Source organism: Paenibacillus sp. sgz302148 (assembly GCF_056120465.1).
In genome coordinates, this window is record NZ_JBVYOJ010000020.1 from 83,428 (window position 1) to 134,697 (window position 51,270).

At 50.9% G+C, this 51,270-nt stretch carries 54 protein-coding genes and 1 pseudogene (1 of these 55 only partly in view); 19 read left to right on the top strand and 36 right to left on the bottom strand.

The features are described from left to right. On the bottom strand, positions 1 to 442 hold the 5' portion of the coding sequence (locus AC0LWM_RS25580) for a cbb3-type cytochrome c oxidase subunit I (protein ID WP_474677845.1). Its footprint begins 1,541 nt before the window's first position; the window shows 442 of its 1,983 coding nt (coding positions 1-442); it begins with the start codon at positions 440 to 442; its stop codon lies off the left edge, out of view. A gap of 30 nt (positions 443 to 472) precedes the next feature. Further along, positions 473 to 1,381 carry a ubiquinol oxidase subunit II gene (gene cyoA / locus AC0LWM_RS25585; protein WP_474677846.1) on the bottom strand — a complete coding sequence of 303 codons (909 nt, stop codon included), beginning with the start codon at positions 1,379 to 1,381 and terminating at the stop codon, positions 473 to 475. Between the two features lie 265 nt (positions 1,382 to 1,646). On the opposite strand from cyoA, the gene AC0LWM_RS25590 reads away from it, so the two are divergent. The 3 genes from AC0LWM_RS25590 to AC0LWM_RS25600 are packed head-to-tail and all read left to right on the top strand — an operon-like array spanning position 1,647 to position 2,828. Continuing rightward, entirely contained in the window at positions 1,647 to 1,925 is a 279-nt protein-coding gene (locus AC0LWM_RS25590) for a dihydrodipicolinate synthase family protein (protein ID WP_474677847.1), read from the top strand. Further along, positions 1,843 to 2,205 (top strand): dihydrodipicolinate synthase family protein, encoded by a 363-nt coding sequence (locus tag AC0LWM_RS25595; RefSeq protein WP_474677848.1) that lies wholly within the window; start codon positions 1,843 to 1,845, stop codon positions 2,203 to 2,205. Before AC0LWM_RS25590 ends, AC0LWM_RS25595 begins: the two co-directional genes overlap by 83 nt. Next, on the top strand, positions 2,202 to 2,828 hold the full coding sequence (locus AC0LWM_RS25600; protein ID WP_474677849.1) for a histidine phosphatase family protein: 627 nt from the start codon (positions 2,202 to 2,204) through the stop codon (positions 2,826 to 2,828). The genes AC0LWM_RS25595 and AC0LWM_RS25600 overlap by 4 nt, the downstream gene beginning before the upstream one ends. 93 nt (positions 2,829 to 2,921) lie before the next feature. Here AC0LWM_RS25600 and AC0LWM_RS25605 read toward each other — a convergent pair whose 3' ends face one another. Continuing rightward, positions 2,922 to 3,392 carry a GlcG/HbpS family heme-binding protein gene (locus AC0LWM_RS25605; protein ID WP_474677850.1) on the bottom strand — a complete coding sequence of 157 codons (471 nt, stop codon included), beginning with the start codon at positions 3,390 to 3,392 and terminating at the stop codon, positions 2,922 to 2,924. A 232-nt stretch (positions 3,393 to 3,624) separates the two neighbouring features. Here AC0LWM_RS25605 and AC0LWM_RS25610 point away from each other — a divergent pair, with 232 nt between their 5' ends. Then, positions 3,625 to 3,954, top strand: a complete 330-nt coding sequence (locus tag AC0LWM_RS25610; RefSeq protein WP_474677851.1) for a cyclic-phosphate processing receiver domain-containing protein — start codon at positions 3,625 to 3,627, stop codon at positions 3,952 to 3,954. Between the two features lie 178 nt (positions 3,955 to 4,132). Beyond that, the gene (locus AC0LWM_RS25615; protein ID WP_474677852.1) at positions 4,133 to 4,561 is read left to right on the top strand and encodes a VOC family protein; all 429 of its coding nucleotides are present in this window, start codon (positions 4,133 to 4,135) and stop codon (positions 4,559 to 4,561) included. Between the two features lie 103 nt (positions 4,562 to 4,664). Here the strand turns inward: AC0LWM_RS25615 and AC0LWM_RS25620 are convergent, their stop codons facing one another. The 6 genes from AC0LWM_RS25620 to AC0LWM_RS25645 all read right to left on the bottom strand — a co-directional run bounded on the left by AC0LWM_RS25620 (position 4,665) and on the right by AC0LWM_RS25645 (position 8,390). Next, on the bottom strand, positions 4,665 to 4,916 hold the full coding sequence (locus tag AC0LWM_RS25620) for a YolD-like family protein (RefSeq protein ID WP_474677853.1): 252 nt from the start codon (positions 4,914 to 4,916) through the stop codon (positions 4,665 to 4,667). A 22-nt stretch (positions 4,917 to 4,938) separates the two neighbouring features. After that, the gene (locus AC0LWM_RS25625) at positions 4,939 to 5,970 is read right to left on the bottom strand and encodes a tetratricopeptide repeat protein (RefSeq protein WP_474677854.1); all 1,032 of its coding nucleotides are present in this window, start codon (positions 5,968 to 5,970) and stop codon (positions 4,939 to 4,941) included. 334 nt (positions 5,971 to 6,304) lie between these two features. Next, positions 6,305 to 6,625, bottom strand: coding sequence for a bis-aminopropyl spermidine synthase family protein (locus AC0LWM_RS25630; protein WP_474677855.1), 321 nt, complete (start codon positions 6,623 to 6,625; stop codon positions 6,305 to 6,307). A 114-nt stretch (positions 6,626 to 6,739) separates the two neighbouring features. Further along, complete coding sequence (locus AC0LWM_RS25635) at positions 6,740 to 7,003, bottom strand: hypothetical protein (RefSeq protein ID WP_474677856.1); 264 nt, start codon at positions 7,001 to 7,003, stop codon at positions 6,740 to 6,742. Positions 7,004 to 7,261: 258 nt separating this feature from the next. Further along, complete coding sequence (locus AC0LWM_RS25640) at positions 7,262 to 7,792, bottom strand: hemerythrin domain-containing protein (protein ID WP_474677857.1); 531 nt, start codon at positions 7,790 to 7,792, stop codon at positions 7,262 to 7,264. Between the two features lie 43 nt (positions 7,793 to 7,835). Beyond that, positions 7,836 to 8,390: a DoxX family protein gene (locus AC0LWM_RS25645; RefSeq protein WP_474677858.1), complete on the bottom strand. Its 555-nt coding sequence runs from the start codon at positions 8,388 to 8,390 to the stop codon at positions 7,836 to 7,838. Positions 8,391 to 8,632: 242 nt separating this feature from the next. Between AC0LWM_RS25645 and AC0LWM_RS25650 the strand changes: the two genes are divergently transcribed. The 4 genes from AC0LWM_RS25650 to AC0LWM_RS25665 all read left to right on the top strand — a co-directional run bounded on the left by AC0LWM_RS25650 (position 8,633) and on the right by AC0LWM_RS25665 (position 11,895). Next, entirely contained in the window at positions 8,633 to 9,751 is a 1,119-nt protein-coding gene (locus AC0LWM_RS25650) for a mandelate racemase/muconate lactonizing enzyme family protein (protein WP_474677859.1), read from the top strand. 85 nt (positions 9,752 to 9,836) lie between these two features. Beyond that, positions 9,837 to 10,118 (top strand): hypothetical protein, encoded by a 282-nt coding sequence (locus tag AC0LWM_RS25655; RefSeq protein ID WP_474677860.1) that lies wholly within the window; start codon positions 9,837 to 9,839, stop codon positions 10,116 to 10,118. A gap of 354 nt (positions 10,119 to 10,472) precedes the next feature. Further along, positions 10,473 to 10,709 (top strand): 3-dehydroquinate dehydratase, encoded by a 237-nt coding sequence (locus tag AC0LWM_RS25660; RefSeq protein ID WP_474677861.1) that lies wholly within the window; start codon positions 10,473 to 10,475, stop codon positions 10,707 to 10,709. Positions 10,710 to 10,878: 169 nt separating this feature from the next. After that, on the top strand, positions 10,879 to 11,895 hold the full coding sequence (locus AC0LWM_RS25665; protein WP_474677862.1) for an alpha/beta fold hydrolase: 1,017 nt from the start codon (positions 10,879 to 10,881) through the stop codon (positions 11,893 to 11,895). A gap of 94 nt (positions 11,896 to 11,989) precedes the next feature. On the opposite strand, the gene AC0LWM_RS25670 is transcribed toward AC0LWM_RS25665, so the two are convergent. Both AC0LWM_RS25670 and AC0LWM_RS25675 read right to left on the bottom strand, forming a co-directional pair. Beyond that, complete coding sequence (locus AC0LWM_RS25670; protein ID WP_474677863.1) at positions 11,990 to 13,168, bottom strand: NAD(P)/FAD-dependent oxidoreductase; 1,179 nt, start codon at positions 13,166 to 13,168, stop codon at positions 11,990 to 11,992. 33 nt (positions 13,169 to 13,201) lie between these two features. After that, positions 13,202 to 13,621, bottom strand: a complete 420-nt coding sequence (locus AC0LWM_RS25675) for a helical membrane plugin domain-containing protein (RefSeq protein ID WP_474677864.1) — start codon at positions 13,619 to 13,621, stop codon at positions 13,202 to 13,204. A gap of 262 nt (positions 13,622 to 13,883) precedes the next feature. On the opposite strand from AC0LWM_RS25675, the pseudogene AC0LWM_RS25680 reads away from it, so the two are divergent. Further along, positions 13,884 to 13,985, top strand: a pseudogene (locus AC0LWM_RS25680) (hypothetical protein); the annotation flags it as partial. A 55-nt stretch (positions 13,986 to 14,040) separates the two neighbouring features. Here the strand turns inward: AC0LWM_RS25680 and srtB are convergent. The 3 genes from srtB to AC0LWM_RS25695 form a co-directional block, all read right to left on the bottom strand. Next, a complete protein-coding gene (srtB, locus tag AC0LWM_RS25685; RefSeq protein ID WP_474677865.1) occupies positions 14,041 to 14,904 on the bottom strand; it encodes a class B sortase in 864 nt (287 codons plus the stop codon). Between the two features lie 90 nt (positions 14,905 to 14,994). After that, positions 14,995 to 15,324, bottom strand: a complete 330-nt coding sequence (locus AC0LWM_RS25690) for a DUF1904 family protein (protein ID WP_474677866.1) — start codon at positions 15,322 to 15,324, stop codon at positions 14,995 to 14,997. 223 nt (positions 15,325 to 15,547) lie between these two features. Continuing rightward, positions 15,548 to 15,862 carry an acetyl-CoA acetyltransferase gene (locus AC0LWM_RS25695; protein WP_474677867.1) on the bottom strand — a complete coding sequence of 105 codons (315 nt, stop codon included), beginning with the start codon at positions 15,860 to 15,862 and terminating at the stop codon, positions 15,548 to 15,550. Between the two features lie 136 nt (positions 15,863 to 15,998). Here AC0LWM_RS25695 and AC0LWM_RS25700 point away from each other — a divergent pair, with 136 nt between their 5' ends. From AC0LWM_RS25700 to tatA, 4 genes are read left to right on the top strand one after another with little or no spacing between them, the layout of a single operon-like run. After that, a complete protein-coding gene (locus tag AC0LWM_RS25700) occupies positions 15,999 to 16,781 on the top strand; it encodes a gluconate 2-dehydrogenase subunit 3 family protein (protein WP_474677868.1) in 783 nt (260 codons plus the stop codon). A gap of 19 nt (positions 16,782 to 16,800) precedes the next feature. Then, positions 16,801 to 18,522, top strand: coding sequence for a GMC family oxidoreductase (locus AC0LWM_RS25705; RefSeq protein WP_474677869.1), 1,722 nt, complete (start codon positions 16,801 to 16,803; stop codon positions 18,520 to 18,522). A gap of 12 nt (positions 18,523 to 18,534) precedes the next feature. Continuing rightward, positions 18,535 to 19,278, top strand: a complete 744-nt coding sequence (gene tatC, locus AC0LWM_RS25710; protein ID WP_474677870.1) for a twin-arginine translocase subunit TatC — start codon at positions 18,535 to 18,537, stop codon at positions 19,276 to 19,278. 17 nt (positions 19,279 to 19,295) lie between these two features. After that, entirely contained in the window at positions 19,296 to 19,490 is a 195-nt protein-coding gene (gene tatA, locus AC0LWM_RS25715; RefSeq protein WP_474677871.1) for a twin-arginine translocase TatA/TatE family subunit, read from the top strand. A gap of 179 nt (positions 19,491 to 19,669) precedes the next feature. On the opposite strand, the gene AC0LWM_RS25720 is transcribed toward tatA, so the two are convergent. From AC0LWM_RS25720 to AC0LWM_RS25755, 8 genes are all read right to left on the bottom strand, one after another. After that, entirely contained in the window at positions 19,670 to 19,984 is a 315-nt protein-coding gene (locus tag AC0LWM_RS25720; protein ID WP_474677872.1) for a DMT family transporter, read from the bottom strand. 4 nt (positions 19,985 to 19,988) lie between these two features. Continuing rightward, complete coding sequence (locus tag AC0LWM_RS25725) at positions 19,989 to 20,324, bottom strand: DMT family transporter (protein ID WP_474677873.1); 336 nt, start codon at positions 20,322 to 20,324, stop codon at positions 19,989 to 19,991. Further along, the gene (locus AC0LWM_RS25730) at positions 20,317 to 20,928 is read right to left on the bottom strand and encodes a TetR/AcrR family transcriptional regulator (RefSeq protein WP_474677874.1); all 612 of its coding nucleotides are present in this window, start codon (positions 20,926 to 20,928) and stop codon (positions 20,317 to 20,319) included. Before AC0LWM_RS25730 ends, AC0LWM_RS25725 begins: the two co-directional genes overlap by 8 nt. A 153-nt stretch (positions 20,929 to 21,081) precedes the next feature. Further along, entirely contained in the window at positions 21,082 to 22,656 is a 1,575-nt protein-coding gene (locus tag AC0LWM_RS25735; RefSeq protein WP_474677875.1) for a response regulator transcription factor, read from the bottom strand. 19 nt (positions 22,657 to 22,675) lie between these two features. Further along, positions 22,676 to 24,088, bottom strand: coding sequence for a sensor histidine kinase (locus tag AC0LWM_RS25740; protein ID WP_474677876.1), 1,413 nt, complete (start codon positions 24,086 to 24,088; stop codon positions 22,676 to 22,678). Positions 24,089 to 24,170: 82 nt separating this feature from the next. Then, positions 24,171 to 25,832 carry an extracellular solute-binding protein gene (locus tag AC0LWM_RS25745; protein ID WP_474677877.1) on the bottom strand — a complete coding sequence of 554 codons (1,662 nt, stop codon included), beginning with the start codon at positions 25,830 to 25,832 and terminating at the stop codon, positions 24,171 to 24,173. A 74-nt stretch (positions 25,833 to 25,906) separates the two neighbouring features. Next, positions 25,907 to 26,803, bottom strand: coding sequence for a carbohydrate ABC transporter permease (locus AC0LWM_RS25750; protein ID WP_474677878.1), 897 nt, complete (start codon positions 26,801 to 26,803; stop codon positions 25,907 to 25,909). Positions 26,804 to 26,822: 19 nt separating this feature from the next. Further along, a complete protein-coding gene (locus tag AC0LWM_RS25755; protein ID WP_474677900.1) occupies positions 26,823 to 27,785 on the bottom strand; it encodes an ABC transporter permease in 963 nt (320 codons plus the stop codon). A gap of 605 nt (positions 27,786 to 28,390) precedes the next feature. On the opposite strand from AC0LWM_RS25755, the gene AC0LWM_RS25760 reads away from it, so the two are divergent. Continuing rightward, positions 28,391 to 28,711: a helix-turn-helix domain-containing protein gene (locus AC0LWM_RS25760; RefSeq protein ID WP_474677879.1), complete on the top strand. Its 321-nt coding sequence runs from the start codon at positions 28,391 to 28,393 to the stop codon at positions 28,709 to 28,711. On the opposite strand, the gene AC0LWM_RS25765 is transcribed toward AC0LWM_RS25760, so the two are convergent. Continuing rightward, on the bottom strand, positions 28,708 to 29,706 hold the full coding sequence (locus AC0LWM_RS25765) for a DUF4097 family beta strand repeat-containing protein (RefSeq protein WP_474677880.1): 999 nt from the start codon (positions 29,704 to 29,706) through the stop codon (positions 28,708 to 28,710). The two genes, AC0LWM_RS25760 and AC0LWM_RS25765, sit on opposite strands and share 4 nt — an antisense overlap. Further along, entirely contained in the window at positions 29,703 to 30,245 is a 543-nt protein-coding gene (locus tag AC0LWM_RS25770; RefSeq protein WP_474677881.1) for a DUF1700 domain-containing protein, read from the bottom strand. Before AC0LWM_RS25770 ends, AC0LWM_RS25765 begins: the two co-directional genes overlap by 4 nt. Positions 30,246 to 30,524: 279 nt before the next feature. On the opposite strand from AC0LWM_RS25770, the gene AC0LWM_RS25775 reads away from it, so the two are divergent. Genes AC0LWM_RS25775 through AC0LWM_RS25785 form a run of 3 tightly spaced genes read left to right on the top strand, consistent with a single transcriptional unit; the run spans position 30,525 to position 33,481 of the window. Continuing rightward, positions 30,525 to 31,388 carry a class I SAM-dependent methyltransferase gene (locus tag AC0LWM_RS25775; RefSeq protein WP_474677901.1) on the top strand — a complete coding sequence of 288 codons (864 nt, stop codon included), beginning with the start codon at positions 30,525 to 30,527 and terminating at the stop codon, positions 31,386 to 31,388. Between the two features lie 2 nt (positions 31,389 to 31,390). Continuing rightward, positions 31,391 to 32,125: an RluA family pseudouridine synthase gene (locus tag AC0LWM_RS25780; protein ID WP_474677882.1), complete on the top strand. Its 735-nt coding sequence runs from the start codon at positions 31,391 to 31,393 to the stop codon at positions 32,123 to 32,125. 24 nt (positions 32,126 to 32,149) lie between these two features. Then, positions 32,150 to 33,481: a CapA family protein gene (locus AC0LWM_RS25785; protein WP_474677883.1), complete on the top strand. Its 1,332-nt coding sequence runs from the start codon at positions 32,150 to 32,152 to the stop codon at positions 33,479 to 33,481. Positions 33,482 to 33,489: 8 nt separating this feature from the next. Here the strand turns inward: AC0LWM_RS25785 and AC0LWM_RS25790 are convergent, their stop codons facing one another. Then, positions 33,490 to 33,900, bottom strand: a complete 411-nt coding sequence (locus tag AC0LWM_RS25790; RefSeq protein WP_474677902.1) for a MarR family winged helix-turn-helix transcriptional regulator — start codon at positions 33,898 to 33,900, stop codon at positions 33,490 to 33,492. 217 nt (positions 33,901 to 34,117) lie between these two features. On the opposite strand from AC0LWM_RS25790, the gene AC0LWM_RS25795 reads away from it, so the two are divergent. Next, positions 34,118 to 34,291, top strand: coding sequence for a hypothetical protein (locus AC0LWM_RS25795; RefSeq protein ID WP_474677884.1), 174 nt, complete (start codon positions 34,118 to 34,120; stop codon positions 34,289 to 34,291). Here the strand turns inward: AC0LWM_RS25795 and parC are convergent. The 11 genes from parC to AC0LWM_RS25850 all read right to left on the bottom strand — a co-directional run. Further along, entirely contained in the window at positions 34,282 to 36,723 is a 2,442-nt protein-coding gene (parC, locus tag AC0LWM_RS25800) for a DNA topoisomerase IV subunit A (RefSeq protein ID WP_474677885.1), read from the bottom strand. The two genes, AC0LWM_RS25795 and parC, sit on opposite strands and share 10 nt — an antisense overlap. 23 nt (positions 36,724 to 36,746) lie before the next feature. Beyond that, positions 36,747 to 38,720, bottom strand: a complete 1,974-nt coding sequence (parE, locus tag AC0LWM_RS25805) for a DNA topoisomerase IV subunit B (protein ID WP_474677886.1) — start codon at positions 38,718 to 38,720, stop codon at positions 36,747 to 36,749. A 72-nt stretch (positions 38,721 to 38,792) separates the two neighbouring features. Continuing rightward, positions 38,793 to 39,782, bottom strand: a complete 990-nt coding sequence (locus AC0LWM_RS25810) for an ABC transporter permease (RefSeq protein ID WP_474677887.1) — start codon at positions 39,780 to 39,782, stop codon at positions 38,793 to 38,795. Further along, positions 39,775 to 40,734 carry an ABC transporter ATP-binding protein gene (locus AC0LWM_RS25815; RefSeq protein ID WP_474677888.1) on the bottom strand — a complete coding sequence of 320 codons (960 nt, stop codon included), beginning with the start codon at positions 40,732 to 40,734 and terminating at the stop codon, positions 39,775 to 39,777. The genes AC0LWM_RS25810 and AC0LWM_RS25815 overlap by 8 nt, the downstream gene beginning before the upstream one ends. Positions 40,735 to 40,826: 92 nt before the next feature. Next, positions 40,827 to 41,636 (bottom strand): GDSL-type esterase/lipase family protein, encoded by an 810-nt coding sequence (locus tag AC0LWM_RS25820; protein WP_474677889.1) that lies wholly within the window; start codon positions 41,634 to 41,636, stop codon positions 40,827 to 40,829. 127 nt (positions 41,637 to 41,763) lie between these two features. Then, positions 41,764 to 42,708, bottom strand: coding sequence for a DMT family transporter (locus AC0LWM_RS25825; protein ID WP_474677890.1), 945 nt, complete (start codon positions 42,706 to 42,708; stop codon positions 41,764 to 41,766). A gap of 15 nt (positions 42,709 to 42,723) precedes the next feature. Further along, positions 42,724 to 43,902, bottom strand: a complete 1,179-nt coding sequence (gene purT / locus AC0LWM_RS25830; protein WP_474677891.1) for a formate-dependent phosphoribosylglycinamide formyltransferase — start codon at positions 43,900 to 43,902, stop codon at positions 42,724 to 42,726. A 74-nt stretch (positions 43,903 to 43,976) separates the two neighbouring features. Further along, a complete protein-coding gene (locus AC0LWM_RS25835; protein WP_474677892.1) occupies positions 43,977 to 45,170 on the bottom strand; it encodes a stalk domain-containing protein in 1,194 nt (397 codons plus the stop codon). 197 nt (positions 45,171 to 45,367) lie between these two features. Next, positions 45,368 to 47,245, bottom strand: a complete 1,878-nt coding sequence (locus tag AC0LWM_RS25840) for an ABC transporter ATP-binding protein (protein WP_474677893.1) — start codon at positions 47,243 to 47,245, stop codon at positions 45,368 to 45,370. 2 nt (positions 47,246 to 47,247) lie between these two features. Beyond that, positions 47,248 to 49,032, bottom strand: coding sequence for an ABC transporter ATP-binding protein (locus AC0LWM_RS25845; protein WP_474677894.1), 1,785 nt, complete (start codon positions 49,030 to 49,032; stop codon positions 47,248 to 47,250). A gap of 370 nt (positions 49,033 to 49,402) precedes the next feature. Next, positions 49,403 to 51,270, bottom strand: a 1,868-nt coding sequence (locus AC0LWM_RS25850; RefSeq protein ID WP_474677895.1) for a dynamin family protein, incomplete at its 5' end; no start/stop codon positions are given.

Sequence of the window (51,270 nt, forward strand, 5' to 3'; positions counted from 1 at the left end):
GCCAGAAACTGAGTGCGTTCAGGAACGGGTAAGCCACGTCTCTCGCCCCGATCTGCAGCGGGATGATTACGTTAAATAAGCCGAACATAAACGGCATTGCCATAAACAAAATCATAATGACGCCATGCGTCGTAAAAATTTCGTTATAATGGTCGGGCTGCAGGAACTGAAATTCCGGTACGGCGAGCTGTGCCCGCATCAAGAGAGCGTCGACACCTCCCCGAAACAGCATCAGAAACGCCGACAAAATATACATGATGCCGATTTTTTTATGATCGACGGTCGTGAGCCATTCCCGCCATAACCAGCCCCATTTTTTGAAAAATGTCAGTGAAAATATGATCGCCAGAAGCGTCAGCACGATGCTGACGTCCGCCCCATAAATCATCGGATCGCCCGTTACGAAAAATTCGGACGCGAAAGCCTTCACGTTCTCCCACATGATTCGATTTCTCCTTTCCTATCCCCTCTGTTACTTGTCCGTTATCATGTCTTGCATCTCTTTCCAGGAGAGTCCATGGTTATGGGACGACGCATATTTAGTAACCGTCATTTCAAACAAACCCTCGGGGAACGAAGAGTACGTCATGACTTCGGACGCGGAGGGCTTGACCAGTTGCTTGTAGCCATCGAGCGTAAGCGCAGGCGACTTGCTTTTAATCTCGGACACCCACTCATCGAATTTCTCTTCCGTCGTGGCTTCCACGCCGAAGTACATTTTCGCAAAGTCGGTTCCGGTAAAATTGGCGCCTGACCCCCAATATTTCCCGTGTTCGTCGGCTTGCAAGTAAAGCGTCATCGCCATGCCGGACATGGCGTACATTTGACCGCCCAGCTGAGGAATCCAGAACGAATTCATCGGAGAATCGGCCGTAATTTCGAAGCGGACCGGCACGTCCGTCGGAATTTTCAGCTCATTCACCGTCGCGATCCCCTGCTCCGGGTATTGGAACAGCCACTTCCAGTTGAGCGAAGTCACTTGAACGGTCAATGGCTTCACCTTGGATTCCAACGGCTTGGATGGCTCCAGCGCATAGGTGGATTGGACGGTAATGATCGCCAGCGTGAGAATGATCGCGATCGGTATCCCCCACCAAACGACCTCCAGCTTCGTGCTATGCGACCAATCCGGCGAATATGCCGCATTTCTGCCCTTCCTGTCCCGATAACGCCAAATGATAACGGCCGTCAAAACCAGAACAGGCACAATGACTATGCTGCATAGCAATGTTGAAATAATCATCAAGTCTTTTTGCTGTTCTGCAATCGGACCTTTCGGATCAAGCACGATGACGTTATCCGTACAGCCGGTGGAAACCAGCAGCAAGAATGCCAGCATCGATAAGGATGCCAGCCATCGCAGCGCTTTTTGCAATTTCATGTTTTCAGCTCCTATCGTCTTGCATGAATATGTCTCACTATAGTAAAGGGGCCTGCAAGTGTCACCAGCCGCTTATGTACGCCGTCAAACCATCCAAATTCAACAATTCGTTATATTTGAACAAAATTTGTACGTTTATGAAGTGGACCCGTCCAAGGTGTACACAATTGGGTGGTTACTTTCCCGGAAAAACGATTTACATTCAAGGCACAAAGAAATCTCGATCTCGATTGATGTCATCATTCAGGGAACGGAGTTGAAAACTGTGCTTACCGAACAAACTTTGCATGGCGTATGGGTGCCTATTGTCACTCCTTTTGACCGACGGGGGAGGTTGGATACAAAATCGATTGAAAAGATGGTGCTGCGTTTATCGGGCAAAGGAATTCGCGGATTCATCGTAAACGGAATAACCGGGGAATCCCCGGCGATTACGTCCCGAGAGCTGGAACTCGTGATCGGTGCAACGTATAAAGCACTCGCAGCATCCCGCTCCGTCCCGCTCGTTGTTGGAACCGGATCGAATCATATTATGCGGAGATGATGAGCTGTTCTTTGCTTCATTATGCTGCGGGGCGCAAGGAGGAATATTAGCCGGCGCCAATCTGGATAGCGAGCAGTTTGCGCAAGTATACGAACTTTTCCGGGCCGGGGATATCAACGCGTCCAAACAAAGATTTGACGAGCTGCTGCCGCTTGTTCGATTTCTTCATTCGGAGCCGTCTCCCGCTCTTCTGAAATGGCTTCTCGCCGAGCGCGGGTACATCCGTTCGGATCGACTGCGCTTGCCTGCGATATCGAAAAAAAGGAGGGCTATACAATGAAGGAGACAATCTTATATTTGACCAGACATGGGCAAACGGAATGGAATACGGAGAAAAGAATGCAAGGACATCGGGATTCGTCGCTGACAAGCTTAGGCGTTCTTCAAGCGAAAGGGTTGCATGAGCGATTAAAAACGATACAATTCGATGCCGTATATTCGAGCTCCAGCCCTCGGGCGTTAAACACGGCAAAGCTAATTGTAGGGGACAACCGACCACCGATCATTCCAATGGATGAGCTAAGGGAAATCAATATGGGGTTGTGGGAGGGACAACGTATCGAATGGATACAAAAACAATACGCCGAAGCGTATGCTAACTTTTTCGATCATCCCCATCTATACCGGCCTATTGGGTCAGGAGAAACCTATGCGGAGCTAATGCGTCGAGCAATACCGGCGATCGAAGGCCTATTATCCAAACATAAGGGCGAAACTGTGTTGGTCGTGACGCACAGGATCACCTTAAAGAGTATCATGGGGCATTATGGGAAAATAATGTTGGATCAGCTTGCAAGCTTACCGGATCTTGAACCGGCGAGTCTTTGCAAAATCTCGGTGAAAGACAATGTTCCCTCGATTGTAATGTACGGCGATACGTCTCATTATAAGACTTCCGAATAGCTTGTCCATTGTTACAAAAAGCGCATCGTTCATTTAGTCGGTTTCACGACCGATGATCGATGCTGTTTTTTGTGCCAATCCGCTTCGGGTTGTTCAGTATTGCCATACCGAACCAATTTGAGCGTTATAGCTCGGAACATTTGACCTGCCATGCATCATCGTTTCGAAATATTGAACCGCCGCAGTTGCAACCTCGATGTCTTGGGCACTACTCCCCCCGCTTACGCCAATTCCGCCGACAATATGACCCTCATGAGTTAACGGAATGCCCCCTCCTAGGATCACGAGTCTACCGTTATTCGTTGTGTTTATACCAAATGTAGGACCACCCGGCTGCGCGGATTGCGCCAAATTTGACGTGGGCATTTGCATGCTTACGCTCGTCCAAGCTTTATTCTTGGAAATTTCAATTCCGGCGATTCTTGCATGATCCATTCGATGAAAGGCAATTAAGTTTCCTCCGTCGTCAACAATCGCAATATCGAAGGGAAGTCCCAACTGACGGGCTTTGTGTTCGGCGACTTCCAGCAACTTTTTTGCCATTTCCAAAGTAAGTTTATGCAAACTTTCACTCCTTTCCTTATACCGCTACAGCATATGATGAGGATGCCCAAATTGTGAATTAGTCAAATCAAGAGCATCGAATGAACCTGTTACAATACAAGAAGAATGTATTAAAGGGGAGTTTTGGTGAGGTGAAGGCGCCCTGCACGGAGCACCCCCTCAATCGTCCAATCAACGATTGTCATCGTCACATATAATGGCTGGATAACTAAACCATTGAGGATGATATTACATGATCAATGTTTTTCTTGACGATCTGCGGCCATGCCCGAAAGGTTACAAATACGCAAAATCGGCTGATGAATGTATTAAACTGATCAAGAAAAATAAAGTAAACGTATTGTCCTTGGATCATGATTTAGGCTTTGCTTGTCCCTCAGGGTTCGAAGTCGTTAAATATATGGTGAAAAACAAAAGATATCCGAATCAAATCATACTGCACACGGCCAATCCATTCGGAAGATTTCGAATGTTTCACTTATTGAGACAAAATAAACCGAAGGAAGTTTCGCTGCTCGTCCGACCAGAACCGCTATACTTAGACTTTAATATCGAGCTATGAGCACGATAAACTAATTAACCGAATAGAATGACAGTACAGGCTGCCGCAAAGATTAAGATTATTTCCAGCAGCCTGTTTTTTCCTTATCCAAGGCTTCTTAAATTGAATTATGACGGGCATCAATGATACAATGTTGGATGTATCACAATTAACATTTCAATTGAAGGAGCGATTGCCAATGTCTCTTGATGTGTACATTAATTTTAACGGGAATTGTCGTGAAGCCGTCGAATTTTACGCCAAAGTTTTTGGTACGGAAACACCGAAAATGATGACTTTCGGCGATACGCCGCCTCATCCGGATTATCCGCTCCCGGAAGAAGCCAAGCAATTAATTATGCATACGCGGCTCAATATTCTCGGAAGCACAGTCATGTTCTCCGATGTATTCCCCGGCATGCCGTTTGTCGCAGGCAACAACATCAGCCTTTCCGTCGTCAGCAAAGATATTGACGAAGTGAAGTCTTTGTTCCATAAATTGAAAGAAGGCGGCAAAGTTGGCATGGAGCTGCAAGAAACGTTCTGGAGCAAATGCTACGGCAGCGCGACCGATAAGTTTGGCATTGAATGGCAATTCAACTTAGACAACGGCGAATCCTTCATGTAATTTCAAGTTACATAAAGTCAATGAAAAAGGATACGGAACTTTTCCTCAAGTGAAAAGCGCTGTATCCTTTTTCTAATTAGGTTCAAACCGATTCGTAACGCAATCAATCTCTCGGATAATCGATTCTCATAATATCCATGAAAGGAATCTTTAACGTATTCTCATGCTGCTTGACATGTACTTTTCCTGTACGCGAGTCCAAAAGGACGATTTGTCCCCGCACAGGCTCTTCCCGCCCCCACACGGTCAGCAGAACAATGGATTGTTCATAATAAGCTTCCGTAATTTGGTTGCCGATTTCCTCCAATACGAACTCATCTCTAGTCGGTCGTTTGGCGACCTTTGGTTTTGCCACATGCAACGCTCCTGACATTCATCTAATGATAAATCAACGTATCCCCTTCGTGATCCACAAATAGGGAGAGAAACTCCTTAAAAGCATCCGTTTCCGTAACCTTGCTCAAAGCCGCATCGGACATGACATAGTCCAGATAAGCATCGTCCAACTCAATTGCCTTAATGAGCATATCCGTTGCTTCATCGATCTGATCGAGATAGCATAGGCATTTGCCTAGCCCATATTGGAACCCCGCATGCCCAGGGTATTTGTCCGCGGCATCCCGGAAGAACTGCATAGCTTCCTCGAACTGTTTAAGCTCGATCAATGTGGCGCCCATCCTCGACAGAACAAATTGATTATCCGGTTCGATCGCAAGCCACCGCTCGTAAATGGACCGTTCTTTATCGTATTTGCCGAGCTGATGATAGCAATAAGAAATGTGGTAATACCCATCCGGATCGTCCGGAGCCATCTGAATATATTTAATAAAATCATGTATAGCCAGCTCGTACTGCCCTAATGCTTTATTGCACATGCCTAGACCGTACCTGGCATGACGGTTGTCGTCTTCCATCTTGATCGCTTCGTAATACGATTGTTTGGCCTCTTCATGCCGATTTAATCCAACCAGCGCATTCCCTTTGTTCGTAAACTCGTAGCTCGTTCCCTTCGTCAACGCGATCGCTTGATTCACATAAACTAACGCTTCTTCATACCGCCCTATATTATGCAGCGCCCAGCTCTTGTTATTTAAAGCCGAATCATGATACGGATCTTTCTCCAGTATGAGGTCGAACAGTTCAAGCGCTTTTTCGTTCTTGCCTTGATAGACGAGATACATGCCTTTTTTGTTGAGAGCGTGCGGATCGTTCGGGTGGATCGCCAGAAATTCGTCAAGCCGCTGAAACGCCTCATCCGGCTTCCCTTCTCTCCACAACTGATTGATCGACTGATGATCCAGCGCATCGTGCTTGCTGATTAACAGCCGATTGATCTTAATGCTTTTCCCACTAACATAATGAATAAACAATGCAAAAGGATATAATATCCGATTAATATGTTTAACCAACTTTCGATCACCTTGCCCTTAGAATAGCGAGCTAAAAGTTATAAAGCCCGTGTCCACCGGGCACGGGCTTCATACTAGTTTAACTTATCAAATTTATCGAGGCTTGTCCATAGATCGTTAATGTTCACGTAAACGTCATTATGTAACGATACTCTTCTCGATCATTCGGAAAGTTGTGCCTAAACAGACGGAACACCCTTGGTTCTTTAATTCTTCGATCGTTGGAATTTCGGCTTGAGACCCGACTAGAACGGTGGCACCGCACGACTTGCACTGATAGGTTCGTAACGTACGTCTAACCTCACCTGTGTAGAGCGCATCTTCGAAACAACCGTCAATTTCCGGCAAGGTCGGGCGATTTATGGGCATACGAAAGGAAAATAGGCGAGCCCTTCCGCCTCTTTAAAGATGCGATTCCCCTGGACAAAAATAAGGTCAGTCCTTGAAGCGTATAAGGCGGATCCGTAAAAAAGCAGTCGAATTGCCCGGTCAACTCCTCCGGCAGGGGCTGCCGCAAATCCAGAGCCTGGCAACGAATAGGCAGACCTTCCCGGTCGGCGATCTGGCGGATGCAATGCAAAAATCGCTCATCGATATCGACGACGGCAATCTCCGTTTTGGACCTATTGGCGCCCGGAAATAACCGTTGATGCATGAACGTTAACTTGCGGACGTTGCAGGAATGTATTTTCAAGCATGGATAATATGTCGCCTGTGACTTGGTTCGCAAGACCGTCACCGGTCATGATATCATAGTACAACGTTTTGTTCATGCCCCCGTAGCCCATTCCTCCTCAATCCATGAGATGCCTTCCTTCGTGCAGCGCACGCCTCGATCTTGCTGCAAAACACCGGCTCGGATCAATTCCTTCTTGACCGCAGCGGCGACCGGAATGGGTAATAAGGTCCTGCGAGCCAATTCTTTGGTTGAAATCCCCGGCTGCATATAGCATTCGACAACGATCTGCTCGATGACCCCGGGCCCTTCTTGCAGCCACACACGAGCATGTACCTCATTAATTACATGTTTCAAAAGCTTGATCTCCTCCTCATTTGAAAAACCAACGCAAAAAAGGCAGAAGTGAACATATCGTTCATCTTCTGCCCTTGTGATTGGGATGACTGATGCCAGCGTAATACCGTATTGCAGTGGAAATGAAACACCTAGATAGGTTGTTGGCAGATCCCGGCATATCGCAAAAAAAACCGTGCCCAAGAGCACGGTTTCCGCAGGTTAAATTATACCCACCATTATACGCGGCCGATAATCAAAAATCAAGTTTCGATGACTTCATAGCCCGTTATGCTCAATGTCTTCCATCAGTCGTTCGGTCGTTGGAAACAAAACGTCTTCTTCGACTCTGAAGTGCTCGGACACGATCATCAGCAATTGCATCAGGTAAGTCAATGCTTCTTCCGCGTCTTTGTATTCACCGGTTGCCTCGTAGCAACGATTCTTCTCCAGGAATGCTCCGTAAAATTCTTTGGCCAGCACATGATCCTGTACCAACACGTTTACCGGTCCCATAGTCCCGCCTGTTTGCGGTCTCGCCACGGGGAACAAGGCGCGTTCTTCCCTCGCAAGATATCGTTCCACATCTTCCATGAACGCAATGAACTTATCTTTGGCCAAGTCCAGGGCTGCCGAACACTCCACATATGCCGAACCGTTCGGTTCCCACTCGATCGTCTGCAGCAAGTCGTCCAGTCTTGCTTTTAAAGCGGCGTGTTCTTCCTTCACCTGATCGAATGTGTTCATGCATTCCAGCAATGAAAGGGCTGCCGACGATGACGGCTTGACTTGAATTCCCGGAAGGCTCATTTCTCTCCGCTCCTTTCTATTCTATTATTCAGCTATTGCTCCATCACCTTGGCAGAGGGTTCATCTTGTTATTGGCGGGATGATGGCCTTTGGTTCCGGTACCGGGACGACGCGTGAACAGTTTGCGAAGCAGCGGAAGAACGTAGTAGTCCGCTCCGAATTTGCCGGCGTTAGCGCCGCCGATCACTACGATCATCCCGAAGAGCATAAGCCAAGGATTCGTCGAAACGGTTCCGGCGAACATAAACATGAAGTTCATCAAGAGCCCGAAAAATGCCGCGGCTGTCGTGAGCGCACCAAGAATTAAGCCTAACCCGACCAGGAATTCCCCTAACGGAATGAGGAAGTTGATCAGCTTGACGTTCGGCAGCGCAAAATGATCCACGAACGATGTGAATGTCGGATAAATCATCTCATTCGTCGCTTTATCGATAACCGGTTTATTGACGGCATTGTTCAGGAAGCCCGTCGCGTCAAAGGCCGTGTCTCCCGCAAGCTTGTGCCAGCCTGCCGTCATCCATTGCCATCCCAAGTACACTCGCGCCAGCAACAATAATGCTGCCGCCCATACATTTTCTCTCATCCATTTGACTAACATTTGCACCAGCTCCCTTCGAATTGTAAATCCATTTCATTCAACTTGCGTGATGAAGATCGGCTGTTGTACATCCGCATCACTTCCTTTTGTTTTTCTGACTTCAGTATAGTTGGAAGTGTCTTCCGACGGTGTGAGTTTAATCACAAAGGGATGTGGCGTTTTATTGAACGGCAGCCGTAGACGTAATAATTAGAAAAGGGATTGGCATACTACGAATAACTACAATTGGAGGAGTACCCTCTGTGCATATACGCATGATTGAAACCTACCCGCTTTTTTATCGGCTACCGCGTCCATATGGGGACGCAAACGGTACTAAATCGTACAGATCCTGTTACCTGATCAAGCTCACGACCGATACGGGGATTCAAGGTTGGGGCGAATGCGTCGACTGGCTGCCCACGCTGCATAAAGGCTTTCATGAGCGCATTATTCCTTTTCTAACGGGAAAAAATATCACCGACAGAAGTCATTTCATTCGGACGATCAAAGGATGGCATCCTCGCGCCGCGGCAGCGGTCAGCATGGCTTTGACCGAAATCATCGCCAACTCGTGCGGAATACCGGTTTGCGAACTTTGGGGCGGCAAGTTCCGGGAACAAGTTCCCGTATACGCTTCTTTCCAGTCCTATTCGGAGGAGGACAACTGGCAGAAGAGGTCCTTGGATGCCATACAACAAGCAATCGATCTCGGGTTCAATTCATTCAAAGTTAAAATCGGCGGAAAATCGATTTCCGAAGATCAACAGCATATCAGTTCCGTCCAAAGCCTGCTGCAAACGAAGCTGTCTCTAGCACTCGACGCCAACCAGAGCTATGATCTTACCGCCGCGATGCAATGGAAAAGCAAATTGGAGAATTGGCCGAACCTGCTCTGGCTGGAGGAACCTATGGATGTGAAGAAAGTCGGCGATTACGCGCTGCTGCGAAGCCGCCTGCCCATCCCTTTAGCCGGAGGAGAAAATATCGAAGCAGCGGCGGATTATATTCCTTTGTTATCCGGGCAAGCTTTGGACTATGTCACTCCGGACCCGCTGCATGTATCGGGCATCGATTGTTATATAGAGGCTTTAAAATTAGCTCGAAATTATGCCGTGCGAGTATCGCCGCATTGTTTTGACGGCGCGTTGTCCCGTTTATATGCAATATTTGGGCAAGCCTGCTTGGAGCCTTGGGGGAAAATCGGATCGGACGTCATTGAACCGGTGGAATGGGACGTCATGGACAATCCGTTCGTCAACATCATTCCGGTTAACCCTGTCGGCGGAGAAGTACGGATCCCGACGGGGAACGGAATCGGCGTCGATATCGACCTGGATTTGCTAGCTCATTATCGTTGGGATGGAACAATCTATGCTTGAGAATCAATTCTATTGACTTTGGAGCGCAAATCATATAATATCATCTACTGTGAAAAAAATCCGTTAACATAAGGTGATGACGAATATGGCGTTCCAACCAAACATTCTTTCCGTCGAATTGTCCGAGAAAAACGAGTCTGCCGGATTGTATCATTTTCTTGTCCGCTTTAACGGCGTCACATGCCGGGTATTCTATGAAAAGAATCCGACCCTGAAAGCCAAGAGCATTACGCGTTTGTTAGCAGAGCCTTGCCCGATCTGCAAGGCGGATTATTATTGCAATTGCATGCAAAGATTTCTGGAGCCGATTGAGCAGCAAATTAACGAGCGTGGTTTGATTACACCCGAAATGGTAGCTGCAAAGTAATGTTTTTGCCGATAGAGACGGATATTCCGTCTCTTTTTTCATTTGACAATTTCACAGAATTTTCATACAATTATGAAACTACGCAGGGGACTGGAGATGATCGCCATGAAAAATGTTATTGCTGTAGGTAAAGGTATGCTGTTCGGTTTGTTCGGTTTTGCCGCGCTCCCCATCCTTCTCGTCAGGAGCCTCATCGAGATATTAAGTTAGATCCATGCACTTATTCTTAAGAGGACGGTCATCATGATCGTCCTTTTGTTGCTTTTTGAAACAAAGATGTCACGATCCCTTAAGATTATTTTAATAATCGTTATGTATACTATTTACAAACAATCTATGATTGGAGGATAATCTATGAAAATTTTGGTTAAATTTAATAATAAATCGATCCCGGTATTCTTTAACAAAACGAAAAAAGTCAATAACAAACTTTTATCCGAGCTTTCCTCTCTATTGGAGAAAAAATATCAAAACGGCAAGCGTGCGCTCAGAACCTGCCTCGATACGCTCATTAGCATTGAAATTTTGGACGGCGAAGCGATTCTGCATTCGATTCGCGAGGACGACTCGCTTGCCTTATCTCTCTATTAATCGATTCGAGGCTACTAGGAACAAATAAACCCCGCGCTGATTCGTCCGGGTTTGTTCCCGCCCCATGCATATTTTGCATGGGGTTTTTGACATGGGGCCGTTGTCCGCGATAACATGTCGGCGTTACTGGGCATATGATGGTATATCCAAGTTCGAAAGGAAAATGAGTATGTACCGATATCAGCCCCAGATGGTTTATCTGATCGGCCAGAACGGCGTCCAGCCATCCGCTTCACCCATGCCTAACTGGCCTTATGGGAATCGACAGCAGCCTCAAACCCAATCGCAATATCCGGCTCAGAATCAACTTCAGTACGTTGCTCCAACTCAACAGCCGTACCTTGCCCAGAATCAATCCCCATATCCCGCTCAGTTTCAATCACAAATTACTGCTCAGGGTTATCCCCCTCAAATCCGCGCGAGCAGCGAGCCGAAACGCGAGAAAGTTCAGCCGCTCATATTCGTGCTCGTACATGGCTCCTGGGCGGATGCTTCCTTCTGGAAAGGCATAGCCGACGAGCTGCGCAAGATGGGCCATGTCGTCTATGTACCGGAATACCCGGGCCACGGTACGGACCAGAACAAGAATGTCACCCATGCGATGATCTCCAAATCGGTGGCCGATTTTATCGCAGCCCATGAGCTGCACAATGTCGTCCTGGTCGGCCACAGCTTCGGTGGGAGTGTCATTCAGAAGGTAGCGGAGGTTGTGCCGGACCGGATCAAGCGGCTCGTATTTTTTGACGCCTTCGTGCTTCAAGACGGAGAAAGCGTTGCCGACGAAGTGCCGCCCGAAACGCGAAAGGCATTTCAAGCGCTTCGCAAAAACTCGAGAGACGATACGATCATGCTGCCGTTCCCGATCTACCGTGAAACGTTTGCGAACTTGGCCAGCCTTGAGCTTACTCAGCAAATGTATAACGCGATATCTCCGGAGCCGGCTAAACCTTTGTTCGAAAAGCTCGATCTCAAAAAGTTTTATAGTCTCAACCTGCCGAAGAGCTACCTGTACCTGACTGAGGATGCTGCATTGCCACAAGGCAGCAGCACGTTCGGCTGGCACCCTCATATGTCCGACCGGCTCGGGCTGTACCGGCTTATTCAAGCTCACGGGGATCATATGTCAACGGCAAAAACCGAACCCGGCATGCTCGCATACAAAATTTACGAGGCCGGGCGTGACTGACGAGAAGAGGCGAGCAAACAAAAAAAAGCCGCGCCACAGCCGTGATCGGCTGCGGGCAGCTTTATTTTTGCCATCAAGCTTATAAGTATAGAGATTAATACACCAGAGAAGACAGTCCGTTGATGTGAGACAAGTAACGTACGTTGCTCGCTTCTTTCATCAGCGTTGCCGGCAGACCTTTCAGCTTCGTATTGTTGCCGCCGATCGTTCCGACTGCGTCTTTGCGGCCCAAACTTGCCAGCGTACCGGAAAATACCGGCTTGAACGTCTTCATCGGCGCACCTTTGTAAGCTGCGAACAGGTTGTAGCCAACCGTTTCGCCCATTTGCCATGCGATTTGCGCGCTCGGCGGGTATGGACGACCTTCCGGGCTCATGACAACAGCGCTGTCGCCGGCCAGGAATACGTCCGGATGCGAAGTCGATTGCAGGAAATCGTTGACAGTCGCGCGACCGCGATTCACTTCGATGCCGCAGTTCGCAACAACGGCATTGCCCGTTACGCCGCCGGTCCATACCATCGTGTTCGTTTCGATCACGTTGCCGTCCTTCAGCATAACTTTTTGGCCTTGAACTTCGGTTACCGCTACGCCCGTAATGAATTTTACGCCGCGTTTCTCCAAGCTGGTTGTCGCGCGCTCAACCAGATCTGGCGATAGCATCGCGAGAACCGAAGGCGCAGCTTCAACGCAGTACAACGAGATGTCGTTAAAGTCGACACCTTTTTTCTCGCACATTTTCGGCAGCATGTCAGCCAGCTCGCCAATCAGCTCGATACCGGACAAGCCGCCGCCGCCGATGACGAACGTTGCGTCCGCTTTATCTTTCGTTTGCGCGTATGCATCGATGCGCGCTTCGACGTGTGCGCGGATTTTGTTTGCGTCTTCTACCGATTTCAGCGTGAGGCTGTATTGCTCGAGGCCAGGGATGCCGAAAAATGCCGTTTCGCTGCCGAGTGCAATGACAAGCGTATCGTATTCCAGCGTCGTGCCGCTCTCCAGCGTGACTTTCTTCTGGTCTGGCGCAATGTTCGAAACCGTACCGATTTTGATATCAATTGCTTTATCGCGCAGCAGCTTGTCCAGTGGCAACGCTACGTTACGCTCGTTCAAGCTGCCGACGGCAAGACGGTGAAGCTCCGTTACGATTTGGTGGGATTGGTTGCGGTTTACAAGCGTGATCCGTGCCTCTTCAGCCGAGAAATATTTGCGAGCCGTTTGTGCAGTAAGCAAACCGCCGTACCCGCCGCCTAAAATCAAAATATGCTTTGACATGCTGATCCTCCATTCTGCTTCCGGTTTACCGGACTAGCGTTGTTTTTGGCGTTCCGACAATACGTCGAGAAAAGCTTGCGTGAAACGGAACATTTTTTGGACTTGCGGATCTTTCAACATTTTGAGCAAACCGAACAATCCGATCGTGGAGCTATCCAGATTCGAGCGGTCGTTCGCTTCGATCGCAGCGGAAGCCAGACCTTTCGCCGTATCTCCGATCGGCTTGACGAACTCCTCGATGCCGCCTTTCAGATCGTCGATCAGAACGCGATCCGTTGCGACGGATTGAGCTACGTCATACACCTTTGTCAGCATCGTTACCATTTCGGCCAGTTTCGGCAAATTTTCGACCAGCTCGGAAAGAGACTTCTGAACTTCCGGCTTCATCAGTTGGTCGAGCACGTCCAGTTCGCCACGGACAACTTGCGGTTCTTGCGTTAATGTTTCGGACATGAGTAAAGGCCTCCTTTGCATCACTTGTTGTTTGTACCGCATCTATCATCGACTGCGAATAAGCTGTGAATATTTTCACTACAAAAAGCAAGAGACGATTTGATCCGGCTTAACTTCTTTATCATTCTAATCCTTTTGCCCAAGAACTGCAATTCATTTTACACAAATTTTGTCGTCTTTTGAACGATTGTTCTAACTATTCGTAAAATATGCTGCAGGTACAGCATCAGATGGCGGCAATGAAAAGGCTGCCGACAATCCAAAAACCGGCGACTCCGGCATGATGTCTTATACCGTTCTCTTGTTTGCGAGCGGGCTCGTTGTTATGGTCGCTGCATCAAAATTGAGAAAAGCGAAATCTTGATCCTAGAAAATACAGACGAAAAAACCGGTCTTGTCTTCAAGACCGGTTTTATGTATTAATCGGTAACCAGTTTGGCGTGAATCACCAATCGCGCATCGTTAAAATCATAGCTGCACGTCGATAATGTAAGGATTTTATCCGCGCTGGTCAGAACGACATCCGTCTCATAAACCGATTTCTCCCGAATCGCTTGCAGAAACTTACCGAACTCCGCATCCGACTCGAATTTGGTCTGAATATAATTAAATTGCGTATCGGTTACGTAAGCCGAAAAAACTTCCCAAACCATCTCTTTGCCTATCGTATCGAACGTAAACGTCCGGTTTTCATTAAAAAACGTTTTGTTCTCATACTTGACGAGATGCTTGAACATCGAACCGTCCTTCATATGATGTCCGTACAGGATGGTGTTCCGGCCAAGCGAAACCGGGTCATTCCTGTAGTCCATAAATATGGCGCCGGCCCCGCTTTCTTTATGCTCAAACGAGTGATCGAGGTAGTATTCGTTGTCTTTGGCCTGAACTGCAGGGTAGTCGATATTCGTGCCCGCAATCTTCAACCATCCGACGGTATCGGGATTTATTTCAAGCAGCTTCGTAAAACGAGGGTTCATCGAATCGTCGGCTTGAGCATGATGCAGCAAGGAATCATCTGGGTTGGCGTTTCTTTCGACGGTCCGGTTCGGGACCGCCTTCTCCTGCCGATCCAAGCCGTTAACGGGCACGGGAAGCCGATTCCATGCATCATCCGCTGAACGTCCCTCGTAATAAGCATCTCGCAGTCGAGAATACGTTTGTTTGCTCTCGGATTGGTCATTGAGCTTGACTGTGATCATACATAAGCTGTAAATAAGGCATGCTGCGGCAACTAAACCAATCATGAACCAAACAGACTGACTGCGCTTCGTGCTTTTGATCATAAACATGTCCCCCTCCGCCTTTCCCCCTCTCCAGTATATCATACTAAAAAATGCTAAATTTCATTTTCTTAATGGTGGATCCTGTGAGCCTCACGTATGGCTTCTGCTCATAAGCGGATGTCCCTGTTTGTAATATATTTCGGGGTTCAGCTCCACAAAATAAATATGCGCATTTTCGTATCCGTATCGCATCAGTTCGTGGGACAGCCACAACGCAATGGCATCGTAAACCTCCTGATCCCGATGAAATAACGATATTTCAATATAGGGCGGATGATTCGTAATGGCTTCCATTTGGATGAGTTCCAGCTTGACCTTGTCAGCTTGAACTTTGGCAGTCCTCGCGACTTCCTGCACGATTCGGGGCGCCAGTTCCACGATGTCCGGTTTCGCAAATCCTCTAAAACGCAAAAAAGGCATAGTTCCCTCCTCGCTGAATCGTCGTTCGATTCTCGATTTTCAGGATTACTATATGCCTCTTTCGAATGATCGTCAACAAAGGAATCCGATTGAAATCATGAGATTTTGCCGGGTAGTGCGGTTTTTAACCCGAATTACGGGCTAGTTTGCTCCGTAGTTCGATTTCCGTCAAAATCGGCTCACCTAAACTCGTACCGGTCCAAGTTCAGATCCGGACTTCCGATCACGTATAGAGCAGCGTAATGACGAGCAGCTCGTAAAGCACAAGCGGCAAAATGACGTTGTTGTAAACGTATTGATCGTATAACCATCCCCTCTTCATGGCATCGTCCGGCGAAACGCTTAAGTATAAATGGCTGGTATCGGCATTGACAATCGTACCTTCAAACACGTGTCCGTCCATCGTCTGGACGCGAACAGGCTGATTCATATATTGCTGGGAAGCGATATGCACTCCTTCCCGCATCGATTGCAAAACTCGGGCCATGCCCGGATCGGCTTCGTAAATCACTTGCTGATGCGATTCATCTGCATACATCTCGATAACCTCCATCAAGTTCTGCGTTCCCATTCATCCTATGCATATGCCTACTAAACGGTTTGGCGAAAAGGGTATAAAAACCATATGGTTAGAAAAAAATAACGGCAAATCTAGATTGAGGAGGATCTTCTGCATGGCTGACAACAACAAGACTAACGAACCGCAAGACCAGTCGCGGCGCAGTTTTCTGAAATATTCAGGCACCGCGATCGGTGGCGTCGTCGTAGGCGGCGTCATCGGCGGCTTGATCGGCAACACGATGGGCAAGAAGAATCCCGAGCCTACAGCTCCTCAAGCGCCGGGAACAAAGCCTTCGGAGAACGTGCAATACAGCCATGCGCTCATGTTCTTCACGCCGGAGCAGTTTCAGTTGACCGAAGCTGCGGCGGAGCGGATTTTTCCGAAGGATGATCTCGGTCCCGGCGCGATTGAGCTCGGCGTCGGATATTTCATCGATCATCAGATGGCGAGCCCTTACGGGATAAACGCCAAGGACTACATGAAAGGTCCGTTCAGTAAAGGCGAACCGACCCAAGGCAACTTTCCCAGCATCACCCGCAGCGAGTTGATCACGCTTGGCCTGAAAGCATTGAAGGAATACAGCGCCAAAAAATACGGCAAAGCGTTTACCGAGCTGTCCGAAGCGGAGCAGGACGAGGTGCTCAAATCGTTCGAGAAGGGCGAAGATGTGGTTCTGCTTAACGGCAATACAACGACGGCTTTTTTCAACCTGCTGCGCAGCTTAACGATAGAAGGGGTATATGCCGACCCTCTGTACGGCGGCAATAAAGATATGATGGGTTGGAAAATGCGCAATTACCCCGGCAACCAGATGAGTTACATTAACGTCGTCGATAAAGAAGAGTTTGTCAAAATCGAGCCGTCCAGCCTGCATCAGCACATGCAAACACATTAATCGCCAAGGAGGGTTTCAGGTGGCCAAGAAATTACCGAAAATACCGGTTGTCATTGTCGGCATGGGTTGGGCGGGAGGCATCATCGCCTCCGAGCTGACGAAAGCGGGCATCAAAGTGCTTGGGCTGGAACGCGGCAGAAGCCGTACGACCGCCGATTATTTCATGGTCCATGACGAGCTGCGGTATGCGCAGCGTTATGATCTTATGCAAAATCTGAACAAAGAATCGGTCACGTTCCGCAATACCGACAAAGTTGCCGCGCTCCCGATGCGCTGGCACGGATCGTTCTTGCTGGGCGAGGGCTTGGGCGGAGCAGGCATTCATTGGAACGGACAAAGCCTGCGCTTTTTGCCTTACGATTTCGAGATTTATTCCAAGACGGTCGAGCGGTACGGCAAGAAAAAAATTCCCGACGGGATGACGATTCAAGACTGGGGAATTACGTATGACACGCTGGAGCCTTATTTCGATAAATATGAGAAGATGGCTGGCATTTCCGGCGAGGCCGAGCAGAACGCGATGGTGGGCAAGCGTTCGAGTCCTTTCCCTACCCCGCCGATGAAAAAAACGCCGAGCATCAAAATGTTCGAGGAAGCGACCAAGAAGCTCGGTTATCACCCTTATATGATGCCATCGGCCAATTTGTCCGAAAACTACACGAACCCGGACGGCATCGCGCGTGCCGCTTGCCAATATTGCGCCTATTGCGAACGGTTCGGCTGCGAATACGGCGCGAAGGCGGACCCTGTCGTTACCGTGCTTCCGGTAGCGGAGAAAACCGGGAACCTGGAAATACGAACTCACTCCAACGTCACGAAAATATTACATAACGGCAAAAAAGCGACCGGCGTCGTTTATATCGATACGATTACGCGCGAGGAGTTTGAGCAGCCTGCCGACACCGTTATTCTCGCCAGCTATGTGTTCAATAACGTCAAGCTCCTGCTCGTATCGGATATCGGCACACCGTACGATCCGAAAACCGGCACCGGGGTCGTCGGCAAAAACTATGCATACCAGGTTAATGGCGGCAGCGCAGTTGGCTTCTACGACGACAGAGAGTTCAACAACTACGCCGGTGCGGGTGCTTTGGGCATGGAGATTGACGATTTCAACGGCGACAACTTCGACCATTCCAATTTGAATTTCATTCACGGGGCGGGAATCCGGCTGTCGCAGACGGGCCTGCGGCCCATCGGCAATAACTCGACGCCGGCCGGTACGCCGACATGGGGCAAAGAATTCAAGCAAGCGTCGATCAAATATGCGAACCGCACATTAACGGTTGCGCCGCAAGGGTCTTGCATGCCGTGGAGGCATCATTATCTGGATCTCGATCCTGTATACAAGGACGACTATGGCGTGCCGCTCATGCGCATCACATTCGACTTCGAGGATCAAGACCGCGAGCTTGTGAAATTCATGGCCGCCAAAAGCGCGGAAATCCTGAAGGAAATGAAGCCGACATCGATCGGCTCCAGCAGCGAGCTCAAGAAGTACAATATCATCCCGTACCAATCGACCCACAATACGGGCGGCACCATTATGGGAGCCGATCGCAGCAGCTCCGTCGTCAACAATTATTTGCAAATGTGGGATATGGAGAACCTGTTTGTCGTCGGCGCTTCGAATTTCCCGCACAACAGCGGCTACAATCCAACTGCAACCGTTGGCGCCCTCGCCTATCGAGCCAGCGAAGGCATCCTCAAATACGTGAAGCAGGGCGGGTCACTCGTCTAGAAAGGCGGTACCATGCAGAACAATGAGTGGCTTATCCATCTGACCGAGCTTCGCAAACGATTGATCGTCATAACGGTATGGTTTGTGCTGATGCTAAGCGCGGGCTTGTACGCTTCTCCGCATATTCTGTTGATGTTCAAGGAGCAGCCCGCCGCGGCGATGGTGAAGTGGAACGTCTTTTCGTTTACCGACGGATTGTTCGTATATATGAAATGCGCGCTTCTTTTCGCGATCCTGTTTACGCTGCCGGTATTGTTCTACAACCTGTGGGCTTTTGTCAAACCTGGGCTGACGGAGAAGGAGGCGAAAGGAACGCTTGCTTACGTTCCGGCGTCCTCCCTGCTATTCTTGAGCGGTTCGGCATTCGGCTATTACATCGTGTTCCCGATGATGCTGAAGTTTATGATGAAGCTGAACCAGAGCATCGGCGCCGTGGAAACGTACGGAATCGACCGGTACTTCGCGCTTCTGTTTCACGTCGTCCTACCGCTTGGCATCGCGTTCGAAATGCCCATCGTCGTGCTGTTCTTGACCCGGCTCGGTTTATTGACGCAAGAGCGGCTTCGCAAAACCCGAAAGTACGCGTATCTGGCACTTACGATCGTGGGCACGTGCATTTCGCCGCCCGATTTTGTATCCCACTTGTCCGTAACGATCCCGCTGATCCTGCTGTACGAAATCAGTGCCGTCGTTTCCGGGTTATACAACCGCAAGCTCGCATCCATGAATTCGAATCCGAATCCCATTACAGATTAAAAAAGGAGTCCCCGCCCATGTTCAACAATATCGGCGTTTCCGGATTGATCATCATCCTGCTCATCGCCCTTGTCGTATTCGGGCCGGCCAAGCTGCCGCAGCTCGGCCGCGCATTCGGCGACACGCTTCGCGAATTCCGCCATTCCACGCGCGGCATCGTCGACGGTGACGCGGACGATCACCCCGACGACAATGTCAAAAAATTAAACTAAATTCAATCCCAAAACCCAAACGAAAAACCCGGCAGCGACTTCCTGCCGGGTTTGGTTTCGTAAGTATAGATAAGGCCAATTTTATGCTGTTAATTTAAGCCCAACGACCGAGCACAGTACAATGGCGATAAACAGCAGCCTGCGCCAATCCTTCGNCGTAAGTATAGATAAGGCCAATTTTATGCTGTTAATTTAAGCCCAACGACCGAGCACAGTACAATGGCGATAAACAGCAGCCTGCGCCAATCCTTCGATTCGCCGAAGAACAGCATGCCGACCAGAGCGCTGCCCACCGTTCCAATTCCGGTCCAAACCGCGTAGGACGTCCCCATCGGAAGCGTCCGCATCGCAAGCGACAACAGCAGGAAGCTCATGAGAAATCCGCCGAACAGCAAAGCGATCGATTTGAAATTTCGCTCGCGGTTCAGCCGGTTGATGCCCATGACGCCCACGACTTCGAACAACCCTGCAAACACCAGATAAACCCAGGCCATTCGATCACGCCCTTTCCTTTGTCTTCGAGCCTGACACAAGCTTCAGACCTATGATGCCGATCAATAGACAAGCAATAAGCACAACTTTGCTCCATCGGAACGGATCGCCGAACAGAACCATATCGAGAATGACGGTCCCGGCCGCGCCGATTCCCGTGAACACAGCATACACCGTGCCTACGGGCAACGCCTTGGACGAACGGATCATCAGATCAAAGCTGATATATATCGCGATGAGCGTTCCGATCCACGTGATCGCATTATACGAATGTTTGAGTCCCATGACCCATAATACTTCGACAAGTCCTGCTGCAAAAACGAACACCCAGTTTTTATTCATCCGGATCTCCTCCCTCATCTGTGTTCGTATTATTCGTTAATCCAAGCCAATACATTCTCCATGACGCCCGCATGCGCGCCGCCGAACGCTCATTGCCGCCGTAGAGCAGCTCGACCGAAATGCCATCCAGCAAGCAGAGAAACGCTTCCGCCGCCTCCTTCGGCCGGCGAAATGCGATTTCACCCGTATCGACCGCGGATTGAAATACCGGAACAAGCATGGCTGCGAAGGAATCCAAGCCGCGGTAAGCCCGCTCCATGACCGCGCCATAAAGATGGGCCGGCGGAAAAAATATCGTACGCAGCCAAAACTTGCTGCTTCGATTCGTTTCGTAATTTGTCATGTATTTCGCCAAAAATGACTTCAACCGCTTGTTCAAAGCCGTTCCGTTATCGATCGTAATCGATTGGCGGAAAAATTCGATCTCCCCCTGCAGCACTTGATCCAATACGGCGAGAAACAACTCATCCTTGCCTTGATAATGAGCATATATCGAAGGCTTGCGAATGCCGACGTCGGCTGCGATTTGCGCCAAGGAGGCTCCTTCGTATCCATGTTCGGCAAAATAAATCAAAGCCGCGTCCCGAATGCGTTGCGCAGTCATGCAAACTCACCTACCTAACGGTCGTTAGTTTAATGACATTACTTTCTCACATTCGATCGCATAAGTCAACCTTTTTCAACTCTGAATAAATAAATAGTCGCACCGAACAAATGTCCGTTGCGACTGTAAAACGATCGAAATCATCCCATTCTGTTATGGCGCGGCGCGGTATTCGCTTGTGCTGACCCCGGCGTATTCCTTGAACTTCTTATAGAACCAGTCCAGTTCCCGGTATCCGACCTCCAATGCGATCTCGTATACCTTCTTGTCCGTGCTTCGAAGCAGCTGCCTGGCCCGCTCCATCCGGACCCGCATCAAATAATCGTTGAACGAAATGCCTTCATTGGATTTAAACAGCTGTCCGAGATAAGCGGGATTCATATAAATCTGCTCCGCGATGCTTTTCAAGCTTAAGTTGGTGCCATAGTCCTCGTCCACGATTTTTTTCACGATCTCCATCGTCGTCGCGGGCTGAGACGGCTTGGCTGCATCGAGCAAATCGATCACTTCGATACATTTCTGCGCGGCATAACCGAACAGCTGCTGCATCGTTTTGGAATCCACGATGATCCTGTAATCGTTACGGTCGGAGTCGAACGCCTTCTCCGGGCTGCTTCCTTTCTCCCGCACGAGGTGAAACAATCCGGCGAACAGCTCCAGCACGGTGGAACGAACAAGCGATTTGGGCGCTTCGGCGGCCGCAAACCGTTCCATTTGCAGCTTAAGCAGACGACGGCATTCCTCCTTATCGCCGTGCTCTACGGCTTGGAGAATATGCTGCACCTCCTGCACGCCGGCCAGGTCGTTGCGCCGGAATTCGCCGGCAAACGCACTGCTCGCGATGATCGATTCCTTCCCGAGAAAAAATTTGCGCTCCAGCATTTTTTCGGCTGAATAAAACGATTTGACCGCATCCTTATAGGCATTTACGATTTCCCCGATGCCGATTGCGACGGATACCTTCGCGTATTTGATCACATTGTCTCGCACGGCTTCGGCAACGGCGGTGACTTCCTGCTCATCGGTATCGAACCCGCCGAACAAAACGAGTCCGTACCGCTCCTCGGATTCCTCGAACAAATAACCTGCGGCGCCGATGACCTCCTCTATGACGTTGCGGGCGGCAAATCGTTTGATCTGGATTTCGGAATCGGTCCAGAACGAATCGACCGTATCCATAAAGTCCATCTCTACGACCAAACAGCAGACGCTGGTCTTGCCCTCCGTGCTCATGTACATCATCCGGAATTGGTCTTCGATTTCCTCCTCCCGCACGTAGCCGTGCACCCAACGCTTCAGCATCTGGTCCCGCATGGCGGGAATGCCGTGGTACAGCTGCTTGTGCAGCAGCGTCTCATGCGATATTTCCGATTTGATCGTCGTCAGCAGCCGGCTTAAGTCCTCTTCGGCCACAGGTTTGAGCAAATAGTCCTTCACGCCGTATTTCATACATTCTTTCACATAATCGAATTCTTCATATCCGCTCATGACGATGATCGGGATTTGCGAAAACCGGCGGATGCGTTGGATCAGCTCCAGCCCGCTGAGGCCCGGCATCCGGATATCGGTAATCATCAGTTTGTAGTCGTGCTGCTCCAGCAGTTCGATCGCCTGCCTCCCGTTCGCCGCCTCGCCTGCAACGGCAAAGCCGTATTGCTCCCAATCCAGCAAATATTTCATCGCTTTGATCGCGCCGGGCTCATCGTCAACCAACAAAACGTTCAACATGCTCCAATCCTCCTTGGACTTATTCCGATACCGGAAGCAGCAGCATCGCTTTCGTGCCTGCGCCTAACGCGCTTTCGATGCGCAAGCCGTACTTTGTGCCGTATATATGCTTCACCCGTTGTTGAATGTTGCGAAGCCCGATATGCTTCCCGCCCGCCGCGTCGGACACGTCGTTCAGCCACTCGTTCACCTCGGCAAGCCTTTCCGGCGACATGCCCGGGCCGTTGTCCTCGACATCAATGCGATACGTGTCCGCATCGACGATATTCGCCCGGATCGTAATAATGGTCTGCTCCTCGTTTTTCTCCAGTGCATGAACGATGGCGTTCTCGACCAGCGTTTGCAGCGACAACCTCGGGATTTTGAAATGCTGCAGCTCCTTGGATACTTGGATTGTGTAAACAAGCCGTTCGGCAAATCGGAACGACTGGATCTTCAAATACGTATCGATGATGTCAAGCTCTTCGTTCAGCGTAATCATTTGACCGCCTTTGCCCAGCACGTTGCGGAACGACTGCGCGAGCAGCTTCACCATCTCGGCGTTTTGCTTGTCGCCTTTCTCCAGCAAGTTGCCGCGAATCGCGTTTAACGTGTTATACAGATAATGCGGATTGATTTGCGTCTGCAGCGAGTATAGCTCGGATTCCCTTGTCTTCAGCTCCAGTTCTTTATTATTGATTTCCGATTGGTACACTTCCGTTATGAGACGGGACATTCGGGCAATCATGTTGTTGAAAATAAAACCTAAGGCGCTAACCTCGTCATTGCCTTTGATTTCCGCGATCGGCTTCAGCTGCTCCATATTGACGTTTTTCATGCCGCTGGCAAGCGCCATGAGTCCTTTGGTCAGGCGCTGGGAAATGATATATATGACGATCATCGTGACGAGCACGGCGGTGATGAGCAGGATGATCGCCACCCGCTTCAGTTCATTCGCGTTCTCCAGCAAAGAATCGGCGGGGATCAAGGACATTACCTTGATGCCGCGCACGCTGCTGCGCGAGTGCAGCGTCTGATAAACGAGCAAGTACGATCGTCCGTCATTTTCGACAAACACGCTGCCCGAATCTTGATCGGCAAGCTTGTCCGCAAACCACTCCCTGTTCAAATTGTTTCCGTAACTGCCCCGACTGTGGCTGTCCATCAGAATGCTGCCGTCCGGCAAAGCCGCAATAAACCGATTATTGCTGTTTTCGCTGGCGATCAGGTTATAGAGCAAGCGCACATCCACCTCCAGCGTGACGTACAGCTCCGCGCTCGGATTCAAGTTGTTAAGGCGCTGAGTAAGCGAGATCGTGCCGATTTTTTTGAACGAATCGTAAACGACCGGCCACCATAAACGGACGGCTTTCGGATTCGTGTGGTACGCCTTATACCAAGGAGACGCCTTCACCGCTTCGGTAATCTTCTGAAAGCCTGCGAACTCCAGCATCGGATTTTCCGTAAAAAACGTAAATTATGCAGCCAAAGAGCCCCACACCCTTTGACAATTTCAGGATGTGAGGCTTTAATTCTTATTGGCCTACCGCTTTATTATACTGCTCGATGTAATTTTTCCAAACGGACGTATAAGCCTTCTCGACTTTTTCGGTACCCGCTTTTTTCGCTTGCTCGACATAAGCGTTCCATCTTGCTTCGAATTCCGCGGCGTCCTTGGCGAAAATAATATTCGGCGATTCTTTTTTGTACACTTGCTCGATCCGTTTTCTCTCCGCGCGCCCTTCCGTCGGCTCGTTCAGCTGCCAGATGTACGCCGGAATCACTTCCGGCTTCGGCAAGAAATCGGCCCATACTTGTTTGCCGTATTTCGCAAGTATTTCTTTGGTCGCCGGGGCGTATTGGCTTGCCACGTAATCTTTCGTAAGCGGCGTCGCATAATCGCCGTCTTCGAGCTTGGCGCCGTTGCCTACCGTAAACGATGTGTATGGACCAGAGGGACCGTCTTTGTAGCCTAAATCCGGATTGGCGGCGATCTTCGCCGCGTATTCCGCATTGCGAACGCGCTTGCCGTCCTTCACGTCGTAATGGACGCCTTCGATGCCCCAGTTGATCAGCTTTTGCCCTTCATCCGACAACAAGTAGTCGATGAATTGGATGACGCGTTCCGGGTTTTTCGCATTTTTCGAAATGCTCCAGTTATTATTCGAGTTCGTTGGCGTAATGGTGTTCGTATGGTTCTCCGTATTCTCGTCGAATAGAATCGGCAGGTTCGCGAATAAACGCTCGTTTTTGCCCGCCGCTTTCAGCGCGTTCTCCGCCCCGCCCTTGAACCAGGACGGAATCCAGCCGGCCAGAATACGGCCTTGCGCAAGCTTCGCCTGAGCGCCGTCCGCGTTCAGCGTGAAGAATTCTTTGTCCAGCATACCGGCATTGTACAGCTTGTTCAAGAATTGATAGTACTTCTTCGTGTAATCCGAAGTGACGTTCATCGTCACGTTGTTGTCCTTGTCTATCAGGAACCAGGAGTGGTCCGGAGTACCCCCGGCAAAGTAAGCAGGGTTGTTCAAAATGCTGTCCGGGCTGTCCGCGCCGCCCATACCGGAGAACGGAATCGTCGGTTGGCCGTCGATCGTCGGATGTTTCTCATAGTAGGCTTTCAGCACGTCGAACAGCTGCTCGAGCGTTTTCACTTCCGGGTAGCCGGCTTCCTTCAGCACGTCGTATTGAACCGCGAAGTAGCCTTGCACGTCCGCCGGCGTTTCCGTTGTCAGAACGGGGCTGTATAGCGAGTAAATATGCCCGTCCGCATCTTTGAGCAGATCGAAATATTTGCCGAATTTCTTCTTGATGTTCGGACCGTATTGGTCGATCAGATCCTCGAGCGGGATGACTGCGCCCGCATCGCGATATTTGCCGATATGCCTCGGCTGCATAATGATAACGTCCGGATAGTCCTCGCCGGCAAGCCACAGGTCGAGCTTCTGGTTGCGGTCGCCGACGATCGGCACGTATTCGAGCGAAACGCCGGTTTTTTCCGTCAGCTTCTGCGACACGTTGTTGTCCCAAGTCAGCTTGGAGTCCAAGACGTCGATCGTATACTTCACCGGCCCGTTGCCGGAAGCGGTACCGTCTTGCGACTTGCCATCGCCTTCCGTTTTGTCATTGCTGGAACAACCGGCAACGACAACCGCAAATGCGAGCATGACGGTAAGAAATAACGATAATTTCTTCTTCATTTGCATGTTCCCCCTAGAAGATTTTTATTATATCATCAGGCGATGCCCGAACGATAACGCTGGAAGCGAAACGGCTATTCTTTCATCGCGCCAACCGTAATGCCCTTGATGAAATATTTCTGCATGAACGGGTATACGAACAGGATCGGTACCGTAACAATAATCGTCATGCTGGCGCGGATCGATTGCGGTGTCACCATATTGAGCAGGTTCTGGTCGATTCGGCCGGAGGTCGAAGCTTCGGATGTGACCTGCTGCACGGATTGCATCAATATTTTCATCAGCTCGAACTGCAAGAGCGACAAGCTCGCTTTCGAATTGTACAAATAGTTGTCCATCCAAGAATTCCAGTGGCCGACCGAAACGAACAGCGTAATCGTTGCGATAACCGGCATGCTGATCGGAAGAATGACGCGGAACAACACTTGAAAATCGTTCGCCCCATCCATCCGCGCCGATTCGATGATGCCTTCCGGCAACTGGTCGAAATAACTGCGAATAATGATGACGTTAAACGCCCCGATCAAGCCCGGTATGATATACACGAGAAACGTATTGTTCAGGTGCAGGTCTTTGATCAGCAAATAATAGGGAATGAGACCGCCGTTGACGTACATGCTGATGATCAGAACATAATTGAACGCTTTGCGGAGCATGAATTCCTTGCGGCTCAGCGTGTACGCCAGCATCGTCGTGCAAATGACCGATAATGCGGTGCCAAGCACCGTTCTCGAAATCGATACGAAGGTAGCCGAGAGCAAGCTTTCATTCTGAAAAATAATTTTGTAGTTTTCCAGCGTGAAGCTGCGAGGCCATAGATAAATGCCTCCGCGCAGCGTATCCAGCGATTCGTTTAAAGAAACGGCGAGCAAGTTGATGAACGGATACAAGGTTACGATGCCCAGAACGGTTAGGAAACTATAGTTACATACGGAAAACAATCGGTCGACAAAACTTCTCGTTTGGTACATGCTGTTCATCTCACCTCTCTTAAAACGCCTTGACGTCCGTCAATTTTTTCGCAATCGCATTGACCCCTACGACAAGGATGATGCTGACGATCGACTTGAACATACTGATCGCAACCCCGTAGGAATATTCGCCGATGCTGAAGGAATAATCGAGCGCGTACAGGTCAAGCACTTGAGAGTAGTCGATGACTAAACCGTTGCCGAGCAAAAACTGCGATTCGTAGCCCGTCGCGATGATGTTCCCCGTCGAAAGAATCAGCAGCAGCACGGCTGTCGGCAATATGCCCGGTATGGAAATGTGCCACATCTTCTGGAAGCGCCCGGCGCCGTCGACTTCCGCCGCTTCATACAGCTCGGAGTTGACGCCGGCGAGTACCGCCAAATAGATGATCGTGCTCCAGCCGAGCTCCTTCCATAAACCCGCTAGCGTATGGATGACCCAGAACCAAGAGCCTTTGGCCATAAAATAAATCGGCTGGTCGATGATGCCGAAGCGCATCAGCAAATCGTTGACGATCCCGCCGTCAGGAGACAACGTGATCAGGACGATGTTGGCGATAACGACCCACGACACGAAATGCGGGATGTACGTGATCGTTTGAATCGTTCTTTTGAAAAAATGCTTGCGTACTTCGTTCAGCAGCAGCGCGAGTACGATCGCGCCGATAAAACCGCTGATCAAGCTCATGATGCTCATCGCAAGCGTATTGCGCAGCACATGGTAAAAGGTTTCGTCCTGGAACAGCTGGACGAATTTTTCAAAGCCGACGAATGGGCTGCCCAGGATGCCCTTGCCTACCGAATAATTTTGGAAGGCCATAATCCAGCCCCACAGCGGCACGTAGCTGAACAATGCCAGAATGAGAATGAAAGGTACCGACATGAGCAGCAGCTGGTATTGCTTGCCCAGTTTGCGGAAATACGATTTTTTCCGCGGAGGCGCGGCTGTTGCATTGTTCGTGTTCATGGGTATCGTTTTGATGTAACTCACCTCTTGTTGTAATCCTTGCTAAATCCAAATCGATCGTGCTTTCATTATCCCGCGGGCTCGTTCGGCGGACAACCGGAGTGATTATAGAACAGCACCCCTCTGAATACAGATAATCCCCACAAAGTGGAGCTTCGCTTCGAAGCTATTCAGGTACTTTGCGGGGACCCCGAACTTTATATCGCAAAAAAAGCCTTGACCCACCGCGGGTCAAGGCTTTTCCGTATCGATTTTTCGATACATTATGTCGCATTTATTACATACTTATACCCGCAAAATTTGCAGACTACACGCAGTCCCTTACGGTCCGGCGATAAGGAAAACCGGTCGTCATCCTCAATCTCAACCGATTCGGCCCCGGTTTCATCCATTTCTCCAAAGCTAAAAAAGTCAACCTTATTGCCGCATTCGCATTCCATTGACAGCTTCAAACCACCCCACCACCCTTCCAAACAGCCGATTATCCACATTATTTTAACCATTTTGTAAAAGAACTCTTGACATGATACGTTTTGTATCATAAATTACTAGTAGTAGTATAAATCTATTCGAACTGTTACTAGTTATAGTAGCGAACGTTACGTAAGGAGCAACCGACCATGACGATGGGAAACCGATTGAGACAGCTTCGGCTCAAGCGAAGCATTTCTCAGGAAGAAGTCGCCAAGCACATTGGAATTACTCGTTCCGCTTACAGTCATTATGAAATCAACAACCGGCAGCCTGTGTATGAAACATTGCTGAAGCTCGCGTCATTTTACGACGTATCGCTGGATTACATCATCGGCAGAGATACGAGCGACAAGCCGGGAGTGCCGGAGGACACCGTCGAAATTATCAATTTCTTGAATACGCTCGACAATTGCGAGCGAAAAACAAAAATCGATATGATGATGTCCGTCATCAAAAACAAAAACTAATCCGTACGCAGCGTAATGTTTCCTGTATCCGACTGCAATTTGACGACAGGACCTCCGTTGCCAATTGAACCTTCCGTACTATGCTGATCACGATGATCGAACTGTACGTTCTGAAGGTTTGTTTTTACTTTGCCGATATCCGAATTCATATTCAGCACCAGATTCGCCGGCGCTTTCGCCACGAGGACATCGATATCGCCCAGATCCGATGAAATGACGATGTCGTTCACAACGGCAGGAACGTCGACATATACGTCACCCGTATCGGTATTCAGATTCATCTTGGCATCCGTATCCCGTATATCGATATTCCCCAAATTCGAAGAGACTGTCAGCAGCTTGCCTTTCAGACTCTTTACCTCGATATCGCCCGTATCCGATTGAATTTCAAGCGTATCCGCTTGGGCCGACAATAGATCGATGTCGCCGAGATTGGAAGCAACCTCGATATCGGCCCCCACAATGGAACCGATCCGCACATTGCCCGTGTCCGTTTCAATCCGCACGCGATCCGCGTGGATTTCCGGCAAATCAATGCTGCTTAAGCTCACATCCACGTTGAATTCATCGAATTTCTTGCGAGGCAGCGAAATGACGACATGCGGGCGTTCTTCTTTGCTTAAAGTCAGCATATCGACCAGCCGCAATAAGTCCACGCCAATCGAAAAGTCTTTTTCCGTGCGAATCGAAATGGTCGCCGATTCGGTGCCTCTCCCTTCGATCTCGATTTTGCAATCCTCGAAATCCTTCGTATTCATCTTGCCTAACATTTGAACCGTAATCTCATCGCTATCCGTCTGCACAAATTCAACGTTCGGCTCATCGGATTTGATCGTTAAATGAGTGATCGATTGAACCGGAATGCGCTCTTCCAAATTCAACGTCTTTCGCTCAACAAGGCGATGATTGCCGGAGATCATTACGCCGAGGCCGACGACACCTGCGATAAACGCAATCAATCCGATGAAGGCCCACAGCTTCGGTCTCCATTTCATCGTGCATTCCCCCCCTTCGCGATGCGTACGTTGAATCGAAAGTATTGTCCCACAAGGCGAAAGTACGCTTTGATTGTATATAGGGTGCCGAGGCCGAGGAGCATGCCTAAGCCGAAGCATGTCAATCCTGTGAACAGTCCGAATAGCAATTCGGTTCCGTTATTCCATATGTCGAAGTCCAGTACTAGGGCCAGCGGCGCGATGAGCAATGCAAATGACGCGACCGCCAGCGCCAGAAGCACGCCGCCAAAAGCGATGACCGGTCCTGCAATAAAGACGAGATTGAACAAAATCAATCCGATCGAAGCCAGAACGGAACGTGTACTCCAAGAACTTTCGGCTCTGGCGGTGAATCCCGGATCTCCATACATCGTCCGTTGAAAGGACAGCATCTCGACAACCTGCGATTCGTTTTTTCCATTTTCGAGCGCTCGTTGAAAAAGCTCCTCGTACACGCGGGTGATGTGCCCGCGTTCCTGCTCCGGTATATGCTTGAGCCGTTCATCCAACTCCGCGAAAAATTGTTCCTTATTATTCATCGGCTTTCCCTACCTTATGATGTTGCTCGTTCTAGTCTATACTATATCGAAAAGAAGTCACAGCCGATAGTCACTGCAGTCATGTGACCGGTAACAAAAATCGACGCCGTATCGCCGGGGATGATATCCCCCAACTCATCTCAAATACTACTAGTTTAAAACAAATCATTTGAAATATCGACACGAATCTCGATATAATATTCGTCGTGACGCTGGATAACGGCTGGAACCCTGTTATACAATAGTACCAATTCGAATAAAGGAAGGAATTCGCTGATGATGTTTATGGCTCAAGATTGGAAAGATTACGAAGTGCTGGATACCGGGGGCGGCGAAAAGCTGGAACGGTGGGGGAACGTCGTGCTGCGCAGGCCGGACCCGCAAATTATTTGGCCGCTTCGTCAAGAAACGGCGGAGTGGAAGCAAGCAGCCGGACATTATCACCGAAGCTCTTCGGGTGGCGGACAATGGGATATGAAATCGACGCTGCCGGAGCGCTGGACGATATCGTATGACAAGCTCCGCTTTCACATTCGGCCGACCAATTTCAAGCATACGGGATTGTTCCCGGAGCAAGCGGTCAACTGGCGCTGGATGATGGACAAGATCCAGAGCGCGAACCGGCCGATCAAAGTATTGAACCTGTTCGGCTACACGGGCGGCGCCACGGTTGCCGCTGCATATGCCGGCGCGGAAGTATGCCACGTCGATGCGGCTAAAGGCATGGTGCAGTGGTGCAAGGAAAACGTACAGCTCTCGGGTCTCGAGAACCGTCCCGTTCGTTTCATTACCGATGACGTATTCAAGTTCGTTCAACGGGAACAACGCCGCGGCAATAAATACGACGCCATCATTATGGACCCTCCGTCCTACGGTCGCGGCCCGAACGGCGAAATGTGGAAGCTGGAAAACGACCTGTTCCCGTTTATTGAATTTTGCACCACCATATTATCGAACAACCCATTATTCATGCTCGTCAATTCGTATACGGCCGGATTATCGCCAACCGTCATTCACAACATTTTGTCGATGGCGTTATCCCGCAAGTTCGGAGGAACGATCACGAGCGGCGAAATCGGCCTGCCGATTACCGCTTCCGGCTTAACGCTGCCATGCGGCATATTGGGCCGCTGGGAGGCATAAAGATGAACGGACGTGAAGCGCAACGGCCGGTGCCCTCTGTCCCGATTCTATATGAGGACAACCATTTGCTTGTCGTCGAGAAGCCTGTCAATATGCCGACACAGGAGGATGAATCGGGGGATCTCGATTTGCTCACCTTATTGAAGCAGGATCTGAAGGTTCGTTACGACAAACCGGGCAACGTCTACCTCGGACTCGTTCACCGGCTCGACCGCCCCGTCGGAGGCGCGATCGTATTCGCCAAAACGTCCAAAGCGGCTTCCCGTTTATCCGATGCGGTTCGAACCCGGTCCATGGCGAAACGCTACCTAGCCGTCGTGAACGGTACGCCGGCGCAGCGCTCAAGCCGGCTCGTCCACCATTTGCTGAAGGATGCCCGGACCAACACCGTCGCCGTCGTGTCCAAGTCCGCCGAAGGCGCCAAGGAAGCCGTGCTCGACTATACGCTCCTAGAACGGCATGACGGTCTCGGTTTGGTCGCCGTCGAATTGCAGACCGGGCGCCCGCATCAGATTCGGGTGCAGATGGCGACGATCGGCTGCCCTTTATACGGCGATCAGAAATACGGCACGCAGTTCTCGAAGCCAGGTCAGCAAATTGCATTATGGTCCTGTTTGCTTGGATTCGATCACCCCGTCACAAAGGAGCGGCTCGTCTTCCGGTCCTTCCCGCCCGACGTCTTCCCATGGAACACATGGGATACCGGGCGGCACGTACGCAGCTTGTACGATGAATAAACGATAAAGGAAGTGAATGCTCACGTGCACCAAACAAATCGTCCACCGTTCCTGCGGATGAGACTTATGACGGTTTGTCTGCTGCTCATCATCGTAACGACATTGACATCATGCAGCAGTCCTTTTGGTTCGCCGGATCAGGGCCGAGGCGAAACAAAACCGCCTGCCGGCGCCAAACAGCCTCCAGAACCTCCATCAGGTGAAGACAATTCTTCTGCAGGGACGCCATCCGCGAACGAAGGAAAACCTGGCTCGCAAACGGAGCCATCGTATACAAAAGAAGCGAAGCTTCTTGCCGTCGGCGATATTATGATGCATTCGCCGCAAACCGCGGCCGGTTATGATCCGGTCTCCAAAACGTACTCATTCGATTCTTTTTTCACGGAAGTTAAGCCGATACTTAGCAAGGGGGATTGGGTGTGGGGCAATTTGGAGACGCCTCTAGCCGGCGCGGATTTGAAATATACCGGCTTCCCGATGTTCAATGCGCCGCCGGAGCTGGCGAGCGCCCTCAAAAAAGCGGGATTTAATATTTTGACGACGGCGAATAATCATTCGCTTGACCGCCGGGAGTTAGGCGTCCTTCGCACGCTGGATCATTTGAAGGAACAAGGGCTCGTTACGAAAGGAACCGCAGCTTCGCAAGAAGAAGCGGACAAGCCTGTCATTGTCGAAAAAAACGGAATCGCCATGGGCATCCTGGCGTATACTTATGGTACGAATGGAATCCCGATCCCACAGGGCAAATCTTACCTCGTTTCGTTAATCGACGAGCGGCGCATGGCGGGCGATATCGCCAAGCTGCGCGCAGCCGGTGCCGATGTCATCGCCGTAGCGGTGCATTTTGGCCTCGAATACCAGAAAGAAGCCAATGAACAACAGAAGGACATTGCGAGGAAACTGATTGCGTCCGGAGCGGATATCATTCTCGGCAGCCACCCCCACGTCGTACAACCGTACGAGATGGTGGAAGCCCAGGCGGCCGACGGCTCGAAGCACCGAGGGCTCGTCATTTATTCGCTCGGCAACTTCATTTCGAACCAAACCGGCGATACGACCGATTATGGCGTTATATTATCCGTTAAGATTAAGAAGCATTTCCCGGATGGCGGTATCGAACTGACCGACGTTCACGCCATGCCGACTTGGGTTCATATTTACAGGAAATCAAGCGGCAACTCTGCGGTCAAAGGCAAGAAGCAATACCGAATATTGCCGCTCGAGCCGCTGCTCGCCGCAAGAAACGATCCGATGCTTAAAGCCAAAGATTACGATGTCTTAAGCAAATCTCTTCAAGCGATGAAACAGCATTTGGAATCCTACGTGACGGCAGCGAACGAAGCTCCTGCCCGATAATCATATTTTTAGATGTTCGATACTTTGCCAAGCAAATAAACGAGCAGCTGCTGATTGTGCGCCGAAATCCGATTCAGAGCCGAACCGATGAAGCTTTCTCTGATCCCGGTTCCTCGGCGCGCTTCTTCTTTTCCCTTCTCCGTAACCCGAATCCATACGATCCTGCGGTCTTCCGCATCCCGCTCACGGGCGATTAATTCGTTCTTCTCCATCCGATCCAATATCGTAGTAATCGCGGCTGGCGTTGTTTCCAGGAACTGTATCAAATCCGAAGGCTTAACCGGCTGCTCTTGCAGCAGCAAATATTCGAGCACGATCAACTGCCCTTCCGTAAGCGCCGGTCCCAGCTCCGCTTCCATATGCGCTTTCAGTTCCTTCGACAGCTTGAACCATATTTTCGCAAATTCGGTTGAATACATATTCATCACCTGATCCACTTTGATATTCATGCCACCTTTGTCGTAAATTATAGCATTTATTGGACTATTTTTAAAGATTAATGCAATTAATATTTTACGACATAAATCGATATGAAGACGAACGGAATGACATGAATCCGCATAATATGCAGCATTAGGCGTAGTTTTATGGCGAACCGAGGCCTTTTATCCGGACCGACGTATTGGAGTGAAAGCGATGGATCAGGAACAATGGAAGCTGAAAATAGGCCAGCGGGCATTGGAGCTCGGCATAATCAAAGACCCAAACTGGCTGGACCGTCTCGATGACAGTATGCCGGTTTGGGCCGTATTGGAACTCGCTCTGCAACTGATCGAAAAGCTCGATCCGCCGTATAAATCCTACGATTGATTTCTTCTGAACACGTCGATGACGGTGTCTTTCGCTTCCAGTGGCACGATGACTTTGCCGACCGATTTGCGCTCGTCGATCGGAGCCGCTTCGGTTGCAAAAGGAACCTGTTTACCACTTGACGTTAATGCAGTCAGCATATATGCCTCTTTGCAGTAGAACGCGTTAACGAGCTTGCTGCCGTTCGGGCGGACACGCTTGCCCTCCTTGAACTCGAACGTCTGAACCCCTTTGCCCCCTCTTCCTTGGACCGGGTAGTCCAGTACAAGCGACCGCTTCGCATATCCAAGATCGGACACGACCAGAATTTCGCCTTCGTCGCCGTCCACCCACTCCGCGGCGATCACCTCGTCGTCTTCCTTCAGCTGAATCGACCTTACGCCCGTTGCAACGCGTCCCATCGGATTCACTTCGCTCTCGGCAAAACGAATGCCCATGCCAAGCTTCGTCATCACGATGATTTCCTTCGGCTGGGCGCTGAGGTGCACTTTCAGCACTTCGTCGCCGTCGTTCAGCTTGCACGCCGCGATCGCTGTCGACCGCGTCGTTGCATAGTCTTTCAGCTCCGTTCGCTTCACTTGACCGCGCTTCGTCACGAAAACAAGCGACTTGTCCGGCTGATCGAAATCTTTCAGCGGAATGACGCTAACAATCCGGTCTTCCTTCATAATCGGGATGACGTTGACGATGGCCGTTCCATTGTCCTTCCATTTGTATTCCGGAATTTGATGAACCGGCAGTACGAAGTATTGTCCCTTCTGCGTAAAGATCAGCAGGTTCCACGTCGTGTTCACTTCCATCAAGTAACGGACGTAGTCCCCTTCCTTCACGCCGCTGTTGTCGAATTCCCCGCCCGAGCGCGTAAACGACAACATGCTGGTCCGTTTCACGTATCCTTCGCCGGAAAGCGTAACGTATACATCCTCCGGCGTCACCATCACTTCCAGATTGACCTTCAGCTCCTCGACCTCTCCCTGGATTTCCGAGCGGCGGTCAATGCCGTATTTCGTCTTGATTTCGGTCAGCTCGTCCTTGATGACGGATTGCAGCTTCTTGTTGCTGGACAAGATGGCTTGCAGATTGGCTATCGTCTTCTGCAATTCCTTTAATTCTTTTTCCAGCGTCGTAATTTCGAGATTGGTCAAACGGTATAATTGCAAGGTCAGAATCGCATCGGCTTGACGTTCCGTGAACGCGAATTTGTCGATCAAGTTTTTCTGCGCATCCTGGCGGTTTTTCGAAGCACGAATCGTTGCGATCACTTCATCGACGATATTCAGCGCCTTGACGAGCCCTTCGATCACATGCGCACGATCTTGCGCTTTCTCGAGATCATATTGGCTTCGGAACGTTACGACTTCCTTCTGATGCTCGATGTACGCCGACAGCATGCTTTTGAGGCCCAGCTGCTTCGGTGTCTTGTTGACGATCGCGACCATATTGAAGTTGTAAGTGACCTGCAGGTCGGTTTTTTTGAGCAAATACGCGAGAATGCCTTGTGCGTCGGCGTCTTTTTTCAGCTCGATCACGATGCGAAGTCCGTCGCGGCCGCTTTCGTCGCGTACCTCGGCGATGCCTTCGACTTTTTTCTCCAACCGGATATTTTCGATCGTCGTCACCAGTCTGGATTTGACGACTTGATACGGGATCTCGGTAACGACGATTTGCTGCTTTCCGCCGCGCATATCTTCGATCGCCGTTTTGGCGCGCAAATAAATGCGGCCTTTGCCGGTCGCATACGCTTCGCGGATGCCGTCCTCGCCCATAATGATGCCGCCGGTCGGGAAATCCGGCCCTTTAATGATGTTCATGAGCGATTCCAGCGAAATGTCCGGATCGTCCATGATGGCGATGCAAGCGTCAATCGCCTCGCGCATGTTATGCGGCGGAATTTCCGTCGCGAAACCGGAGGAGATACCGCTAACGCCGTTCACGAGCAAATTCGGATAACGCGAAGGCAGCACGACCGGCTCCTTCGCCGTGTTGTCGAAATTGTCCTTGAACAGTACGGTTCGTTTCTCGATATCGCGCAGCATCTCCATCGCAATCTGCGACAAGCGCGCTTCCGTATAACGCATCGCCGCTGGCGGATCGTCGTCCAGCGAACCCCAGTTTCCGTGGCCGTCGATGAGCGGGTGGCCCATTTTCCACGGCTGGGCCATCCGCACCATGCCTTCATAAATCGAAGAATCGCCGTGCGGATGGTAGTTACCCATCACGTTACCGACGGTTTTGGCGGATTTGCTGTACGGCTTGTCCGGCGTATTGCCCGCATCGTACATGGCGTACAAAATCCGGCGCTGAACCGGCTTTAACCCGTCGCGAACGTCGGGAATCGCCCGGTCTTGAATAATATATTTGGAATACCGGCCGAAGCGGTCGCCGACCACTTCTTCCAGAAACGCCGGCAGAAAAGATTCAAGTAAACTCAATTTGCCACCTTCTTAGCGGATGATTATTCTTCGAACTCGGTAAAATCGACATTTTCGATAATCCACCGTTTGCGCGGATCGACCTTGTCGCCCATCAGCGTCGTCACGCGGCGCTCCGCTTTTGCGGCGTCTTCGATTTGCACTTGCAGCAGCGTTCTTGATTCCGGGTCCATCGTCGTTTCCCACAGCTGCTCCGGATTCATCTCGCCGAGACCTTTGTAACGCTGCAGATCGAAGTTTTTGCCGAATTCCTTCGTATAGTTGGCGAGCTGCTCGTCCGTCCATGCATACCGGACGGTTTCCAGCTTGCCGGATTTACGCGAAATTTTGTACAGCGGCGGCTGCGCGATATAGACCCGGCCCGAATCAATGAGCGGCTTCATGTACCGGTAGAAGAACGTAAGCAGCAGCACCTGAATGTGCGCGCCGTCCATGTCGGCGTCGGTCATAATAATGACTTTCGCGTAATTCGACTCTTCCGCTTCGAAATCGGCACCAACGCCGGCTCCAATCGCGCTGATGATCGCCCGATATTCGTCGTTTTTCAAAATATCGGCAAGCTTCGCTTTCTCCGGGTTCATCGGCTTGCCCTTCAGCGGCAAGATCGCTTGATGCTTCGAATCGCGCCCTTGCTTGGCCGAACCGCCGGCGGAATCGCCTTCGACAATGAACAGCTCGTTGCGTGTATAATCCTTCGATTGGGCCGGCGTCAGCTTGCCGCCAAGATTCGAGCTTTCGTTTTTCTTCTTGCCGCTTCGCACTTCCTCGCGTGCTTTGCGTGCCGCTTCCCGCGCTCTGGCCGCTTGAATCGACTTCTTGACGAGCATTTGCGCGATTTGCGGATTTTCCTCCAGGAACAACGCCATCTTCTCGGCGACAACCGCGTCGACCGCACTGCGTGCCGCGGCGCTGCCCAATTGGTCTTTCGTCTGCCCGACGAATTCGACCTCGGACATCTTGATGTTGATGACGGCCATCATGCCTTCCCGCAAGTCGTTGCCTTCGAGATTTTTCTCCTTCTCCTTCAACATCGCGGTTTTACGGGCATAATCGTTCATGACGCGCGTATACGCCGTCTTGAAGCCGGTCTCGTGCGTACCGCCCCCGCGCGTAGGGATCGAGTTGACGAAGGAAGCGATCGTTTCGGTGTAGCCGTCATTATATTGCAGCGCCACTTCAACCTCGATTTCGTCTTTTTCGGCTACGAAATGAATGGCGTCGTGCAATACGGTCTTCTGTTCGTTCAAAAATTGAACGAACTGCTTCGCTCCGCCTTCGTATTGGAACGTTTCCTGATTGCCGGAACGCTCGTCCTTGAGGACGACCATCAAGCCGGAGTTCAGAAAAGCGATTTCCTGCAATCGTTCGGACAACGTCTCGTAATTGATGTTGATGCCGCCTTGAAACACTCGCTCATCCGGCTTAAACGTCACCTTCGTGCCCGTTTTGTTCGTTTTTCCCGTAATCTCCAGGCCGCTCGTCGGCTCGCCGACATGCTCTTTTCCTGCCTCGTCAACCCAATATTCGAAGCGTTGCTTGTGGATTTTGCCTTCGCGATATATTTCAACCTCGAGCCATTCCGACAAAGCGTTCGTTACCGAAGCGCCTACACCGTGCAAGCCGCCGGACTTCTTGTATCCGGAGCCGCCGAACTTGCCTCCCGCGTGCAGGATCGTAAATACGACCTGCGGCGTCGGAATGCCCGTCTTATGCATGCCCGTTGGAATGCCGCGACCGTTATCCTGCACGGTAACCGCATTATTCTTATGTATAGTCACATCGATACGCGAACAAAATTTGGCCAAATGCTCGTCCACGGCATTGTCCACGATTTCCCAGATCAAATGGTGCAATCCGGAGGAAGTCGTGCTGCCGATGTACATGCCTGGCCTTTTCCTTACGGCGACAAGTCCTTCGAGAACTTGGATATCGTCCGCATCATAGCCCATGTTCTGCGGCTCCGCTTCGTCTGCAAACAAATCTATCTGGTCGACCATCCATGCTCCCCCTTTTCTTCCAAGGCAAACGTTGCGCCGGAAACAGACGCTAGCCGTTTATCCTTGTCCATTTTAATTCAAAATATCCTGTTTCGTAAAGACGCGGAACGAGATAATAAGCGAAACGATCGCCCAAACCGCAAGAACAAGCAGCGAAAACGTCAATGTCATCCCTTCGATCGGCGGCGGGGAACCGGCCAAATAGTCGGTTAAATCGAGATTGACCATGAATAAATATTTGGCGCTATGCCAGGACGAGGCCATATTCGTTAAGATCATGCCGGCGATGATCGTCGCCATCATCGTCACGATGCTCGCCGCTGTACTGCGCACGAGAACGGACACCATAAGGGCCAAATAAGCGACGACAAGGCTTGCGAACCAAATCAAGCCGGACTGCATAAGCAGGTAGAGCCATTGCGGGATTGCGTGAACAAATGCCTCGTTTACTTCCGCGCCGGAAATGAGGAAACCGGTAAATATCGGCATCGTCCATCCGTTATAGCCAAACACGGCGCCGGAAATAAGATAACACAATATTAATGTCGTCACGACAATGAGGGAAACGAATAGGGTTAATGTAATCAGCTTACTGGCAAGAATTTTCCACCTTCGTACCGGGCGGGTAAGCAGCAACTTGATTGTACCTGTGGATCGTTCCGATGAAACGAGGTCGGATGCGATCGACATTACCAGCAGCGGAATAAAAAGCGTAACTGCATTCTGCATGAAGCTGCGCGTAAACGTGACCCCATCCGGAGATTGCGGATTGACGTCGTTATCGAGGTAATATTGGAGCTGCTGCACCATTACGCGGCGAAACTTCTTCCATTCCTCCGGGACGCGGTCGCTGCCAAGCGTGTTCTGTATATCGGTGATTCGCTGCTGCAGCTCGCGCCGCCAGTCTTGACCGAACTTTTCGATATTGTTCTGGGCTACTTTCATCTGCGCGTATGTAAATACAGGGATAAGGACTGCAAGGATAAGAACAACTACGAGGAAACGTTTTTTCTTCATGATTTTTAACGTTTCATTACGTACCAACGGATATAAACTAGTCAATGCGCTCGCCCTCCGTCATATTCAAAAATAACGATTCGAGCGTCGGACTGATCGTTTGGATTGCCCGAACCTCGATTCCGTTCTGAATCATGATCCGATTCAGGCTTGAAGTCAGCTCAAAATCCATTTCCGTGACGATGCCGAATTTGCCGGCGAGTACCGACTCGTCGATCCGATGCTCTCCGTCTTCGATGATTTTTACGCCCTCCGATTGTTGCAATAACAGGCGTCCCGCTTCTTTCGGTTCAACGTCCCAAATGACGTAAGAGCCGGATTGGGCGATTAACTCCTCCACTTCGCCGACGGCAAGAACCTGTCCATGGCTGATGATCGCAACGCGGTCGCACATCAGTTGTATTTCGCTCAGCAAATGGCTGGAAACGAATACACTCATCCCTTGGTCGGCCAACATCCGAATGAACTGGCGCAGCTCCTTGATTCCTTTCGGATCCAGTCCGTTGGTCGGTTCGTCAAGAATCAGCAATTTCGGCTGACCGAGAAGTGCTTGGGCAATGCCAAGCCGCTGCCGCATCCCAAGGGAATACGTCTTCACTTTGTCGTGAATCCGCTGATCCATTCCGACGATTTCGACGACCTCGCGGATGCGTTCCTCCGTGATTCCCGGCTGCATGACGGCAAAATGCTCGAGGTTTTCCCACCCCGTCAAATAGCTGTACATCTCCGGATTTTCAACGATACTGCCGACGTATTGCAGCGCCCGCTCCGGATGGCGGTTCACGTCATGTCCGCATATTTGGATCGAGCCTGACGTTGGTTTAATCAGATCGACGAGCATCCGGATCGTCGTTGTTTTACCCGAGCCGTTCGGACCGAGAAAACCGAAAATTTCTCCGCCGTAAACGTCGAACGATACGCCCTTAATGATCTGTTTGCCGCGGATCGATTTTTTGATATCCTTCACCGATAATACGATTTCTTGAGGTTTTGTCATTGTACGATTCTCCTCTGAAGGCTTTCCGGAGGAAAGCCGCTTCGTAAGCATTTGCTAGGCTTTCCGATGGAAAGCCGCTTCGTAAGAATATGCTACTCCAGCACTTGGACGACTCGTTCCGCAATTTTTTCGTATCCTAGTGCATTCGGGTGGAAATGATCTGAAGATATGTATCCTTTCAGCGTCTTCTGGAACAAATCAATCGTCGGGACAAGCGTCATGTTCGGGTAACGATTGATGACGTCGAACGCCTTGTCGTTCCATTCCCGTATCGTTTTGTTCGTCTCCCTCGTTTCGTCCAAATCGTAGAACGGGTTATACATTCCGATGTAAATAATGCGCGCATTCGGGTTGATCTCGTGCAGTCGAACGAGAACCTTCTCGAGACGCGGCGTTGTTTCGGTTAGAAGCGCCTGCAGCTTCTGCGGATCGATACTCCCCGCGGTCAGATTCATGCTGCCCGTTGCCGTTTGGAATAAATCGTTGCCGCCGATCGTAAGCAAGATCACATCCGCCTGCGAAAGCGAATACACGTAGCCCCGCTCCTCCAGCTTCTTCGCCAGCGTATCGGCGCGCATGCCGTTAATGCCCAAATTATTCAGCAACTTGACCGGTTTGTTCAGCTTCTTCCCCAGCTGCTTGACGACCTGCCTTACATACCCGTCGCCAGTCGCATCCCCAGTGCCTTTCGTTAACGAATCGCCGACGGCGACAATGCCGATTTCGTTTTTGTCCGATAATGCCGGTTCCTTCTCTACCGGCTGAGTTTGCACATTGTCCGGAGCCGCCGCTGACGGATTCAAAATATCGCTCACGGCATAAACGAACCCAAACAATAAAATCAATGTCGTGATCAGTCCGGCTATTCCGGTGATCCTCCACAACAAACGCGAAGATTTCAATGCCCGTTCCCCCTCGTCCAGTCCATTTATTACATACTGTAATGGTTCTCCGGTCAATTTGCAACTTTTCCCCAGAACGCATCGAAGCAGCCGGAAACTCGTAATCCGGCTGCTTCGAAGGAAAGGTTCATGCGGTTTTATGCGAATATTTGCTGTGCAGCACCATGCCGGCCATAACGATGACGATCCCCGCCCAAGAAACGGCGGACGGCAGTATCGCATACAAGAAAATAATTTCGAAAATGACGGAAAATAACACTTCCATCGACTGTGTCGCTTCAACGGCCGCCAGCCGGTGCATATCGCCCCGTACAAGATCCGTCGCGCGAAAAAACAGCAGCGTCGCAACGACTCCGGCGAAAAGTGCGACAAGCAAAGACTGCACCACCTGATCTGCCGACGGCAGGCCTGCGGTTCCGAGCCCGAAGATCATCAGGATGAGCCAGAACGGGACGCTGGCGATCGTCATGCCGAGCACCCGCTGCGTTACATGCAGCCGTCCTCCGCACAGATCCATCATTTTACGATTGCCAAGCGGGTAGGCGAAGGACGAAACGACGATCGGCACGATGCCGTACAGCATATCCCGAACCGTCAGCTCCTCCGCTTGGCTGAACTGCATAAGCGCAATGCCGATCAGTATAACAAAGGAAAACAGCAATCCGAGCAAAGGAATTTTGCCGCGGACGCGGACCGGCCCCGACGCCGTTTGCACCGTTTCATAGAACAAAGGAGCGAGCAAGGAACCCGAGACAATCGTAATCTGGAACGTCCCCGCGACGAGCCAACCCGGCGAATAAGCCGCAGCAAAGCATAGCGGTGCATAAAACAACCCAAACCCTACCGTGCTCCAAACAATCCACGCAATCGGATGTTTCCGAAACTCGTTCCAAAGCGGCGCAAACGCCGTCCTCGTGCAAACAAGGACAAGCCACAGCATCGGAACCATCCATAAATAGCGCAGCGTACCGCTCCAAATCCAGCTCCCACCGCTAAGCGCCATCGAACGGTTCAAGACATAGGTGAAGGTGAAAAAGATCGCGGAGAGGATGCCAATCCAAATCGGTTTCATTATCGTTCGTCCGAATTAAACATACTCGACGCGAAGCGCCTGTGCGGCTTTCGTCGCTTGCACGCGCGCAGTCTCGACGTCATCCGCCGTACTGAGAGCTACCGCCATCCTGCGCCCGACCTTCGTCTCGGGTTTGCCGAATACGCGCACCTGCGAGTTCGGCACGGCGAGTGCATCGTAGGCGCCTGCAATCGCGAACTCCCGGCTCTCCTCCGTTGCCTTCAGCGTATGCGAGGCGCCTGGCGTCAGCAGACGAACCCCGGGAATCGGGAATCCAAGAATCGCCCGCACATGGAGGGCGAACTCCGACAAATCCTGCGTCGCCAGCGTAACAAGTCCCGTGTCGTGCGGACGCGGCGACACTTCGCTGAAGTAAATCCGATCCTTGCCCACGAACAGCTCTACGCCGTAAATACCGAAGCCTCCAAGCGCTTCCGTCACTTTACCTGCAATATGCTGAGCTTCCGCAATCTGAGCTTCCGTCATGTCATGCGGCTGCCAGGACTCGATGTAATCCCCGTCCTTCTGGATATGGCCGATCGGCTGGCAATAGGTCGTACCTGACACGGAACGGACCGTAAGCAATGTAATCTCCGAATCAAAATGAATGAATTGCTCGACGATCACCCGATTCCGCTTCGCACGGCCGCCTTCCATCGCATAGTTCCAGCATGCCTCGACATCTTCCGGTGTTTTGCAGACGCTTTGGCCTTTACCGGAAGAACTCATAATCGGCTTGATCACGCAAGGCGTGCCGATCTTCGCAACCGCCGCTCGCAGCTCGTCCAAACTGTCCGCGAACTCATAAGCCGCGGTCGGCAGCTGAAGCGTCTCAGCGGCTAGACGGCGAATCCCTTCGCGATCCATCGTGAGCCTGGCTGCATTTGCAGTCGGCACGACGCGATAGCCCTCCTGCTCGAGCTCGACAAGCGCTTGCGTAGCGATCGCTTCGATTTCCGGCACGATCAGATCAGGCCTCTCGGCTTCAATGACCCGGCGAAGCTCCTCCGCATCCAGCATGTTAATCACATAGGAACGATGAGCAACCTGCATGGCCGGCGCATGCTCATAGCGATCGACGGCGATCGTCTCGACGCCCAGCCGCTGGGCTTCGATAACAACCTCCTTGCCAAGCTCGCCGGAGCCGAGCAGCATCATTTTTTTCGCATTCGAAGATAAAGGGGAACCGTACATTACTTAAAGACCTCCATTATTGAGATTCTTTCATTTTGTACGGTTTCGGCTATTTTTGCAAGCGCAGGTTCAATCTACTTTGAACCTCCGATCAAGCGAATACAATTCGAGCGCTTGTATTGTTCGATTTTATAGCCTAGAGCTTCGGATATACTTCGGAGCGGAACATAAACCGAGCCTTTGATCAATAGAGGCGGCGGGTCTGTATCAAGTTTTTTGCCGCGAACCCAGATCTCGATCGATTTGCTTTTACCTGCGGATTTGATGGTATCGGCCTTTATTTGCGGCGAGTCGAGCAATACCCGTCTACGCTTGGAATCCCACTCAATGTTGAGGTGTAGAGCGGAAGATAATGAACGAGCTGAAATATAAGTTATCCCTTTATTCACCTTTATTTCGGGAGGTTTTGGAGAAAGTTCGCCGTTTATCATCATCAGCGTGCCGTCGCTAGGCAAGATCGTCAAACCGGTGCAGGAGGTTGAGCCATATTCGAGACAAATCGTCCATTCGCCGGGGTAAATCTCCTGCAATGTCCCGTCGAACGCTACGCCTAACGGAGGAAGTGCCTGCTTAAAATCGAATGTTTCGGCTAACGACCTGCCCTTGCCAACGAACAAAGCTTGCTTGGACGGATAAACAATCCCTGTTTTCGACTGCAACTGTCTGGTGAAGCTCCCATTATGTTTCGGTGGAATGACAAAAATACGAACATCGTCGTCCTGCGGTCCATCGTTCCCGGAAATATGCAAGTAACCACCTAACTTAACACGCTGGTCGCCAAAACTGTGGTTTTTGGGATCGAAGTTCGCGTAGCAATCGATCAACCGCTTTGCGGCTTTTTCCGCCAACGATATATCTGTTACTTGCTTGACGGTATCCGCCCCGTCATTGACATAAACCCCCATTTGATTGGACGTGTAACTGGAGGCCGCATAAATGTCAAGCGATTTCCCTTCTTTTAAAGAGATCACAATATGAGAGGCGAAAAACGTATCGAACAGCTCATGCTCCTTTTTTTGTGTATCGGCGAGCCGGTTCGCGATAGAATTGTATATGGAGGCGATCTCATCGATCGTCTTGCGGCCTTTCTCGCTATCGGCCGACAAGGCGCTATACTGCATATCGGCTTGACTATACGATACTTTTGCTATGCTGTTTACATCCAATGACTTTTCTGACCCTTCCGTAAAAGCGACAGTATAACCGGACGAAAATAATAATACGATACCGAGTATCATGACTTTGGATACAAATTGCGAGATGCCCATCACACTTCCCCCTCACGGTAATCATGTAACGATTGTAACATAATTTACCATAAATAGGGTACCGAGAAAAAATAAAACACGGTTAAGGATTAGAGATAACATGGAGATAATTACTGCACAATTGCGGGTTTTGTCTTGTCAAAATAAAAAAGACGTACCCGCTGCAAATGAGCAGAGTACGTCTAGTTTCATTTCGATTAAGCAGATAAGAAACGGTATTGCGCATCGATCAGGCCGTAGTACACGCCGCGCTGCTGCATGAGCTCCTGGTGGCTGCCTTCCTCGAGAATGCGGCCGTGGTCGAGCACGACGATTTTGTCCGCGCCGCGGATCGTCGACAGACGGTGCGCGATAATGAACGAGGTGCGACCGAACAGCAGCGTTTTTAACGCTTCCTGGATTTTGAGCTCGGTTTCGGTATCGATGCTTGCCGTCGCTTCGTCCAGAATGAGGACGCGCGGATCGGCCAGTAACGCCCGTGCGAACGAGAGCAATTGCCGCTGTCCCATCGATAGCACACTGCCGCGTTCCTGTACTTCAGTCTCGTAGCCGTCCGGCAGCTGCATGATGAACTCATGCGCATTGACGGCTTTGGCTGCGAGCTCCACTTCCTCATCGGTCGCATCTAGGCGGCCGAAACGGATATTGTCGCGGATCGTTCCCGAGAAAATAAACGTATCCTGCAGCACGATGCCGACCTGCGAACGCAAGCTCTGGATCGTTACGTCGCGAATGTCGTGCCCGTCGATGAGCACCGCGCCGTCAACCGGATCGTAAAACCGGCAGATCAGGTTGATGATCGTGCTTTTGCCTGAACCGGTATGTCCGACAAGCGCGATCGATTGGCCGGCCCTAACGTCAAGGTTAATGCCTTTCAGCGCGGGACGACCTTTTTCATATTCGAATACGACGTTGCTGAGTTGAATGTTGCCTTCGATTTCCGGCAGATCCTGCGCACGCAGCTTCTCGCCGACCGTCGGCTCCTCGTCGATGAACTCGAAAATCCGCTCCGACGATGCCATGGCGATCAGCATTTGCGAATACATTTGGCCAAGACGGTTGATCGGATCCCAGAAGTTGCCCACATAGTTGGCGAAAGCAACGAGCGCGCCGATCGAAATTTCTTTCACTTCGATGAGATGGGCGCCGTACCAGAACAAAATGCACGTTCCGATCGCGCCGGTAATCTCGATAATCGGCCCGAACGTCTGGTTCAACATGGACGCACGGTTCCAGGAAAGACGGTTTACTTCGTTCATTTCGTCGAAAAACTTGATGTTTTCCTTCTCTTGCGTAAACGCCTGCGTCACCCGGATGCCTTGAATACATTCGTTCAAGTGCGCATTCAGACGAGACTGCTTCATACGTACGTCCTGCCAGCCAAGACGAATCCGTTTGCGCAACGAACCGGATACGATAAACATGAGCGGTACGGTAATCATGACCGCAAGACCCAGCTTAAAGTTCATCACGAGCAAAATGATGATAATGCCGACAAGCTGCACGCAGTCCATCATCAGGTTGACGACGCCGTTCGTGAACAAATCTTGCAGGGAGTTTACGTCATTCGTGACGCGCACGAGTACGGAGCCTGCAGGACGTTTATCGAAGAAACGGAACGACAGCTTCTGGATGTGGCGGAATAAATCGGAGCGCAGGTCGTAAATGATCCGCTGCCCGATGACGTTCGTATAACGGATGCGGAACGTGCTCGCCGCCCATTGGATAATATATAACACCAAGATTGTTCCAGTATAAATGTACAGCAGGTTCGAATCTCCGGGACTTCCGTCCGCCGGGCTGATCGCTCTGTCGATCGCCAAGCTAATCAGCAGTGGAACCGCAAGCCGCGTGATCGTACCGAGCACCATCATGATGATAATGACAGGAAGAAGCTGCTTGCTGTATGGTTTCATGTAAGCGCCCAGCCTGCCGAGCTGCTTCCAGTTGAACGGCTTTTCGATCAGCTCGTCGTCCTGGTAGACGAAACGTTCCCGTTTCTCTTCCTTCGGCTGCTCGGCTTGCCCTTGATGGGCTTGCCTCTGTTGTTCTTTGGAATCGGTATCGTGTGACATCGCTAGTTCGCTACCCTCCGTTCACGGACTTCCTCCGCCGGCTGTTCTTCTTCGCCCGGTCGATCCGCATATTGAATGTTGTACGTATCCAGGTATGGCCCCGGCACTTGAATAAGCCGATCATGCGTGCCGCGCTGTACGACATGGCCCTTATCGAGCACAAGAATTTCGTCGGCATGGCGCAGCGAAGAAATCCGGTGAGCGATAATAAACGTGGTGCGCCCCTTCATCACTTCTTTAAAGCCTTGCTGGATTTCATGTTCGGTTTCCATGTCGACGGCGCTTGTCGCATCGTCGAGGATGAGAATTTTCGGATTTTTGATCAGCGCGCGCGCTATGGCGATCCGCTGCTTTTGTCCGCCGGACAATCCGAGTCCGCGTTCGCCGACGATCGTATCGTAGCCTAAAGGCAGCTCCATAATGAAGTCGTGCGCTTGAGCGAGCTTCGCGGCGCGCTCGATTTGCTCCATCGAAACATCGCGGATACCGTAGGCGATGTTATTGCGGATCGACGCCGAGAAAAGGAACGTCTCTTGGAATACGGTTGCGATTTGGGACCGCAAGCTTTCGATCTGAATATCTTTAATATCGTGGCCGTCGAGCAGGATTTTCCCGTTTTTGACGTTATACGCCCGCATCAGCAGCTGGATAATCGTTGATTTGCCTGCGCCGGTTCCGCCGAGCAAGCCGATAACCGTACCCGGAGGCGCATCGATATTCACGTCAGTCAGAGCAGGCTCTTTATCGGCATAATTAAACGTGACGTTTTCGAAACGTACATGCCCTTTTACTTGCTCCGGTTTCAGACTAAGCGCTTTCTCGCTGTCTTGAACGTGCACGTATTGATTGAGCAGCTCCAGTACCCGTTCGCCGGACGCCTTCGACTGCGTATAGTTGTTGATTTGATACCCGATGCCCCACATCGGGCCGATAATGTACCAGATCATACTGAAGAATGCGACCAATTGCCCGAGCGTCATTTCTTCTTTAATGACGAGATTGCCGCCTACCGCGAGAAGAATGACGACACAGAACAGGGACAGCAGCTCCATCACCGGAAAATATTTGCCCCATATAAACGCCGTGTTGACTTGGTTCGACTTGTATTCTTCGCTGCGCGTGGAGAACTTCTCCATCTCGTACGGTTCGCGGGCGAAAGATTTTACCGTTCTGACACCCGTAATGTTCTCCTGAACCGCCGTTGTCAGGTTGCTCATCGCTTTACGCATCTCGCGGAAAGCCGGATGGATCTTCTTCTCGAACTTAAGAACCGTGAACACGAGTACAGGAATGGATACAAGCGTAATGAGCGTTAGCTGCCATTGCATCGACAGCATCACGGCCGCTCCGAAAACGACCATTAGAAACATGTTCAAAATTTGCGCAAAACCGAAGCCGACGAAGTTGCGGATCGCCTCAAGGTCAGCCGTTAAACGGGACATCAAGTCGCCGGTTTTGGCCGTGTCGTAATACGGAAACGATAAATATTGCAGCTTCTGATAACAAGCGTTCCGGATGTTGTACGCAACCCGGTTGCCGAGCCGTCCGCCGAAAAAACCGTGTAGAAACTGCATCGAGCCTTTGATGATGATAACGCCTACAACCGTTAGAGCCAAGTAGGGCACCCATTCGAATTTCTCTTCCTTGATGACGTCGTCGATCAGAATCCGCAGCATGTTCGGATACACAAGACCTAGTGCGGTCGCGATCATTAATGCGATGATCGATCCGAATAACAATCGCTTTTCTGACCAATAAAACTGCTTCAGCTGCCTAAAAACTTCCACCCGGCTTCTCCTCCTTTTGCAGCGGACTTGGACCTTACGTTTTCAGCCGCCGCAATTCACCCCATGACAATTTTGTGAAGGTTTTTTCTTAAAATCTTAATGCAGTTTAGCATCATCCCCATATTCCGGCAACGAGAAGAAAGCGGCATATTTCAGCGTAAACATACGTATCCCAAGAAAACCTTGAAGGAATCCACAGATATCTTTTAAATCGTCGGAATACATAGGAAGTTGTCGGGGTATGCGCGATTTCTTACAAACCATATTTCGAGAGGTTCAAAAAGCGGGGGCGTTCGATATAAAAAGTCGGCCGAAAGGACGAATGGATCATCCTTCTGGCCGACTATTGCCGGAATCAAAGTTAGATTTGTTAGGATAGAAGAGCTTGCAGCTGCGAACGGCGCGATTGCAAATCGTTCAAATCGATGGCCGCCGTCAGGGAAATGCGCATCCCTTCCACATGCTCTTCCAATGCCGATTTTTGTTTATCGGCAAGCTGCCGAACCCAATCGACATATAAGGCTGCATAATGCTCGAATATTCGTTCGGCATGCCGGTCCGCATAAGCTGCAACGCGCCCTCCGACGATCGTTTCCAGCTCCGCTTTCAGCTTGGCTTTGCCTTCGCCTTCGAAGAAGGCTTTCGGATTTTTGAAATTCGACCATAATAGCCTGTCGTCAACATCGGCGCCGTCAATCGATTCATCGACCTCCGGCGTAGCGAACGATGCCGCCTCGTATTGGGCCGGGCTGAACGAAGCTACCCCCTCGCGGATGCTCTCGCTAATTGCCGCATCCAGCTTGCCTGCGTTTTTGTTCATGAACACTTCAAGCCGCAGCGTTGTCGCAAGCAATTCCTGCGAAAGATCGTACGATACGAGACGAACGAGTTCCTGCATGGCGCCGCGCAGCGCCTTCTTCAAATCGCGCCCGTCGTCGCGCAAGGACGAAGGATTGAACGCAAAGTTGTACAATTCGCCGAACCGGAATGAAGCACGCTGTTTCACATAATACAGAAGCTCCTGCAGCTCGTGCTGCAGCGGCTTCGTTTCGGCCGTCTCCAACTGCTGCTCCACTCGCTTCACCGCTTCGGCATAAGCTTTCTCCAGATCGATCAACTGCTGCGCACGGCTGTCTTCGCTCGCGGTTGCCGTTGCGATCCATTGTTCCAGTACGCCGATCGAACGAACAAGCTCGTGCTCCGCCGACTGGATGGCGATTTGCGCCAGCTCGTCGATCGTAAACCGGACGAATTCGCGCTCGAACAATTCGATGCCGGATTGCTCCATCGCCGTTTCGTCGCCTGTGAGCTTCGCATCAAGCGCGTTTAAGCTGGAAACCGGATAAACGCGCGGGAATCGGATGCCGTATTGCAGCAGGTTCGTTTCGACGTGTTTGACGACATCGCCAAGCTCCTCCGGCGATGACGCCAAATCGGCGGCGTTGACGACAAAAAACATTTTGTCGAGCTCGAAGCTTTCCTTCACCCGGCCGAGCTGGAGCAGGAACTCCCGGTCGGCTTGCGAGAAGGCGTGATTATAATACGTGACGAACAAAATCGCGTCCGCGTTTTTAATGTAATTGAACGCAACGCCGGTATGGCGCGCATTGATGGAATCGGCTCCCGGCGTATCGACGAGCACGATGCCATGATCCGTGATCGGGCACGAATAGTGCAGCTCGATATGCTGGACAAAGCATGATTTCGCTTCCTCCGCGACATAATCGCGGAACAGCGCCATATCGGCGCGGACGTCTGTGCCAAGCTGCCCGACTGCTGCCGTCCAGCCTTTCTCGACGGCCTTCAGGAACGAATAATGCGGCTTGCCGCTTGGACTTAGCTGTTCCGGCGTCAAACTGCCGATCAAATCTAGCATCTGACGGTCGTCCGCCGTCTTGCGCTCCGCGTCTTCGATGCCAAGCACCGTAAGCGAGTAGCGGATATCGTCGAGCATAGCGCTCTTCGACTTCATCGTCACCCGGGCGGTGCCGTGCGGCCAATCCTCGCGCGGCGGCACGATTTTGTTGATCGCCGCCGTCGTTGGGTTCGGCGATACCGGAAGCACCCGTTCACCGATGAGCGCATTGGCGAACGACGATTTGCCGGCGCTGAACGCCCCGAACAGCGCGATCGTGTATTCGCTCTTCTCCATCCGGGCGGCCTTGTCGATCATCGCGCGCGTGATCGACTTCATCGCCGCGATGTCGCCGACGAGCGCGGTCGCGGCGCGCAGCTTCG

Coding starts and splice junctions, on each gene's coding strand:
- cyoA (WP_474677846.1), bottom strand. CDS start 1,381: ATGAAATTGCAAAAAGCGCTGCGATGGCTGGCATCCTTATCGATGCTG.
- AC0LWM_RS25600 (WP_474677849.1), top strand. CDS start 2,202: ATGAAGGAGACAATCTTATATTTGACCAGACATGGGCAAACGGAATGG.
- AC0LWM_RS25610 (WP_474677851.1), top strand. CDS start 3,625: ATGATCAATGTTTTTCTTGACGATCTGCGGCCATGCCCGAAAGGTTAC.
- AC0LWM_RS25615 (WP_474677852.1), top strand. CDS start 4,133: ATGTCTCTTGATGTGTACATTAATTTTAACGGGAATTGTCGTGAAGCC.
- AC0LWM_RS25630 (WP_474677855.1), bottom strand. CDS start 6,625: ATGCATCAACGGTTATTTCCGGGCGCCAATAGGTCCAAAACGGAGATT.
- AC0LWM_RS25640 (WP_474677857.1), bottom strand. CDS start 7,792: ATGAGCCTTCCGGGAATTCAAGTCAAGCCGTCATCGTCGGCAGCCCTT.
- AC0LWM_RS25645 (WP_474677858.1), bottom strand. CDS start 8,390: ATGTTAGTCAAATGGATGAGAGAAAATGTATGGGCGGCAGCATTATTG.
- AC0LWM_RS25655 (WP_474677860.1), top strand. CDS start 9,837: ATGGCGTTCCAACCAAACATTCTTTCCGTCGAATTGTCCGAGAAAAAC.
- AC0LWM_RS25660 (WP_474677861.1), top strand. CDS start 10,473: ATGAAAATTTTGGTTAAATTTAATAATAAATCGATCCCGGTATTCTTT.
- AC0LWM_RS25665 (WP_474677862.1), top strand. CDS start 10,879: ATGTACCGATATCAGCCCCAGATGGTTTATCTGATCGGCCAGAACGGC.
- AC0LWM_RS25670 (WP_474677863.1), bottom strand. CDS start 13,168: ATGTCAAAGCATATTTTGATTTTAGGCGGCGGGTACGGCGGTTTGCTT.
- AC0LWM_RS25675 (WP_474677864.1), bottom strand. CDS start 13,621: ATGTCCGAAACATTAACGCAAGAACCGCAAGTTGTCCGTGGCGAACTG.
- srtB (WP_474677865.1), bottom strand. CDS start 14,904: ATGATCAAAAGCACGAAGCGCAGTCAGTCTGTTTGGTTCATGATTGGT.
- AC0LWM_RS25690 (WP_474677866.1), bottom strand. CDS start 15,324: ATGCCTTTTTTGCGTTTTAGAGGATTTGCGAAACCGGACATCGTGGAA.
- AC0LWM_RS25695 (WP_474677867.1), bottom strand. CDS start 15,862: ATGTATGCAGATGAATCGCATCAGCAAGTGATTTACGAAGCCGATCCG.
- AC0LWM_RS25700 (WP_474677868.1), top strand. CDS start 15,999: ATGGCTGACAACAACAAGACTAACGAACCGCAAGACCAGTCGCGGCGC.
- tatC (WP_474677870.1), top strand. CDS start 18,535: ATGCAGAACAATGAGTGGCTTATCCATCTGACCGAGCTTCGCAAACGA.
- tatA (WP_474677871.1), top strand. CDS start 19,296: ATGTTCAACAATATCGGCGTTTCCGGATTGATCATCATCCTGCTCATC.
- AC0LWM_RS25720 (WP_474677872.1), bottom strand. CDS start 19,984: ATGGCCTGGGTTTATCTGGTGTTTGCAGGGTTGTTCGAAGTCGTGGGC.
- AC0LWM_RS25725 (WP_474677873.1), bottom strand. CDS start 20,324: ATGAATAAAAACTGGGTGTTCGTTTTTGCAGCAGGACTTGTCGAAGTA.
- AC0LWM_RS25730 (WP_474677874.1), bottom strand. CDS start 20,928: ATGACTGCGCAACGCATTCGGGACGCGGCTTTGATTTATTTTGCCGAA.
- AC0LWM_RS25735 (WP_474677875.1), bottom strand. CDS start 22,656: ATGTTGAACGTTTTGTTGGTTGACGATGAGCCCGGCGCGATCAAAGCG.
- AC0LWM_RS25740 (WP_474677876.1), bottom strand. CDS start 24,088: ATGCTGGAGTTCGCAGGCTTTCAGAAGATTACCGAAGCGGTGAAGGCG.
- AC0LWM_RS25745 (WP_474677877.1), bottom strand. CDS start 25,832: ATGAAGAAGAAATTATCGTTATTTCTTACCGTCATGCTCGCATTTGCG.
- AC0LWM_RS25750 (WP_474677878.1), bottom strand. CDS start 26,803: ATGTACCAAACGAGAAGTTTTGTCGACCGATTGTTTTCCGTATGTAAC.
- AC0LWM_RS25760 (WP_474677879.1), top strand. CDS start 28,391: ATGACGATGGGAAACCGATTGAGACAGCTTCGGCTCAAGCGAAGCATT.
- AC0LWM_RS25765 (WP_474677880.1), bottom strand. CDS start 29,706: ATGAAATGGAGACCGAAGCTGTGGGCCTTCATCGGATTGATTGCGTTT.
- AC0LWM_RS25770 (WP_474677881.1), bottom strand. CDS start 30,245: ATGAATAATAAGGAACAATTTTTCGCGGAGTTGGATGAACGGCTCAAG.
- AC0LWM_RS25775 (WP_474677901.1), top strand. CDS start 30,525: ATGTTTATGGCTCAAGATTGGAAAGATTACGAAGTGCTGGATACCGGG.
- AC0LWM_RS25780 (WP_474677882.1), top strand. CDS start 31,391: ATGAACGGACGTGAAGCGCAACGGCCGGTGCCCTCTGTCCCGATTCTA.
- AC0LWM_RS25790 (WP_474677902.1), bottom strand. CDS start 33,900: ATGTATTCAACCGAATTTGCGAAAATATGGTTCAAGCTGTCGAAGGAA.
- AC0LWM_RS25795 (WP_474677884.1), top strand. CDS start 34,118: ATGGATCAGGAACAATGGAAGCTGAAAATAGGCCAGCGGGCATTGGAG.
- parE (WP_474677886.1), bottom strand. CDS start 38,720: ATGGTCGACCAGATAGATTTGTTTGCAGACGAAGCGGAGCCGCAGAAC.
- AC0LWM_RS25815 (WP_474677888.1), bottom strand. CDS start 40,734: ATGACAAAACCTCAAGAAATCGTATTATCGGTGAAGGATATCAAAAAA.
- AC0LWM_RS25825 (WP_474677890.1), bottom strand. CDS start 42,708: ATGAAACCGATTTGGATTGGCATCCTCTCCGCGATCTTTTTCACCTTC.
- purT (WP_474677891.1), bottom strand. CDS start 43,902: ATGTACGGTTCCCCTTTATCTTCGAATGCGAAAAAAATGATGCTGCTC.
- AC0LWM_RS25835 (WP_474677892.1), bottom strand. CDS start 45,170: ATGGGCATCTCGCAATTTGTATCCAAAGTCATGATACTCGGTATCGTA.
- AC0LWM_RS25840 (WP_474677893.1), bottom strand. CDS start 47,245: ATGTCACACGATACCGATTCCAAAGAACAACAGAGGCAAGCCCATCAA.